At 63.8% G+C, this 55,024-nt stretch carries 58 protein-coding genes, 2 tRNA genes and 1 pseudogene (2 of these 61 running past the window's edge); 34 read left to right on the forward strand and 27 right to left on the reverse strand.

Features of this window, described 5'->3' with window-relative positions:
* Positions 1–1,747, reverse strand: partial view of a DNA topoisomerase IV subunit B gene (gene parE / locus ASD45_RS07640; protein WP_056910938.1) — the 5' portion only. The gene continues 323 nt to the left of window position 1, outside the view; only the first 1,747 of its 2,070 coding nucleotides appear in the window; its start codon is at positions 1,745–1,747; the stop codon falls past the left edge of the window.
* Between the two features lie 204 nt (positions 1,748–1,951).
* Here parE and ASD45_RS07645 point away from each other — a divergent pair, with 204 nt between their 5' ends.
* From ASD45_RS07645 to ASD45_RS07660, 4 genes are all read left to right on the forward strand, one after another.
* Positions 1,952–2,482: a DedA family protein gene (locus ASD45_RS07645; RefSeq protein ID WP_056910939.1), complete on the forward strand. Its 531-nt coding sequence runs from the start codon at positions 1,952–1,954 to the stop codon at positions 2,480–2,482.
* A 160-nt stretch (positions 2,483–2,642) separates the two neighbouring features.
* Positions 2,643–3,632, forward strand: a complete 990-nt coding sequence (locus ASD45_RS07650) for an MBL fold metallo-hydrolase (protein ID WP_056910940.1) — start codon at positions 2,643–2,645, stop codon at positions 3,630–3,632.
* Between the two features lie 327 nt (positions 3,633–3,959).
* Positions 3,960–5,018: an N-acetyl-gamma-glutamyl-phosphate reductase gene (gene argC, locus ASD45_RS07655; RefSeq protein WP_056910941.1), complete on the forward strand. Its 1,059-nt coding sequence runs from the start codon at positions 3,960–3,962 to the stop codon at positions 5,016–5,018.
* 47 nt (positions 5,019–5,065) lie between these two features.
* Positions 5,066–6,676: an isovaleryl-CoA dehydrogenase gene (locus tag ASD45_RS07660; protein WP_082540707.1), complete on the forward strand. Its 1,611-nt coding sequence runs from the start codon at positions 5,066–5,068 to the stop codon at positions 6,674–6,676.
* 4 nt (positions 6,677–6,680) lie between these two features.
* On the opposite strand, the gene ASD45_RS07665 is transcribed toward ASD45_RS07660, so the two are convergent.
* Positions 6,681–7,079 (reverse strand): MAPEG family protein, encoded by a 399-nt coding sequence (locus ASD45_RS07665; protein WP_056910943.1) that lies wholly within the window; start codon positions 7,077–7,079, stop codon positions 6,681–6,683.
* A gap of 141 nt (positions 7,080–7,220) precedes the next feature.
* Complete coding sequence (locus ASD45_RS07670) at positions 7,221–8,408, reverse strand: alpha/beta fold hydrolase (RefSeq protein ID WP_056910944.1); 1,188 nt, start codon at positions 8,406–8,408, stop codon at positions 7,221–7,223.
* Positions 8,409–8,546: 138 nt separating this feature from the next.
* On the opposite strand from ASD45_RS07670, the gene ASD45_RS07675 reads away from it, so the two are divergent.
* Entirely contained in the window at positions 8,547–8,774 is a 228-nt protein-coding gene (locus ASD45_RS07675) for a hypothetical protein (protein ID WP_056910945.1), read from the forward strand.
* A 34-nt stretch (positions 8,775–8,808) separates the two neighbouring features.
* Complete coding sequence (gene mddA, locus ASD45_RS07680) at positions 8,809–9,576, forward strand: methanethiol S-methyltransferase (protein ID WP_056910946.1); 768 nt, start codon at positions 8,809–8,811, stop codon at positions 9,574–9,576.
* Here the strand turns inward: mddA and ASD45_RS07685 are convergent.
* The 4 genes from ASD45_RS07685 to ASD45_RS07695 are packed head-to-tail and all read right to left on the reverse strand — an operon-like array spanning position 9,551 to position 11,072.
* On the reverse strand, positions 9,551–10,330 hold the full coding sequence (locus ASD45_RS07685) for a sulfite exporter TauE/SafE family protein (RefSeq protein WP_056910947.1): 780 nt from the start codon (positions 10,328–10,330) through the stop codon (positions 9,551–9,553). The genes mddA and ASD45_RS07685 overlap by 26 nt on opposite strands.
* A 25-nt stretch (positions 10,331–10,355) precedes the next feature.
* Positions 10,356–10,595, reverse strand: coding sequence for a rhodanese-like domain-containing protein (locus tag ASD45_RS07690; protein ID WP_056910948.1), 240 nt, complete (start codon positions 10,593–10,595; stop codon positions 10,356–10,358).
* A complete protein-coding gene (locus tag ASD45_RS23680; protein ID WP_162249395.1) occupies positions 10,568–10,738 on the reverse strand; it encodes a hypothetical protein in 171 nt (56 codons plus the stop codon). The genes ASD45_RS07690 and ASD45_RS23680 overlap by 28 nt, the downstream gene beginning before the upstream one ends.
* 43 nt (positions 10,739–10,781) lie before the next feature.
* A complete protein-coding gene (locus ASD45_RS07695; RefSeq protein WP_244485241.1) occupies positions 10,782–11,072 on the reverse strand; it encodes a metalloregulator ArsR/SmtB family transcription factor in 291 nt (96 codons plus the stop codon).
* 143 nt (positions 11,073–11,215) lie between these two features.
* Between ASD45_RS07695 and ASD45_RS07700 the strand changes: the two genes are divergently transcribed.
* Complete coding sequence (locus ASD45_RS07700) at positions 11,216–12,100, forward strand: MBL fold metallo-hydrolase (protein WP_056910950.1); 885 nt, start codon at positions 11,216–11,218, stop codon at positions 12,098–12,100.
* Between the two features lie 34 nt (positions 12,101–12,134).
* On the opposite strand, the gene ASD45_RS07705 is transcribed toward ASD45_RS07700, so the two are convergent.
* Positions 12,135–13,112, reverse strand: a complete 978-nt coding sequence (locus ASD45_RS07705) for a quinone oxidoreductase (RefSeq protein WP_056910951.1) — start codon at positions 13,110–13,112, stop codon at positions 12,135–12,137.
* A 94-nt stretch (positions 13,113–13,206) separates the two neighbouring features.
* Here ASD45_RS07705 and ASD45_RS07710 point away from each other — a divergent pair, with 94 nt between their 5' ends.
* Entirely contained in the window at positions 13,207–14,142 is a 936-nt protein-coding gene (locus ASD45_RS07710; protein ID WP_082540709.1) for a LysR family transcriptional regulator, read from the forward strand.
* A gap of 31 nt (positions 14,143–14,173) precedes the next feature.
* On the opposite strand, the gene phaC is transcribed toward ASD45_RS07710, so the two are convergent.
* Entirely contained in the window at positions 14,174–16,102 is a 1,929-nt protein-coding gene (phaC, locus tag ASD45_RS07715; RefSeq protein WP_082540710.1) for a class I poly(R)-hydroxyalkanoic acid synthase, read from the reverse strand.
* A gap of 270 nt (positions 16,103–16,372) precedes the next feature.
* Here phaC and ASD45_RS07720 point away from each other — a divergent pair, with 270 nt between their 5' ends.
* The 5 genes from ASD45_RS07720 to recJ all read left to right on the forward strand — a co-directional run bounded on the left by ASD45_RS07720 (position 16,373) and on the right by recJ (position 22,303).
* Positions 16,373–16,744 (forward strand): hypothetical protein, encoded by a 372-nt coding sequence (locus ASD45_RS07720; RefSeq protein ID WP_056910952.1) that lies wholly within the window; start codon positions 16,373–16,375, stop codon positions 16,742–16,744.
* A 70-nt stretch (positions 16,745–16,814) separates the two neighbouring features.
* Positions 16,815–18,032 (forward strand): LL-diaminopimelate aminotransferase, encoded by a 1,218-nt coding sequence (locus ASD45_RS07725; protein WP_056910953.1) that lies wholly within the window; start codon positions 16,815–16,817, stop codon positions 18,030–18,032.
* A gap of 4 nt (positions 18,033–18,036) precedes the next feature.
* Complete coding sequence (locus ASD45_RS07730) at positions 18,037–19,350, forward strand: homoserine dehydrogenase (RefSeq protein WP_056910954.1); 1,314 nt, start codon at positions 18,037–18,039, stop codon at positions 19,348–19,350.
* A 22-nt stretch (positions 19,351–19,372) separates the two neighbouring features.
* Positions 19,373–20,365 (forward strand): class II fructose-bisphosphatase, encoded by a 993-nt coding sequence (gene glpX / locus ASD45_RS07735; RefSeq protein ID WP_056910955.1) that lies wholly within the window; start codon positions 19,373–19,375, stop codon positions 20,363–20,365.
* A 126-nt stretch (positions 20,366–20,491) separates the two neighbouring features.
* A complete protein-coding gene (gene recJ / locus ASD45_RS07740; protein WP_056910956.1) occupies positions 20,492–22,303 on the forward strand; it encodes a single-stranded-DNA-specific exonuclease RecJ in 1,812 nt (603 codons plus the stop codon).
* On the opposite strand, the gene ASD45_RS07745 is transcribed toward recJ, so the two are convergent.
* Both ASD45_RS07745 and ASD45_RS07750 read right to left on the reverse strand, forming a co-directional pair.
* The gene (locus tag ASD45_RS07745; protein WP_056910957.1) at positions 22,295–23,719 is read right to left on the reverse strand and encodes a deoxyribodipyrimidine photo-lyase; all 1,425 of its coding nucleotides are present in this window, start codon (positions 23,717–23,719) and stop codon (positions 22,295–22,297) included. The two genes, recJ and ASD45_RS07745, sit on opposite strands and share 9 nt — an antisense overlap.
* Positions 23,720–23,768: 49 nt before the next feature.
* Positions 23,769–24,098, reverse strand: a complete 330-nt coding sequence (locus tag ASD45_RS07750) for a hypothetical protein (protein WP_056910958.1) — start codon at positions 24,096–24,098, stop codon at positions 23,769–23,771.
* A 285-nt stretch (positions 24,099–24,383) separates the two neighbouring features.
* On the opposite strand from ASD45_RS07750, the gene mscL reads away from it, so the two are divergent.
* Both mscL and ASD45_RS07760 read left to right on the forward strand, forming a co-directional pair.
* Complete coding sequence (gene mscL / locus ASD45_RS07755) at positions 24,384–24,800, forward strand: large conductance mechanosensitive channel protein MscL (RefSeq protein WP_056910959.1); 417 nt, start codon at positions 24,384–24,386, stop codon at positions 24,798–24,800.
* A 97-nt stretch (positions 24,801–24,897) separates the two neighbouring features.
* Entirely contained in the window at positions 24,898–25,143 is a 246-nt protein-coding gene (locus ASD45_RS07760; RefSeq protein WP_056910960.1) for a hypothetical protein, read from the forward strand.
* A gap of 138 nt (positions 25,144–25,281) precedes the next feature.
* On the opposite strand, the gene ASD45_RS07765 is transcribed toward ASD45_RS07760, so the two are convergent.
* The 3 genes and pseudogenes from ASD45_RS07765 to ASD45_RS22965 form a co-directional block, all read right to left on the reverse strand.
* A complete protein-coding gene (locus ASD45_RS07765; RefSeq protein WP_056910961.1) occupies positions 25,282–26,883 on the reverse strand; it encodes a helicase HerA-like domain-containing protein in 1,602 nt (533 codons plus the stop codon).
* A gap of 77 nt (positions 26,884–26,960) precedes the next feature.
* Positions 26,961–27,305, reverse strand: a complete 345-nt coding sequence (locus ASD45_RS07770) for a metalloregulator ArsR/SmtB family transcription factor (protein WP_056910962.1) — start codon at positions 27,303–27,305, stop codon at positions 26,961–26,963.
* 70 nt (positions 27,306–27,375) lie between these two features.
* Positions 27,376–27,757 (reverse strand): annotated as a pseudogene (locus ASD45_RS22965) (transcriptional regulator).
* 119 nt (positions 27,758–27,876) lie between these two features.
* Here ASD45_RS22965 and ASD45_RS07775 point away from each other — a divergent pair.
* The 5 genes from ASD45_RS07775 (at position 27,877) to ASD45_RS07795 (ending at position 32,599) form a co-directional block, all read left to right on the forward strand.
* Positions 27,877–28,611 carry a cytochrome c biogenesis protein CcdA gene (locus ASD45_RS07775; RefSeq protein WP_056910963.1) on the forward strand — a complete coding sequence of 245 codons (735 nt, stop codon included), beginning with the start codon at positions 27,877–27,879 and terminating at the stop codon, positions 28,609–28,611.
* Between the two features lie 76 nt (positions 28,612–28,687).
* A complete protein-coding gene (locus ASD45_RS07780) occupies positions 28,688–29,812 on the forward strand; it encodes an extracellular solute-binding protein (RefSeq protein WP_082540711.1) in 1,125 nt (374 codons plus the stop codon).
* Positions 29,812–30,894, forward strand: coding sequence for an ABC transporter ATP-binding protein (locus tag ASD45_RS07785; protein ID WP_056910964.1), 1,083 nt, complete (start codon positions 29,812–29,814; stop codon positions 30,892–30,894). Before ASD45_RS07780 ends, ASD45_RS07785 begins: the two co-directional genes overlap by 1 nt.
* The gene (locus ASD45_RS07790; RefSeq protein ID WP_056910965.1) at positions 30,891–31,793 is read left to right on the forward strand and encodes an ABC transporter permease subunit; all 903 of its coding nucleotides are present in this window, start codon (positions 30,891–30,893) and stop codon (positions 31,791–31,793) included. Before ASD45_RS07785 ends, ASD45_RS07790 begins: the two co-directional genes overlap by 4 nt.
* On the forward strand, positions 31,790–32,599 hold the full coding sequence (locus ASD45_RS07795; RefSeq protein WP_056910966.1) for an ABC transporter permease subunit: 810 nt from the start codon (positions 31,790–31,792) through the stop codon (positions 32,597–32,599). The genes ASD45_RS07790 and ASD45_RS07795 overlap by 4 nt, the downstream gene beginning before the upstream one ends.
* 2 nt (positions 32,600–32,601) lie before the next feature.
* Here ASD45_RS07795 and ASD45_RS07800 read toward each other — a convergent pair whose 3' ends face one another.
* Positions 32,602–33,330, reverse strand: a complete 729-nt coding sequence (locus ASD45_RS07800; protein ID WP_056910967.1) for a hypothetical protein — start codon at positions 33,328–33,330, stop codon at positions 32,602–32,604.
* A gap of 82 nt (positions 33,331–33,412) precedes the next feature.
* On the opposite strand from ASD45_RS07800, the gene ASD45_RS07805 reads away from it, so the two are divergent.
* From ASD45_RS07805 to soxA, 4 genes are all read left to right on the forward strand, one after another.
* Positions 33,413–33,985, forward strand: a complete 573-nt coding sequence (locus ASD45_RS07805) for a thioredoxin family protein (RefSeq protein ID WP_244485243.1) — start codon at positions 33,413–33,415, stop codon at positions 33,983–33,985.
* Between the two features lie 190 nt (positions 33,986–34,175).
* Complete coding sequence (gene soxY / locus ASD45_RS07810) at positions 34,176–34,631, forward strand: thiosulfate oxidation carrier protein SoxY (protein WP_056910969.1); 456 nt, start codon at positions 34,176–34,178, stop codon at positions 34,629–34,631.
* Positions 34,632–34,661: 30 nt separating this feature from the next.
* Complete coding sequence (gene soxZ / locus ASD45_RS07815) at positions 34,662–34,985, forward strand: thiosulfate oxidation carrier complex protein SoxZ (protein ID WP_056910970.1); 324 nt, start codon at positions 34,662–34,664, stop codon at positions 34,983–34,985.
* Positions 34,986–35,046: 61 nt separating this feature from the next.
* Entirely contained in the window at positions 35,047–36,312 is a 1,266-nt protein-coding gene (soxA, locus tag ASD45_RS07820; protein WP_244485245.1) for a sulfur oxidation c-type cytochrome SoxA, read from the forward strand.
* Between the two features lie 61 nt (positions 36,313–36,373).
* Here soxA and ASD45_RS07825 read toward each other — a convergent pair whose 3' ends face one another.
* Positions 36,374–36,592: a hypothetical protein gene (locus tag ASD45_RS07825; protein ID WP_156380755.1), complete on the reverse strand. Its 219-nt coding sequence runs from the start codon at positions 36,590–36,592 to the stop codon at positions 36,374–36,376.
* Between the two features lie 126 nt (positions 36,593–36,718).
* Here ASD45_RS07825 and soxB point away from each other — a divergent pair, with 126 nt between their 5' ends.
* The 3 genes from soxB (at position 36,719) to ASD45_RS07840 (ending at position 40,604) form a co-directional block, all read left to right on the forward strand.
* The gene (gene soxB / locus ASD45_RS07830; protein WP_056910972.1) at positions 36,719–38,407 is read left to right on the forward strand and encodes a thiosulfohydrolase SoxB; all 1,689 of its coding nucleotides are present in this window, start codon (positions 36,719–36,721) and stop codon (positions 38,405–38,407) included.
* A 156-nt stretch (positions 38,408–38,563) separates the two neighbouring features.
* Positions 38,564–39,826, forward strand: a complete 1,263-nt coding sequence (gene soxC / locus ASD45_RS07835; RefSeq protein ID WP_056910973.1) for a sulfite dehydrogenase — start codon at positions 38,564–38,566, stop codon at positions 39,824–39,826.
* A 133-nt stretch (positions 39,827–39,959) separates the two neighbouring features.
* A complete protein-coding gene (locus ASD45_RS07840) occupies positions 39,960–40,604 on the forward strand; it encodes a cytochrome c (RefSeq protein WP_244485247.1) in 645 nt (214 codons plus the stop codon).
* Positions 40,605–40,678: 74 nt separating this feature from the next.
* On the opposite strand, the gene ASD45_RS07845 is transcribed toward ASD45_RS07840, so the two are convergent.
* The 3 genes from ASD45_RS07845 to efp all read right to left on the reverse strand — a co-directional run bounded on the left by ASD45_RS07845 (position 40,679) and on the right by efp (position 44,498).
* A complete protein-coding gene (locus ASD45_RS07845) occupies positions 40,679–41,926 on the reverse strand; it encodes a lytic murein transglycosylase (protein WP_056910975.1) in 1,248 nt (415 codons plus the stop codon).
* A gap of 77 nt (positions 41,927–42,003) precedes the next feature.
* Positions 42,004–43,722: a peptidoglycan DD-metalloendopeptidase family protein gene (locus ASD45_RS07850; RefSeq protein ID WP_056910976.1), complete on the reverse strand. Its 1,719-nt coding sequence runs from the start codon at positions 43,720–43,722 to the stop codon at positions 42,004–42,006.
* A gap of 206 nt (positions 43,723–43,928) precedes the next feature.
* Positions 43,929–44,498, reverse strand: a complete 570-nt coding sequence (gene efp / locus ASD45_RS07855; RefSeq protein ID WP_156380925.1) for an elongation factor P — start codon at positions 44,496–44,498, stop codon at positions 43,929–43,931.
* A gap of 112 nt (positions 44,499–44,610) precedes the next feature.
* On the opposite strand from efp, the gene epmA reads away from it, so the two are divergent.
* Together epmA and ASD45_RS07865 are read left to right on the forward strand one after the other, a co-directional pair.
* Complete coding sequence (epmA, locus tag ASD45_RS07860) at positions 44,611–45,654, forward strand: EF-P lysine aminoacylase EpmA (protein WP_056910978.1); 1,044 nt, start codon at positions 44,611–44,613, stop codon at positions 45,652–45,654.
* Positions 45,655–45,681: 27 nt separating this feature from the next.
* Positions 45,682–46,740, forward strand: coding sequence for a lysine-2,3-aminomutase-like protein (locus ASD45_RS07865; RefSeq protein ID WP_056910979.1), 1,059 nt, complete (start codon positions 45,682–45,684; stop codon positions 46,738–46,740).
* Between the two features lie 62 nt (positions 46,741–46,802).
* Here ASD45_RS07865 and ASD45_RS07870 read toward each other — a convergent pair whose 3' ends face one another.
* From ASD45_RS07870 to ASD45_RS07905, 8 genes are all read right to left on the reverse strand, one after another.
* On the reverse strand, positions 46,803–46,979 hold the full coding sequence (locus tag ASD45_RS07870; protein ID WP_156380756.1) for a hypothetical protein: 177 nt from the start codon (positions 46,977–46,979) through the stop codon (positions 46,803–46,805).
* 147 nt (positions 46,980–47,126) lie between these two features.
* Positions 47,127–47,672, reverse strand: a complete 546-nt coding sequence (locus ASD45_RS07875; protein ID WP_056910981.1) for a cytochrome b — start codon at positions 47,670–47,672, stop codon at positions 47,127–47,129.
* Entirely contained in the window at positions 47,669–48,793 is a 1,125-nt protein-coding gene (locus tag ASD45_RS07880; protein ID WP_056910982.1) for a catalase family peroxidase, read from the reverse strand. Before ASD45_RS07880 ends, ASD45_RS07875 begins: the two co-directional genes overlap by 4 nt.
* A gap of 229 nt (positions 48,794–49,022) precedes the next feature.
* On the reverse strand, positions 49,023–49,319 hold the full coding sequence (locus tag ASD45_RS07885; protein ID WP_056910983.1) for a hypothetical protein: 297 nt from the start codon (positions 49,317–49,319) through the stop codon (positions 49,023–49,025).
* A gap of 147 nt (positions 49,320–49,466) precedes the next feature.
* Positions 49,467–49,790, reverse strand: coding sequence for a hypothetical protein (locus tag ASD45_RS07890; RefSeq protein ID WP_056910984.1), 324 nt, complete (start codon positions 49,788–49,790; stop codon positions 49,467–49,469).
* 188 nt (positions 49,791–49,978) lie between these two features.
* Positions 49,979–50,194: a hypothetical protein gene (locus ASD45_RS07895; protein ID WP_056910985.1), complete on the reverse strand. Its 216-nt coding sequence runs from the start codon at positions 50,192–50,194 to the stop codon at positions 49,979–49,981.
* A 382-nt stretch (positions 50,195–50,576) separates the two neighbouring features.
* Positions 50,577–50,652: transfer RNA gene (locus ASD45_RS07900), tRNA-Glu, on the reverse strand.
* A gap of 212 nt (positions 50,653–50,864) precedes the next feature.
* Positions 50,865–51,320 carry a VOC family protein gene (locus ASD45_RS07905; protein ID WP_056910986.1) on the reverse strand — a complete coding sequence of 152 codons (456 nt, stop codon included), beginning with the start codon at positions 51,318–51,320 and terminating at the stop codon, positions 50,865–50,867.
* Positions 51,321–51,386: 66 nt separating this feature from the next.
* Here ASD45_RS07905 and ASD45_RS07910 point away from each other — a divergent pair, with 66 nt between their 5' ends.
* The 5 genes from ASD45_RS07910 to ASD45_RS07930 all read left to right on the forward strand — a co-directional run.
* Positions 51,387–52,148, forward strand: coding sequence for a Sir2 family NAD-dependent protein deacetylase (locus ASD45_RS07910; RefSeq protein ID WP_056910987.1), 762 nt, complete (start codon positions 51,387–51,389; stop codon positions 52,146–52,148).
* Positions 52,149–52,369: 221 nt separating this feature from the next.
* Positions 52,370–52,942 carry a cold-shock protein gene (locus tag ASD45_RS07915; protein WP_056910988.1) on the forward strand — a complete coding sequence of 191 codons (573 nt, stop codon included), beginning with the start codon at positions 52,370–52,372 and terminating at the stop codon, positions 52,940–52,942.
* Between the two features lie 195 nt (positions 52,943–53,137).
* Positions 53,138–53,590: a DUF192 domain-containing protein gene (locus ASD45_RS07920; protein WP_056912656.1), complete on the forward strand. Its 453-nt coding sequence runs from the start codon at positions 53,138–53,140 to the stop codon at positions 53,588–53,590.
* 104 nt (positions 53,591–53,694) lie between these two features.
* Positions 53,695–53,771 (forward strand) — tRNA-Pro (locus ASD45_RS07925).
* A gap of 411 nt (positions 53,772–54,182) precedes the next feature.
* Positions 54,183–55,024: the 5' portion of a site-specific integrase gene (locus ASD45_RS07930; protein ID WP_056910989.1), read on the forward strand. Its footprint extends 337 nt past the window's final position; the window shows 842 of its 1,179 coding nt (coding positions 1–842); the start codon lies at positions 54,183–54,185; the stop codon falls past the right edge of the window.

Consider the following 55,024-nt stretch of genomic DNA (forward strand, 5'->3'; position numbering starts at 1 on the left):
GTGGCGGTACCGCGAGATAGAGCCGGCCGAGGTCGATCAGCTTCGGCATCTGCCGGTAGAAGAACGTGATCAGCAGTGACGCGATGTGGGCGCCGTCGACGTCGGCGTCGGTCATGATGATGATCTTTTCGTAGCGCAGATCTTTTTCGTGGAAATGCGAACCGGTGCCGCAGCCGAGCGCCTGGATCAGATCGGCGAGCTGCTGGTTCTGCGCCAGCTTGTCCTTGCCGGCGGAGGCCACGTTCAAGATCTTGCCGCGCAGCGGCAGCACGGCCTGGGTGCGGCGGTCGCGCGCCTGTTTGGCCGAGCCGCCGGCCGAGTCGCCTTCGACAATGAACAGTTCGGAGCCTTGCTCGGCCGAGTTGGAGCAGTCGGCCAGCTTGCCGGGCAGGCGCAGCTTTCGAACCGCGCTCTTGCGCGCGACGTCCTTCTCGGCGCGTCGGCGCAGGCGGTCCTCGGCGCGCTCGATGACGAAGTCGAGCAGCTTGTTGGCTTGCAGCGGGTTGCCCGACAGCCAGTGATCGAACGGATCTTTGATCGCGCCTTCGACGATCTTCTGGGCCGCGGCGGTGGCCAGGCGGTCCTTGGTCTGGCCCTGGAATTCCGGCTCGCGGATATAGACCGACAGCATCGAGCCCGAGCCGACCATGACGTCTTCGCTGGTCACGGGCGCAACGCGTTTCTCCTGGCCGATGCGCGCGGCGTGATCCTTGAGGCCGCGGAGCAGGGCGGAGCGCAGGCCCGACTCATGGGTGCCGCCGTCCGGCGTCGGGATCGTGTTGCAGTAGGAGTTGCTGAAGCCGTCGGCATCGGCGGTCCAAGCCACCGCCCATTCGACCGCGCCGTGCTTGCCGCTCTTGCCAGCCGAGCCGGAGAAGATGTCGGGATGCACGAAGGTCGCGCCTTCCAGATTGGTGCGCAGATAGTCGGACAGGCCATTGGCGAAATGGAACGTCGCCTTGTCCGGAATGTCGGTGCCTTCGACCAGCTCGGGAGCGCAGGACCAGCGGATTTCGACGCCGCCATAGAGATAGGCCTTGGAGCGCGCCATCTTGAACACGCGGGCCGGATCGAACGCCGCCTTCTTGCCGAAGATTTCCGGGTCCGGCTTGAAGCGCACGCGGGTGCCGCGCTTGTTCGGCGCGCGCCCGACCTTCTCGAGCTTGCCCTTCGGCTTGCCGCGCTCGAACACCATGCGGTACTGGGTCTGCTCGCGCCAAACATCGACTTCCAGCCGCTCCGAGAGCGCGTTGGTGACCGAGACGCCGACGCCGTGCAGACCGCCCGACGTCTCATAGACCTCCGAGTCGAATTTGCCGCCGGCGTGCAGCGTGCACATGATCACTTCCAGCGCCGACTTGTTCTTGAACTTGGGGTGGTTATCGACCGGCATGCCGCGGCCGTTGTCGGTGATGGCAATGAAACCATCGGCATCGAGTTCGACCTCGATCCAATCGGCGTGGCCGGCCAGCGCCTCGTCCATCGAGTTATCGATGACTTCGGCGAACAGGTGGTGCAGCGCCTTCTCGTCGGTGCCGCCGATATACATGCCGGGGCGGCGGCGCACGGGTTCCAGGCCTTCGAGAACCTCGATGTGCTTGGCGCTATAGCCTTCCTCGCCACCGCTGGCTTTCGAGGCCTTCCGCGCGCTGTCCTTGGGCGCGGGGCGGGAGGCCGCCTGCCGGGCGGGGGCGGCGAACAGGTCGTCCTGCTTGCCGGCTTTCTTGGTCGTCGCGGATTTTGCCATAGTTACAAGAGGTTCTCTCTAGGACTTCAAACGATGATTGAGGAAGATCGAACCCGACAGGTATGGTGTCGGCGAATCGTTTGCCACTGACTATGCCATGATCGAGCCGAAACCGAGACCGCCGGCCCCTGGCGTGGTTGGCGCCTTGTTCGGGCTTCTTGCCGCACTGGCGGGTTCCGGGGGCGTGAGCTAGATCGGAATCGAATGGATTTCCAGGCCACGATCGAACACATCATCGCCTTCACGCGCGAGCACGCGGCCTGGGCGCCGCCGATAATGTTCGCGCTCGCCTTCGGTGAATCGCTCGCCTTCATCTCGCTGCTGCTGCCGGCCTGGGGCGCGCTGGTCGCGCTCGGGGCGCTGGTTGGCTCGAGCGGCATCAGTTTCTGGCCGGTCTGGATTGCAGCCGCCCTCGGCGCCGCGCTCGGCGACTGGCTGTCCTACTGGATAGGCTGCAAGCTCGAATATCGCGTGCAGCACATCTGGCCGCTGTCGCGGCATCCCGATCTTATTCCGCGCGGCGAGCGCTTCATGAAGAAGTGGGGTGTGCCGGGGATTTTCATCGGCCGGTTCTTCGGACCGTTGCGCGCGTCGGTGCCGCTCATCGCCGGCATCTTCGAGATGCCGTTCTGGACGTTCCAACTGGCCAATTTCGCGTCGGCCTTTGTCTGGGCGGCAGTGTTGTTGACGCTTGGCGACGGCGTGTCGCGCCTGCTGGCGATGTGGCCCTGGTAAGCGAAAACATGGCGGGTCTGTGACCGCCGAACGCGGCAGCAATCACATTCATTTTGAATAACAGCGCCACCTCCGGCGTTATTGTCACGCATCGGGCCGACGAGCGGGCCCGTGCGAGCAGGCCGGCAATCAGAAGCCGTGGGCCCATGGAGACTGAAACATGCACATTTCTCGACGCAATCTATTCGCGACGGCTGCCGCCGCGGGTGCCGCATCCGCGCTCGCGCCGCTCGTTGCAATGCCGGTTTTGGCGGCGCCGCCGCCGGAGCCCATCAAGAGCACCGGCGTTTATCGCTACAAGGTCGGCGATTATGAAGTCATCCAGCTTATGGATGGCGCGCGCACCATGCCGATGCCGGACCAGTTCGTGGTCAACGCCAGCAAAGACCAGGCGATCAAGGCCGCGGAAGCGGCCTACATGCCGGATGGCAAGGTGGTCATTCCATTCTCGCCGATGATCATCAACACCGGGTCCAAGCTGATTGCGATCGACACCGGCAACGGCCTCGGCGCCTTTGCCGCCACCAAGGGCGCGGTCGGACAGGCGAGGCAGAACATGGCGGCGGCCGGTATCGATCCGAAGCAGATCGACATCGTCATCATCTCGCATTTCCATGGCGATCATATCGGCGGCCTGAAGAATGCCGATGGTTCACCGGCCTTCCCGAACGCAGAGATCAAGGTGCCGGCGACGGAACTCGCGTTCTGGAGCGACGAGGCCAATGCCAGTAAGGCCAACCCCTTCAATAGGGGGCAATTTCCGGCAGTCAAAAAGATGATGGATGGCATCAAGGTGTCGACCTACGAGGCGGACAAGGAAGTCGCACCGGGCATTACCTCGATTGCGACGCCAGGGCACACGCCGGGGCACACATCCTTCGTCGTCGCCTCGGGATCGAAGAAGATTCTGGTGCAGGTTGACGTCACCAACATCCCATCGCTGTTCCTTCGCCACCCTGACTGGCATGCGCTGTTCGACAATGACGGCGATGTCGCGCAGGCCACCCGGCACAAGATCTACGACATGGCCGCGGCCGAGAAGATGACGGTGGTCGGCTATCACTTCCCGTATCCGTGCGTCGGGCACGTGGAAAAGGACGGGGCGGGGTATCGCCTGATCCCGGTGGCCTGGGACCCGAACGGCGCCTGATCGCGCCGCCCAAAACGAGCAAAGGCCGCCTCACGGGGCGGCCTTTTTGCATTTCACTGCCCCGAATACCGGGATTGACCGGTTCCGTCGCCAGTCCTATATCGCCGCCCATGACGACGATTTGCACCAGCACCGGATCGCGCCGCCGCCGTACCGCCACGGCACGGGCGCGCTTTGGCGTGTAAATCTGTCCCGTGCCGCCGGATTGGCCCGCGGCACCAAGTCCTTCCAGACCGCTTGCCTTCCGACCATTGAAACCGCTTCCTGTCAGGAGCATCCGCATTCTTCCGCCGTTCAGGCGGGGCATGAAGACAAAGGCTTAAGACCATGGCGACAAAGGCAAAGATCGGCGTTCTCGGCGCCTCAGGGTATACCGGTTCAGAACTCGTGCGGATGCTGTTGCGTCACCCGCGCGCTGAGATCGTGCTGCTGACCGCTGAACGCTCCGCCGGCAAGCCGATGCGCGAGGTATTCCCGCAGTTCTCGCCCTATGAGTTGCCGACCCTGGTCGCCATCGAAGGTCTCGACTGGAAGAAGCTGGCGCTCGACGTCGTGTTCTGCGCGCTGCCGCATGCCACGACGCAGAAGGTGCTCAAGGAGCTGCTCAACGCCGCGCCCGACACCAAGGTGGTCGATCTGTCGGCCGACTTCCGTCTGTCGGACACCGCGGCTTACGCCACCTGGTATGGCCACGAGCATCATGCGCCGGAACTGCAGAAGGAAGCGGTCTACGGCCTGGTCGAAATCCACCGGCGGGACATCCGCAAGGCGCGGCTGGTCGCCAACCCCGGCTGCTACACTTCATGCGCCCAGTTGCCGCTGACGCCACTGATCAAGGCCAAGGCCATCGATCTCGACGAGATCGTCATCGACGCCAAGTCGGGCATGACCGGCGCCGGCCGCTCGGCCAAAGAGGCGATGCTGTTCTCGGAAGTGTCGGAAGGCTTCAACGCCTATGGGGTCGGTAAGCATCGGCACATGGCCGAGCTCGACCAGGAGTTCTCGGCGGCGGCGGGTCGGCCGGTGACGGTGAGCTTCACGCCGCATCTGCTGCCGCAGAACCGCGGCATCCTCTCGACCATCTATGTGCGCGGGCGGCGGGGCCGCACGGCGCAGGACCTGCACGAGATCCTGTCGAAGTTCTACGCCAAGGAGCCGTTCGTCCACGTTCTGCCGTTCGGCGAAACGCCGCATACGCGGCATGTGCGCGGCTCGAACATGACCATGATCGGCGTTGTCGGCGACCGCATCGAGGGCCGGGCGATCATCATCTCGGCGCTCGACAACCTGGTGAAGGGCGCTTCGGGTCAGGCGATCCAGAACATGAACCTGATCATGGGCTACCCGGAAACCATGGGCATCGATCAGGTCGCGCTATTTCCCTGAATCGCCACATCGAATAGGGTCGGGCGTCCTTGCCGGGAGGCCCGACCATGTTCGAGGTCGCAAACCAGCCGCCGCCGCTCGAGCCGTATAATCTCTTCGCCAGCGACGCTGTTCTCCGCGAGGCGGTGCGGCGCGAGCAGGCCGAATGGGCCGAAAGCGGGCTCAACGCGCTCGGCGCCACGCTCGGCAAGCCGGAGACCGTGAAACTCGGCTTCGACGCCAACAAGTTCACACCGCAGCTCAAGACCCTCGACCGCTACGGCCATCGGCTCGACGAGGTCGAATTCCATCCGGCCTGGCACGAACTGATGGCGATCGCGCTGCGCGCCGGGCTGCATTCGAGCCCGTGGGCGCACCCGCAGCCGGGCGCCCATGTTGCCCGGGCGGCGGGCACTTACATGCTCAACCAGATCGAGAGCGGGGTCTATTGCCCGGTGGCCATGACCTATGGCGCGGTACCGACCTTGCGCCATTCTCCCGGCGTCGCCGTCGACTGGCTGCCGAAAATTTATGGCCGCGAGTACGACAAACGCTTCATCCCTGCGAAAGAGAAATCCGCGGCTCTGCTCGGCATGGGCATGACGGAGAACCAGGGCGGCTCGGACCTGCGCACCAACACGACGCGCGCGGAGGCGGCGGGCGATGGCTCGTACAGGCTGTTCGGCCACAAATGGTTCATGTCGGCGCCGATGTGCGACGCTTTCCTGGTGCTGGCTCAGACTGAGAAGGGTCTGAGCTGCTTCCTGCTGCCGCGTTTCATGCCGGACGGCGAGCGCAACGCCACCCACATCATCCGCCTCAAGGACAAACTCGGCAACCGCTCCAACGCCTCGAGCGAAGTCGAATTCGTCGGCGCCTTTGCGCAGCTGATCGGTGAGGAGGGACGTGGCATCCCGACGATCATCGAGATGGGCAATCACACCCGGCTCGATTGCGCGATCGGCTCATCGTCGTTGATGCGCGCGGCGGTGGCGCAGGCGGTGCATCATGCTCGCCATCGCACCGTGTTTCAGAAGAAGCTGATCGACCAGCCGCTGATGACCAACGTGCTTGCTGATCTGGCGCTCGAATGCGAGGCGGCGACGACGCTGACCTTCCGCCTGGCGCGCGCCTATGATGAGGATGACGAGGTCGCGACCGTGTTCCGCCGCGTCATCACGCCGGCGGCCAAGTTCTGGATCTGCAAGCGCACGCCGTTCGTCACGCTTGAGGCCATGGAGGTGCTCGGCGGCTCCGGCTACATCGAGGAAAGCGTGATGCCGCGGCTCTATCGCGAGGCGCCGGTCAACTCGATCTGGGAGGGCTCCGGCAATGTCATGTGCCTGGACGTGCTGCGGGCACTTGGACGAACCGCGCATGCGAGCGAAATTCTGCGCGCCGAACTCGCCGGCGCGGGCGATCCGCGCCTCGAGAATTTCGTGGCGTCACTGGAGAAGCGCCTTGGCGGCGCCGAGCGCAATGATGAGGCCCAAGCGCGCGCGCTCACGCGCGATCTGGTGCTGGCATTGCAGGCAGCGCTGCTGATCAGGCATGCACCGGCGTATGTCGCCGATGCCTTCTGTGCGTCGCGCTTAACGGGTGCCGTCGGTGCCTTCGGTACGCTGCCGCCCGCTGCCGACGCGCGCGCCATCGTCGCGCGTGCCGCGTCGCTGCATTGAAGCGTCAGAGCTTGCCGAAGATCGCAAGCACCAGGGCCGCCTGCGCGATGAAGCCGACGCAGAAGGCGAGCGTACGCAGCACCGGCACGCCGAGCGCGTAGACGATGGCATGCGCCAGCCGAGCCCAGAAATAAACGGCGCAGGCGATCACCGTGCCGCGCGACGAATAGCCGATATTGTCGAGGATCAGCACCAGCGGAGCGAACACGACAAGGTTATCGACCGCATTGGTGTGGGCGAAATAAAGCCGCTGAGCCCACGGGGTTTGCGGCTTGTCGTCGCGCGACGGATTGGCGAGCGCGCCCCACAGGCCGCGCACCATGACGCGGTCGAGAATATAGGGGATCCACAGCACCCCGGTCAGGATGACTGTGAAGGTAAGCCACATCAGTTCGCGCGACATCGCAGCCTCCGTGTCCGACTCCGGCACTAGCCGGCGGCGCGGAGCCTAGCCCATCGGCCGCGCCGCGGCCATCGAGGCTTCCGTGACAGGTGGATAAGCCGCGCATGATCGGGGCGCCGCCAAGCGGCTTGTCCGGTCGTGCTACTCGCGCAGGAAGGATTCCAGCTCGGCGAGGAAGCGCGGCCAGGCCGGTTCGCCCGCCAGCAGCACGTGGTTGTCGCTCTCGAGCGTCACGAAGCGCGCGTCGGGGATGGTTGACGCGATCAGGCGTCCTTGCTCCAGCGGTACCACACCATCGTGGCGGCAGTGCAGAACCAGGGTCGGTACGCGCACCTTCGGCAGCAGTGCCACCACGTCGATGTCGTCGCAGGCATTGCGGATGCGGAGGGCGTTTTCGGCGCTCGTGGTGACGCGCTGCAGATCGGCGACCCATTTGATCTGCTCGGGCGAACCGCTCGGGATGAACATTGAGGCGAAAGCGCGCATGAAAGCGGAGTTCTCGTCACCCCAGCCCTGCCGCAACATCGACAGGAACGTCTCGGCCTTTTCAGCTTCGCTCTCGGAGCCGCGCCGTTTGCGCCCCTGGGCATAGGCGCCGAGCAGCACCAGCTTCGAGACGCGTTCCGGGTGGCGGGCGGCATAGTCGATCGCGACGGCGGCGGCCTGCGAGATCCCCAGTACGGCGAAACGCTCGATATTCGCGGCGTTCACGACAGCATCGAAATCCTGTCTGAAGGCCTCGAATGAAATGTCGCTAACGTCGCGGTCCGAAAGCCCGGTGCCGCGACCGTCGTAGCGGATCAGGCGGTGCCGTTCGGCGAGCCAATGTAGAAACGGCTTCCAGGCCGGGCTGTCCCAGTCATGTTCGACGTGTGTCAGCCAGTTGGCCGCTTTGAGCAGTGGCGGCCCGGCGCCGACCGTGGCGCAGGCAATGCTGACCCCGTCAGTACTGCGGCAAAACGAAATTTCCTGTTTCGGTGATGGGGCGGCCCGCTCCGAAACGAAGTCGGGCGGCACGGCGGTTTCCTCAACCGGCATCACAAAGCGGAAGCCTTTGCGGATAACGGTGCGGATGAACTGCTGCCGCTGGCCGTTATCCCCGAGCGCCTTGCGAGCCGCATTGATGCGGCTGTCGAGCGTCGAATCGGAAACGATGCGGCCATCCCAGACGGCGGCGATCAGGTCGTCCTTGCTGACGACGCGACTGCGATTGCGGATCAGATAGACCAGCAGGTCGAAAACCTGCGGTTCGAGCGACACCGGCTCGCCGCGCGCGAAAAGTTCGCGCCGGTCGGGGTCCAAACGGTGATTTTCAAACAAATACGGCATGGCGGCGATTCTACCCCGCGTCCGGGCCGAGCGAAACCAAGTTCTTCTCAAGGGAAAATCAAGCCGGCCCCAAAGCACGCGGGACGGGGATAGCGCATGCCTCTCCCGGAGAACAACTCATGCTGAAAAGGGGCGACCATGCAGAACGAAATGCGGAGCCGTACCGACGACACCATAGACTTCGATCACTACCGTAGCGTTGCGGGCATCCTGCGGCTTAAGGCATCGATCGACATCATGCGCGGCGCGGGTCCGGCGCTTCTGCTGGCCGCCTCCGCAGCCGCGGTGCTGCTCGTGGCTGTCATCACTCTCGGGTCGCCCGATCCGGCGCGCGTCGCCACCGCGGCATCGGCCCAGACCCGCTGATCCCACATCAATTCCAAATTCAAGGAGTGAGGCTATGAGGCATCTTTTGGCATTCCTCTATGGCGTCGCCGCCTATCTGTTGTTCTTCGCCACCTTCAACTATGCGATCGCCTTCATCGCGGGCGTTGGCGTGCCGAAGACCATCGACAGCGGCGAGCAGGGATCACCGTTGGCGGCGATCGTCATCGACATCGCCTTGGTATCGCTGTTTGCAGTTCAGCATAGCGTCATGGCGCGGCGCGGATTCAAGGCATGGTGGACACGATTTATTTCACCGGCGATCGAGCGTTCGACCTATGTGCTGGCGGCGACACTGGCATTGGCGTTCCTGATGTGGCAGTGGCGTCCGTTGCCGGCCGTGGTCTGGCAGGTGAGCGATCCGACTCTCGCAGGGGCGTTGTACGCGCTGGCGGCCTTTGGCTGGTTCGTGGCGCTGTCGAGCACATTCCTGCTCAATCATCTGGAGCTGGTCGGCCTGCATCAGGTGTTCGCCAGCCTGACGCGCAAGCCAATGCCGCAAGCGACGTTCCGCACGCCGCTCTACTACCGACTGGTGCGGCATCCGATCTATGTCGGCTTCATCGTTGCGTTCTGGGTGACGCCGCACATGACAGTCGGACATCTTCTGTTCGCCGCCGCGACCACGGCCTACATCTTCGTCGGCATTGCACTGGAAGAACGCGATCTCATCGCGATGTTCGGCGATGAATATCGCCGCTATCGGGAGCGTGTCGGCATGATCGTGCCGAGGCTGCGCCGGACGCAGCCGCGCCAGGTCAGCCCGTCACCGAGCGGGCAATGACATAGAGTCCGACGACGATGACGATGCCGGAGAACACCCGCGTCAGCGCGTGCTTGTGGCCGGCGAGATGGCGGGCGAGGCGGGTTCCGGCGAACCCGCCCAGCGCGCCGCCGGCAATGAACAGAAAGGCGAGCGGCCAATCGACCAGGCCGGACCACGCGTAGCTCGCCGCGGTGGTGGCCCCGAAAGCGGTAACCGAGACCAGGGAAGAGCCGATGGCGTTGATGAGCGGCATCGCGGTAGCGCCGATCAGTCCCGGAACGATAAGAAAGCCGCCGCCAATGCCGAAGAATCCCGAGAGCGCGCCGACGACGACGCCGCCGCCGATCAGCCAGGGCAGCAGCGTCGCGCGCGTTTCGGCGGTTAGTTTAACGTCCGGGTCGCCGGCGCTTTTGCGCGGCCGCAGCATCAACACGCCGACGACGACCATCAGCGCGCCGAACAGCGACAGCAGGCGCGCGCCATCGACCATCTTGCCGACCTGCGCGCCGATCGCGGCGCCAGCCATACCGGAAACCGCGAAGACAAGGGCGCAGCCCCACTTGACGGTGCGGGCGCGGGCGTGGCCGGCGAGATTGGCGGCGGCGCTCGCCGCGACCGCGATGGCGCTGGTGCCGATCGCGACATGAGGCGATGACACCCCGACCACGTAGACGAGCAGCGGGACGGCGAGGATTGAGCCGCCGCCGCCGATCAGGCCGAGCGTGAAGCCGACGAGGCTGCCGGACGCAATGGCGAGGACGTGCTGCAACATGGCCGCTCCGGACTAGCCGCGCGGCCTACGCGCGGAACATCGAGGTGAGCCGCTTCAGCAAGCCGTCCTGGCCGCTTTTGGTTCCGGGCTCGCGCGCCGGCGTTGCCGAGGTGGCGAAACCGGCGCGCTTCCAGCCTTCGATGCCGCCACTCATTACGTAGACGTCGCATTGGCCTGCGGCTGAGGCGAGGCGTCCGGCGTTCATCGCGGTGCGCCCGCCCGACTTGCAGTGATAGATCAGCACCGTATCGCCGGCGCGCAGCACCGAATCCGGTCCGATCTGCGACAAGGCGTGATGGCGCGCGCCGGAATGTTCTCGCCGGCGTACTCGTTGGTCTCGCGGATATCGATCAGCGTGGCGCCAGCCTTGACGAGTTCGGCGGCGCGCTCGGGCGAAATGGTTTTCATTGTTCTTGTCCTGTGGAGAGGGAAGGGCGTGTTATCAGTCCGCCTAGGGGCAGTAGATGTCCTTGAGCAGCGCGAGCAGACGTCCGGCGTGTTCGTCGACGATGCGGTAGTAGATGGTCTGGCCGTCGCGCCGCGTGGCGACGAGGCCGTCGTCGCGCATCTTGGCGAGATGCTGTGACAGCGCCGACTGACTGAGTTCGACGGCTTCGGTCAGCGCGCCGACCGAGGCTTCGCCGACGGAAGCGAGACGACAGAGAATCAGCAGCCGGTTTTCGTTGGCGAGAAGCTTCAGCAGCGAAGCCGCCTCGGCGGCCTTGCGTTCAAGCTGGTTCATGCTCTTATCGGCTGGCAGGGTCTTGGCGACTGACGATGACCGCATCGGGAACCTTTATATTAGGTATTGCTAAATTAGGTATGCCGAATATATCCGTCAAGTCCGGACAGGGTTTCGTCGGGTGAAGATGAAGGAGCGGGGCGATGTCAGAAACTGCACATTCCAAGAAGCCGCAGATCCAGGCGTTTTTCGACGAACCGACCAATACCGTGAGCTATCTGGTGTGGGACGGTGACACGGGCGAAGGTGCGGTGATTGACCCGGTACTCGATTACGATTTTCGCACCGGCGACTGTTCCACAGCATCGGCCGACGCGGTGCTCGCGCGCGCCAACGAACTTGGTGTGAAGATTGGCACGGTATTGGAAACCCATGCTCATGCCGATCATCTGTCCGGCGCGCCGTATATCAAATTGAAGACGGGGGCCAACGTTGCCATCGGCGAACACATCCGCGACGTGCAGAGGATCTTCCGGCCGGTGTTCAACGCCATCGACGTCTCCGGCGACGGCTCCGAATTCGATCACCTGTTCAAGGACGGCGAGCGCTTCAAGATCGGCACTATCGAAGCCGAAGTGATGCACACACCGGGCCATACCCCGGCTTGCGTCTCCTACCGGATCGGTGATGCCGTCTTTGTCGGGGACACCATGTTCATGCCGGATTACGGCACGGCGCGCGCCGACTTCCCCGGTGGCGATGCGCGCGATCTCTACCGCTCGATCAAGCGTGTGCTGTCGTTGCCTCCGGAAACCCGGCTGTTCATGTGCCATGATTACAAGGCGCCGGGCCGCGACGATTATGCCTGGGAGACCACCGTAGGCGAGGAGCGCGCCCGCAACGTGCACGTTCATGACGGCGTGTCAGAAGACGAGTTCGTCGCCATGCGCGAAGCCCGCGACGCCAAGCTTGCGGCGCCGTTGCTGCTGTTGCCGTCGATCCAGGTCAACATCCGTGCCGGCAAATTTCCACCGGCCGAAGTCGACGGCGTGCATTACCTGAAGGTCCCGATCAAGCTGGCGTCGTAGGACACGCTTCGCATTTCGCGTCAGCTTGTTTTCCTTAGTCCGGTATCAACAACAGGCTGCCGGTGGTGCGGCCGGATTCCAGATCGGCCTCAGCTTGAGCGGCTTGAGAAAGCGGATATTCCGCACCGATCTCAGGGACGATGCCGCGGGCCATGACGGCAAATAGATCTGCGGCGGCGACTTTGTAGAGCACCGGATCGGCCGAATAGGCCATGACGCTGGGCCGTGCCAGCGAAATCGAGCGCCGCGGACCAAGTGCTTCGACGGACAAAGGCGGGATCGAACCTGCCGCCTGACCGATACTCGCGACAACGCCAAATGGCCGCACGCAGGCGAGCGTCCGTTGCAGCATGTCACCTCCAATGCCGTCGATGGCATAGTTCACGCCAGCGCCGTTGGTCCGTGCCCGGATTTCCTTCTCGATATCGGCATCTCGGCCAACAATGACGTGATCTGCACCGTGCGCGATTGCCATCTTCGCCTTTTCTGGCGAACTAGCAGTGCCAATCACGGTCGCGCCAAGATGTTTGGCCCAGCGAACCAGCATCGCGCCAAGGCCGCCCGCCGCCGCGTGGACGAGCAGGGTGGTGTTAGGGCCGACGCGATAAATGTGCTTGAGCAGCATGTGAGCCGTCAGTCCCCGCAACATGCTGGCGGCGGCCAGGTGTGTCGAAATCCCGTCGGGCAGCCGAAGCGCGCGGGCCTGCGGCAGCAGGCGCGTCGTCGCATAGGCGCCGATTGGGGCGCCGGCATAAGCGATGCGGTCACCAACCGTTAAACCGGCGACGCCGCTGCCGACGGCCTCGACAATCCCTGCACCCTCGACGCCGAGAACGGCTGGATAGGCGGGAAGCGGGTAGAGACCGCTGCGAAAATAGATATCGATGAAATTGACGCCGATAGCGTCATGCCGGATACGAATCTCGCCTTCATTGGGATGCCGCGGCGCGCAGGGTACCGCTTCAAGGCGGTCGGCCCCGCCCGGGCCGGTCATCCGGATCATCAAATCCATGGTCATTCTCCGTTGTCGAACAGGCCGAAGATGACACCTGCCAATCTGTGTGAAAATCCATATAATTATCCCAATGCATGGGAGAATTCGCACAATGGTCGACTGGGAAGATTTGCGGCATTTCGCGGCTCTGGCTCAATGCGGCAGTTGGTCGGCGGCGGCGCGTCTGCTGCGGGTCGAGCATGCGACCGTTGCCCGCCGGGTTGCGGCGCTGGAGGCCGACCTGAAGCTGAAGCTTGTCGATCGCCGGGGACGCAGGCTGGCTTTGACCGTTGCCGGCCAACAGATGGCGCCTCTGGTCGAGCGGATGCAACGTGCGACGGAGACCATCGACCGCGCCGCCGTTGGCGCGCGCGCCGAATTGGCGGGAACCGTCACCATCAGCGCGCCGCCGGCTTTGGCGGCTGTGATGCTGGTGCAGCCCATGGTCGCGCTCGGCACGCGGCATCCCGAGCTGCGCATTCACATCGTCGGTGAAACGCGGCGTGCCTCGCTCGATCGCCGCGAGGCCGATATCGCTGTGCGGTTAAGCCGGCCAGGCGAAGGGGATCTGACCGTCATCAAGCTAGGTGAGATTGCGTTCCGGCTTTATGCGAGCCCGGCCTATCTCGCGGCCGGGCAACCGGACGATTGGAAGTTCATTGGCTACGATAAGGATATGGAGGCGGCGGAGCACCAGGCCGCGCTGCTGCAATATATGGCCGGCCGGCCATTCGCACTTCGTGTCAGTACGGTGGACATTCAACTGGCTGCGGCCCGGATCGGTGGCGGCGTTGCCATGTTGCCGGATTTCATGGCGGCGGATGACGACCAACTCGCTCTCGTGGCGCGGAATGAACCACCGGTCAGACAAGGTGTTTGGCTGTTGGTTCACACCGAGATGAAAAACGCGGCGCCGATCCGCGTCGTTGCCCACGAACTTCGCGAATACGTGACGCGGCGACTTCGGTCCGGACCGCCCAGGAAACATCTGCCGGAGAAGCATTCCGTCAAGCGGACCAAGGCAAGGCGGCGAACTGTTCGCGCGTAATTGAGGCGATCGATCGAAGTGCGGCCGGCCGTCAGCTTCGCATCTTGACGTAAGAGCCGGGCGCGTCCTCGACCGGCGTCAGCTTGCCGCCGCCGATGACGCGGGCTGGTACTCTTTCGTCGTCGAGGCTCTTGATCCAGTCGAGCCAATCCGGCCACCACGAGCCGGGATGCTCGGTTGCCGTCTCCAGCCAGTTTTCGACGTCGTCGCCTTTCGGCGAGTCGCCGGTCCAGTACTGGTACTTGATCTTCGGCCCCGGCGGATTGATCACGCCGGCGATGTGGCCCGAGCCGGCCAACACATAGCGAACCGGTCCGCCGAAGAACTGCGAGCCATACATCACTGACTTGGCGGGCGCGATATGATCCTCGCGCGTGGCGAGATTGTAGATCGGCACCTTCACCTTGCTCAGCTTCAGTTTGGTGCCGGCCACCTCCATCTCGCCTTTGGTCAGCCGGTTATTGAGATAGCAATTGCGCAGATAGAAGGAGTGGTTCGCCGCCGGCATGCGCGTGGCGTCGGAATTCCAATACAGTAGGTCGAAGGGGTAGGGCTTCTTGCCGCGCAAGTAGTTATTCACAACATAGGGCCAGACCAGGTCGTTCGAGCGCAGCATGTTGAAGGTGTTGGCCATGCGCGAGGCTTCGAGATACCCCGTTTCCTGCATGCGAGCTTCGAGCTGCTTGATGCGCTCTTCATCGACGAAGATCTTCAGGTCGCCGGCATAGGTGAAATCGACCTGTGCGGCGAACATGGTGGCCGAGACGACCGGGTTTTTCTTGTTCGCGGCGAGATAGGCCAGCGTCACCGCGAGCAGGGTGCCGCCGACGCAATAGCCGATGGTGTGGACCTTCTTCTCGCCGGTCGCCTGCTCAACGATGTCGAGCGCGGTGAGCGGGCCTTCCTTCATGTATTCTTCGAAGCTCTTGCGGGCCAAGGCGGCGTTGGGGTTGACCCAGGAGATCACGAAGACGGTAAAGCCGCGGTCGACACACCACTTGATGAAGGACTTCTCCGGCGTGAGGTCGAGGATGTAGAACTTGTTGATCCACGGCGGCACGATCAGCAGCGGGACCTTGAACACCTCGTCGGTTGTCGATTCGTACTGGACGAGCTGCATGAGGTCATTCTGGTAGATGACCTTGCCGGGCGTCAGCGCCAGGTTCTTGCCGACGGCAAAAGTCGCCGGGTCGGTCTGACGGATCCTGAGATTGCCTTCGCCGGCCTCGATGTCCTCGCTCAGCATGGCCATGCCGCGCGCGAGATTCTCGGCATTCGACGTCATCGTCTCGCGCAGCAACTCCGGATTGGTCAACACGAAGTTGGACGGTGAGATCGCATTGGCGAACTGCCGGATATAGAACTCGGCTTTCTGGCGGGTGTGATCGTCGATGCCTTCGGCGCCCTGGACCAACTTCTCGCTCCACTGCACCGTGAGCAGATAAAGCTGTTTGACGAAGTCGTAGAACTGGTTCTGCGACCACTCCGGATCGGCGAACCGTTTGTCCTTCGGATCGGGGCTGACAACGGGCTTGAACTCTTCGCCGGACAGGCGGCGCATCGCGCTCGCCCACAGGTCGAGGTACGACCGGCCGACGCTGGTTTGCAGTTCCAGCGAGCGCTGCGGGTCCGACAGCCAGAATTCCAGGACCTTGGCGACGGTCTTGACGATGTCGGCGACATTCTCGGTGAATTCGTCGCGAACTTTGCCTTCCTCGCGCGGCTTCATGTAGGCGGCGAGTGCCTTGCCGCCGTTCTCAATGACGCGGGCGAGGTTGCGTGAGAAGGCTTCGACATCGACGCTGCCAAAGGCCGGCGGCTCGATCGCCGGGGACGGCGCCCCCGCTTTGGCGGCGGGACCTGCGGACTTCGGCGTCGCATTGGAGGCGACGAGCTTCAGTTCGCCCTGTGGGGTGGCCCCCCGGGCTTCGCCGGTCGTCGTTTCCTTGGACGTTTCCATCGTCATTGTTGTCGTGTCCCCGAACCAGACTTGGCCCGGAGTCTTGGCCATCGCAAGGCGCCTTTTGCGGCAATTCTGCGCCAATTATTCGCATAATGGCAGCGCGCGAAGCACCTTGCTGCCGCCATATTAGCCGGATAGCGCAAATATGCTATAATTCATTGAGTCTGCACCGATTTTTCGGACCGCAGGGAGCCGAACTATTCCGGCTGGAACTGGCGACTCGAAGACGCGATGAGGGACTGGTTGAGACATCGGCGGATCACGAGCTTGGCGCTGGCCGCTGTTTTGCCGATCGCGGCGCAACTGGCGCTGTCGGGCTGTGCCCAAGGCGGGATGGGTGACGCTCTGCCGCACGCGCTCGGCGGTCTGCCGGATGGCGCGCCAAAGCCGCCCACTCAGTCCTACAGCTACCCCAACGTCTACGGTAAGCCGGCCGCCAGGCCGGATGCGCCGCTGGACGACCAGCAGCAGTTGAATATGCAGAAGGACCTGCAGAAGCTGCGCGACGAACACGAGAAGTTGTCGGCCGATCCGACCCTGCCGCCGCCGGACGTTCCGACGCCCGCCCCGGCGCCGGTAAAAAAGAAGCCTGCCGCCCCGAAAGCCGGACAGGCCTCTGGCGCAAAAACGAACCCATGATAAAAGCCAGCCGGGGTTAGCAAAGCCAGCCGGAGAGGGCGGCTTAAGGCTCCAGCCAAGGTCCGAAACGATGGAAGAATTCTACCGCATCCGCCGTCTGCCGCCGTACGTGTTCGAAGAGGTGAACCGCGCCAAGGCCAAGGCCCGGAACGCCGGTGCAGACATTATCGACCTCGGCATGGGCAACCCCGATCTGCCCGCACCGCAGCATGTCATCGACAAGCTCAAGGAAACCCTGGGCAAGCCGCGGACCGACCGCTATTCGGCGTCGCGCGGTATTCCCGGCCTGCGTAAGGCGCAAGCGGCGTATTATGAACGCCGCTTCGGCGTGAAGCTCAATGCCGATACCCAGGTCATCGCCACGCTCGGCTCGAAGGAGGGCTTCGCCAACATGGCGCAGGCCATTACCGCGCCGGGCGACGTCATTCTCGTTCCCGATCCGAGCTATCCGATCCATGCCTTCGGTTTTCTGATGGCGGGCGGCGTCATCCGCTCGGTGCCGTCAGAGCCGACGCCGGATTTCTTCGCCCATGTCGAGCGCGCCATCCGCCACTCGATTCCGAAGCCGATCGCGATCGTCGTCTGCTATCCGTCGAACCCGACGGCATTCGTCGCAAGCCTCGACTTCTACAAGGACCTCGTTGCCTTTGCGAAGAAGCACGAAATCTTCATCCTGTCGGATCTGGCTTACGCCGAAGTGTTCTTCGACGGCGAGCCGCCGCCGTCGGTACTGCAGGTACCGGGCGCGATCGACGTCACCGTCGAGTTCACGTCCATGTCGAAGACGTTCTCGATGGCCGGCTGGCGCATGGGCTTTGCCGTCGGCAACGACCGGCTGATCGCGGCGCTCGGCCGCGTTAAATCCTATCTCGACTATGGCGCCTTCACGCCCATCCAGGTCGCTGCCGCAGCGGCGCTCAACGGTCCGGACGAGTGCGTTCGCGAGATGCGCGACATCTACACCAAGCGTCGCGACGTAATGATCGACAGTTTCTCGCGCGCTGGCTGGAATGTGCCGGCTCCCAGTGCATCGATGTTCGCCTGGTCGCCGATCCCGGAGCCTTTCCGCGAGATGGGCTCGGTGGAATTCTCCAAGCTCCTCGTCGAAAAAGCCGAGGTCGCGGTGTCACCTGGCACCGGCTTCGGCGAGCGCGGCGAAGGCTTCGTGCGTATTGCGCTCGTCGAGAACGAGCAGCGCATCCGCCAGGCTGCGCGCAACATCAAACGTTTCCTCGAGACGGCGCCGACGCAGCTCCATAACGTCGTACCGCTGGCGACGCGGCGTTAATCCCATGGTCCAACCATTGAGAGTTGGCGTCGCCGGGCTCGGCACGGTTGGCGCCGCCCTGATCGCCCAGATCGCGGCCCAACGCGGCACGCTGGCGGCGCGCTGTGGCCGCGCCATCGAGGTGGTCGCGGTGTCGGCGCGTTCGCGCACCAAGAACCGCGGCATCGATCTGAAGAAGATGAAGTGGTTCTCCGATCCGGTCGAACTTGCCGGCTATGACGGCATTGACGTGTTCGTCGAACTGATGGGCGGATCGGGCGATCCGGCCAAGACCGCGGTCGAATACGCGCTCGCCTCCGGCAAGTCGGTGGTGACGGCGAACAAGGCGCTGCTGGCCAAGCACGGCTTCAAGCTTGCGCAACTGGCCGAGAAGTCCAACGTCTCGCTGAATTATGAAGCCGCGGTCGCCGCCGCCATTCCGGTGATCAAGACCTTGCGCGAAGGGCTTGCCGGCAACGCCATCAACCGCATCTACGGCATCCTCAATGGCACCTGCAATTACATCCTGACGCGGATGGAGCAGGAGGGGCTGTCTTACGCCGATTGTCTCGCCGACGCTCAGCGGCTGGGCTATGCCGAGGCCGATCCCACCTTCGACGTCGAAGGCTTCGACACCGCGCAAAAGCTGGCGCTGCTCGCCAGTCTCGCTTTCGGCAGCAAGGTCGATGAGAATGCCATCTACGTCGAGGGTATTTCCTCGATCGCGCCGGCCGATCTCGCCGCCGCCGACGAACTCGGCTACCGCATCAAACTGCTGGGTGTTGCCGTGCGCACGGCGAAGGGCATCGAGCAGCGCGTGCATCCGACCATGGTGCGCAAGGACTCCTCGATCGCGCAGGTGATGGGTGTCACCAACGCCGTCACTATCGACGCCGAAGGCATCAATCCGATCACCTTGGTCGGTCCAGGCGCCGGCGGCGCGGCAACTGCGTCAGCAGTCCTGTCCGATATTGCCGACATCGCGCGCGGCGCCAAGACCGCGCCGTTCGGCCGGCCGACGGCCAAGCTCGCGGTCGTGAAGAAAGCGCCGATGCAGCGCCACGAGGGCGGTTATTACATCCGCCTCGAAGCTCGCGACAAGCCCGGCACCGCCGCGACTATCGCCAAGCGGCTGGCTGAGCAGGACATTTCGCTGGAATCCATCGTGCAACGTCATCCCAAGGGCGAGGTTGCGCCGAAGTCGAAAAGCGGCTCCGTGCCGGTTATCCTGATCACCTACGCCACCAGTGAGGACGCGGTGCGCAAGGCGCTCGCCGCGGTGGGGCGCGATCGGGTGATTTCCGGCCGGCCGCAAGTCATTCGCATCGAGAAGAATTAGTCAGTTACGAGGGGACCATCCGATGGCTTCGATTACCATTCAGCCCGAACTGCTGCTGGAGCGCATTCTGACGCTGGAGATCGTGCGCGTCACCGAACGCGCCGCGGTGTCCGCTGCGCGGCTGCGCGGCCGCGGGCTCGACAAGGCCTCCGATCAGGCCGCGGTCGATGCCATGCGCCGCGAGCTCAACAAGCTGCCCATCGACGGGACGGTCGTGATCGGCGAGGGCGAGATCGACGAAGCGCCGATGCTGTTCATCGGTGAGAAAGTCGGCAACAAAAACGGTCCTAAGGTCGATATCGCCGTCGATCCGCTCGAAGGCACCGTGCTGTGCGCCAAGAACATGCCGGGCTCGATCGCCACCATCGCGATGGCGGACGGCGGCACGCTGCTGCACGCACCGGACTGCTATATGGACAAGATCGCCATCGGCCCGGGCTATCCCAAGGGCACGGTCGATCTCGATGCCTCGACAGAAGATAACATCATCAGCCTCGCCAAGGCCAAGGGCGTGAAGCCCTCGGAGATCACGGCCATCCTGCTCGATCGGCCGCGCCATGCCGACAAGATCGCGGCGATCCGCAAGCTAGGCGCGGCGGTGTCGCTGATCTCGGACGGCGACGTCGCCGGCGTCATCCATTGCGCCGAAGCGAAGACCGGCATCGACATCTATCTCGGTTCGGGCGGGGCGCCGGAAGGCGTGCTGTCGGCGGCGGCGCTGCGCTGCATCGGCGGCCAGATGCAGACCCGCCTGGTCATCGACACCGAGGCGCTGCAGGAGCGCATCAAGAAGATGGGCATCAAGGACGCCAAGAAAAAGTACGAGATCGAGGACATGGTGAAGGGCGATTGCCTGTTCGCCGCCACCGGCGTCACCACCGGCGCGATGCTCAAGGGCGTCACCTTCGGCAAGGACGTGATCGAGACCGAGACCGTGGTCATGCGCTCGACCACCGGCACCGTCCGCCGCGTCATCGGCGAACACCGCCAACTCGGGAAGTTTCATTTGGATTGAGGCGTAAGCCCTGAGCTGTCATTCCGGGCCGCGACCGTAGGTCGCCACCCCGGAATGACTTGGTGGCTATACACAGGCCATTGCTGCCGCCGTGCAGCCACCCGCCAAAGCGCCTATATTCCCGGCATGGCCCTGCCTGCCGCCACCTTCGACGAACGCGACCGCTATTTCCTCGGCGTGGAGAAATCCGCGACCGGGCGGGCGTGGCGCGACCGGCTTGACGACCGCGGCCTCGCGCGTGCGACCACGATGACGCAGCGCTTCGGCACGCCGGAGCTTTTGGCCCGCGTGCTGGCCGGGCGCGGCGTCGAAGTCGATGAGGTCGGGGCTTATCTCGATCCGACCGTGAAGAACCTGATGCCGGATCCGTCGGTGCTCGCCGGCATGGACGCGGCGGCGGCGCGGCTGGCCGATGCCATTCAGCGCAACGAGAAGGTCGCCATCTTCGGCGATTACGATGTCGATGGCGCGACCTCGTCGGCGCTGCTGGCGCGCTTCATGCGCAGTTGCGGTCTCGATCCTATCGTCCACATTCCCGACCGCATCTTCGAAGGCTACGGCCCGAATGCCGACGCCATCCGCTCCTTCGCCGAGCGTGGTGCCACGCTCCTGGTGACGGTCGATTGCGGCACCACCAGCCATGTCGTGCTGGCGGAGGCCGCGACGCTCGGTCTGCAATCCATCGTGCTCGATCATCATCTCGCCGACGAAGTGCTGCCGCCGGCGGTGGCGGTGGTCAACGCCAACCGCGCCGACGATATTTCCGGGCTCGGCTATCTCGCGGCCTGCGGCATCGTGTTCATGACGCTGGTGGCGCTGACCCGCGAGCTGCGGCGACGCGGATACTTCGACGCCCGCAAGGCGCCGGATCTGCTGTCGATGCTGGATCTCGTTGCGCTCGGCACGGTGGCCGATGTGGTGCCGCTCAAGGGGCTCAACCGCGCCTTCGTTGCCAAGGGCCTTATCGCGATGCGGCGCCGCGAGCAGATTGGGCTCACTGCGCTGATGGACGCCTCGCGCCTCAGCGGTCCACCGGAAGCATTTCACCTGGGCTTCATGCTCGGTCCGCGTATCAATGCCGGCGGTCGCATCGGCCGCGCCGATCTCGGCGCACGGCTGATGCTGGAAGACGATTCGACCGAGGCCGCGCGCATCGCGGTCGAGCTCGACCGCCTCAACCACGAACGCCGCGCCATCGAGGTTGCCGCCGTCGAGCAGGCCGAAGCCGAGGCACTGGCCGCGCTCGGGCTGGAAGAGAAGGGCGCGGTCGTCGTCACCGCGCAGGCCGGCTGGCATCCGGGCGTCGTCGGTCTCGTTGCGGCGCGGCTGAAGGAGCGCTTCGGCCGGCCGTCCTTTGCCATTTCGCTGGAGCCCGGCGGCACCGGCACCGGCTCGGGCCGCTCGATTCCCGGCGTCGATCTCGGCCGCGCCGTGCGCGAAGCCGTGCATCAGGGGCTGCTGGTGAAGGGCGGCGGCCACGCCATGGCCGCGGGCATCACCGTGCGCAAGGACGGGCTCGGGCCGTTCCGCGCCTTCATGGAAGAGACACTGTCCGCTGCTGTCGAGGCGGCGCGGCGCGAGACCGCGCTCAAGATCGACGGCGCGGTCAGCGCCGGCGCGGTCAATACCGAATTGTGCGCGCTGCTGGCGAAAGCCGGGCCATACGGCGCCGGCAATCCGGAGCCCGTCCTGGCGCTGCCGTCGCATACTTTGGCCTATGTCGATCCGGTCGGCGAGAACCACATCCGCGCGCGCTTGCGTTCCGGGGATGGCCAGTTCGTCAACGCCATCTGTTTCCGCTGCGTCGGCACGCCGCTCGGCAAGGCGCTCATCGATAATCGCGGCCGCGCGATGCACGTCGCTGGTTATCTCACCGTCGATCGCTGGCAGGGCGCCGAACGCGTGCAGATGCGGATCGTGGATGTGGCGCTAGCCTGACGTTTTGACGGACTTGCGCACCTTCTTATAGCCCTCCAGCGCGGCCTTGCGCGCTTCGTCGTGATCGACGATGGGCTTAGGATAATCTTTGCCGAGCGCGATGCCGGCTTCCTTCAAAACATCCGCATCCGCCTTGAACGGCGCGTGGATAAATTTGTCCGGCAGCTTTGAAAGCTCCGGGCACCAGCGCCGCACGTAATCGCCGTTAGGATCGAACTTCTCGCCCTGCGTCATCGGGTTGAAGATGCGGAAATAGGGCGATGCATCGGCGCCGGAGCCGGCGACCCACTGCCAGCCGAAGGCGTTGTTGGCGAGATCGGCATCGACGAGGGTGTCCCAGAACCAACTCTCGCCAAGCCGCCAGTCAAGCCGCAAATGCTTGATCAAGAAGCTCGCCGTGATCATGCGCACGCGGTTGTGCATGAAGCCGGTGTGCCAGAGTTCGCGCATGCCTGCGTCGACCACCGGATAGCCGGTGAGGCCGCGCTGCCACGCCTTCAAGTCCTTCTTGCTGTCAAGCCAGGGATAGGCATCGAAAGCATCGCGCCAGTTCTCGTCCGGAAATGTCGGGAAGTGGTAGAGCACATGATGGGCGAATTCGCGCCAGCCGACTTCGCTCAAGAATTTCGTAGCGCCGGATTGCGTCGCCTTGCTGTCGAGATCCGATTGCAGCCGCGCGTAGATCTGCCGCGGCGATATTTCGCCAAAATGCAGGTGCGGCGACAGCCGCGACGTGGACGGCTTGTCCGGCCGGTCGCGCATCTCGCCATAGGACACAAGATCGCCGCCGAGAAAATTCTCGATGCGTTCGAGAGCGCCTTGCTCGCCAGGCGTCCAGTACTGGTCGAAGCCCTTGGCCCAGTCAGGCTTGGTCGGCGTGAGATCCCAGTCCTCCAGCTTTTCGCTCGAGCCGAGGCGGTGCGCGTCGATCGCCTTCGGTTTGGCCACCGGAGCGGCAAACTCACGCGCCTGCGCCGCACGCCAGTAGGGCGTGAACACCTTGTACGGTCCGCCGCCACCGGTCTTGATCTCCCACGGCTCGTGGAGCAGGGCGGCGTTGAAGCTTTGCGCCTCGATGCCGTCCTTCTTCAGGCGATTCTTGATGGCCGTATCGCGGGCTACGGCATGCGCGTCGTAGCAGCGGTTCCAATAGACCGCCGACACCTTCGCTTCCGCGGCCAGCTTTGGCAGCAGCTTCTTCGGATCGCCGCGATAGAAGGACAGGGTGCCCAGCTCTTGGCGCAATGCGCCGAGGCTGTGATGCAGCCACCAGCGGCTGGCCGCGCCGGGTCCCCAGGTCTTATCAGTGTCGTCGAGAATGAAGATCGGCACGACAGGGCCGCGCGCAGCCGCCGCCACAAGGGCGGGGTTGTCGCGCAGCCGCAAATCCTGGCGGAACCAGACAAGCGTCGTCATGTGCCGCTTATACGGCGGCACGACAGCCTGGGATCAAGCGGCGGCTGATTTAGTGGTTGAGGAGAGCGGCCCGCGCCCCGGCGGGAATGACGCGGCGGGTTGGCTTGCGCTCGACGACGATCGTGCGCGGCGCGGTCGCCGAACCGGTGAATACCACGGACTTCTGCGGTTCCTTGCGCTGCGGCGCCATTTTCATGATCTCGGCTCGCACCTGTTCGACGGGCAACCCCATGAGCGCGGCGGCGAATTCGGCCTGCTGGTCGACATCATCGATGAAACCCCGCGCGGCCTCAATGGCCTCGGCCAATGTCGGCTTCTCGTCGCGCACGCGGCGCTTGCCGTATTTGGTGTTCCAAGTTTCGCTGTTGTTTTTGCTCATGAATTCGCCCCGGGCGGCCCGTGAATCGCGCGCACTATGGCTCATCTTGTGCAATGCAGCAAATCAGACCTGCGTTGCATTTCGACCCGATAGATAGGCGCTCCGCCCGGCGTCCGTAGGGGGAGCACCGCAAATGCCACACATTTCGCCACAGTTTTCAACAGCCATGGTACCGAACTACCAAACTGCCATGAGTCTCGCCTAGACACATTGTCAGAGCCAAGAAACCCACCGAACATCGCCTGGTTACGGCGCTATCGGTCATTGTCACAGGGAATGCGGGCGATGTTTGACGAATTCAAAAAATTCGCGTTGCGCGGCAACGTCGTCGATCTGGCAGTCGGCGTCATCATCGGCGCCGCCTTCGGCTCGATCGTGTCGTCGCTGGTCGCCGACATCATCAACCCGATCATCGGCGCGATCACGGGCGGGCTGGATTTCTCCAACCACTACATTCCGCTGTCGTCAAAGGTTCAAGCCGGTCTGGCTTATGCCGATGCCAAGAAACAAGGAGCGGTGCTCGGCTGGGGTCAGTTCCTGACCGTAACCATCAATTTCCTCATCGTCGCGTGGGTCCTCTTCATGGCCATCCGGGCCATCAACAAGCTCAGGCGCGACCAGCCGCCGCCGCCACCACCGCAGGCGCCGTCCGAAGAAGTGAAGCTGCTTGCGGAAATTCGCGACGCCATCAAAGCCAGGTGACAGGTGAACTACAAAGCCCGAGGCAATTCACGGCCGGTTCAGCTTTGCGGAGCCAGGCTGAACGTTATCCGGGTGTGCCGGACAAAGGGAGAGAACCATGAAGCGCTTGATGCTCGCTGCCCTGATCGCGACCTTCGCTGCCGGCTCGGCCTTCGCCGAATCCGCCTGTGAGTTGAAAGCCGTCAGCAAGGACGGCAAGCCGCTCGCCGGTGCCGCGAAGACGAGCTTCGTCAAGAAGTGCAAGGAAGACACCTGCACGCCAAAGGCGGTCAGCAAGGATGGCAAGCCGCTCGCCGGCGCGGCCAAGGCATCCTTCATGAAGAAGTGCGAAGCGGAGTCGTAACCCGCCGTCATTCGGGACACGCGCAAGAGCGCTAAACGCGCGCTTTCGACGCGATGTGGCGCGTGAGCCCGGAATCCAGATCGAATTATGTGTCTCTGAATTCCGGGTTCGCGGGACGTGCTCGCGACCCGGATGAGATTATCTCCGCAGCATCCCGCCCAGGGTGCCGCGTACGATGGCACGACCGATCGTCGAGCCCGTCCGGCCGCCGAGTGATTTTCCGAGATCCGCCGCGATCTGACCGGCGACGCGGTTGGTGATCGAACGGGTCACTTCGCGGGCCACATATTGGGTCGTCGACAGTTTCTGACCGCGTGGCCGGTTGGTGCCGAAAATGCCGCCGATCAGGCCACCAAGACCGCCGAGGAGGCCGCCACCGGTTGGCGCTTCCTGCGGCTGACCGGGAGCTTGGGGCAGGCCCTGTCCCTGATTGGGCGCCGGCGCCGCCTGTCCCTTGGCTCGCGCCTGCAGCATTTCGTAAGCGGAATCGGAATCGACCGCGTTGTCGTACTTGCCCTTGATAGGGCTCGCCTGAATGATGGTCTTACGCTCGTCCGGCGTGATGACGCCGAGACGCGCCGATGGGGGCCGGATCATCGCGCGCTCGACAAGGGATGGCACGCCATTGCCTTCGAGGAACGATACCAAGGCTTCGCCCTTGCCGAGCTCCATGATTACTTTTGCGGTGTCGAGCTTCGGATTCGGCCGGAAGGTTTCGGCCGCCGCTCTCACCGCCTTCTGATCGCGCGGCGTGAAGGCGCGCAGCGCGTGCTGCACCCGGTTTCCCATTTGCGCCAGGACCTTATCCGGCACGTCGAGCGGATTCTGGGTGACGAAATAAACGCCGATGCCCTTGGAACGGACCAGTCGGACGACCTGTTCGATCTTGTCGAGCAGCGCCTTCGGCGCGTCGGTGAACAGCAGATGGGCCTCATCGAAGAAGAAGACGAGCTTCGGTTTGTCGGGATCGCCGACTTCGGGCAGTTGCTCGAACAGTTCGGACAGCAGCCACAGCAGGAAGGTCGCGTAAAGCCGCGGGCTTTCCATCAGTTTGTCGGCGGCGAGGATATTGACGTAGCCGCGGCCGTCGCGATCGGTCTTCATGAAATCGGCGAGCTGCAGCGCCGGCTCGCTGAAGAACTTGGTGCCGCCCTGATTTTCGAGGACAAGAAGCTGGCGCTGAATGGTGCCCACGGTCGCTTTCGACACGTTGCCGTATTGCGTCGTCAGTTCGGCTGCGTTGTCGGCGACCAGCGACAACACCGCGCGCAGATCCTTGAGGTCGAGCAGCAGCAGGCCCTGTTCGTCGGCGATACGGAAGACGATGTTCAGCACGCCTTCCTGCACGTCATTCAGGTCGAGCAGGCGGGCGAGCAGCAGCGGGCCCATTTCGGAAATCGTTGCGCGGATCGGATGGCCCTGTTCGCCGAAGAGATCCCAGAAAACCACGGGAAAGCGGTCAGGCTGGTAGTCGAAGCCCATGGACTTGGCGCGGGTGACGAACGCTTCCTTGGCTTCGCCGGCCTCGGCGATACCGGATAGGTCGCCTTTGATGTCGGCGGCGAAGACCGGCACGCCGGCGTTGGAAAATCCTTCGGCCAGAATCTGCAGGCTCACGGTCTTGCCGGTGCCGGTGGCGCCAGTGACGAGGCCGTGACGATTGGCCAGTTTCAAAGTGAGATATTCGGCCTTTTCGCCTTTGCCGACGAAAATTTGGCCATCCGGGTCGATCCCCGCCATCGCTTCACGCTCCGCACGATTCCCGCTGATGAGGCCAACATGCCCGATCTGGCAGGGCCCGGCAAACCGGCGCGCGCTCAGCGCTTGCGCTGCTTGCGGCAGAAGACGTCGTAGACCGCGCCAATGACGACGCGTGCTTCCTCGCTGGCGAGGCTGTAATAGATCGTCTTGCCGTCGCGCCGCGTCGCGACCAGTCCGTCGCCGCGCAGACGCGCGAGCTGCTGCGAAACGGTAGGCTGACGAAGCGACAGAATTTCTTCCAGCTCGCTGACCGACTTCTCGCCTTCGGCGAGAATGCACAGGATCATCAGGCGGCTCTCATGCGCCAGCGCTTTGAGGAATTCGCTCGCGCGCTTGGCGTTCACCGCCATGCGGTCGAGCTCATGCGTGCGCTCGATTTTGTCCAGGTGCTGTAATTCCATCGAACTATCCTGAAGCGGCGGCGCGGGGCGTAACGGTCGGTATTGCCTGAGCTGAGGAGTCTACTGAGGTTTATCGGGCTTTGCGCGTTGAATTTTCGGGAGGTATTGCCTCACCACCAGACTTTTGCGCGTCGTCGAGTTTGGTCATCAGGACGCCAAGCAGGCCCCAGAAGTGATCGTCGCCGGGATAGCCGCGAATACGGCCGATTGGGAGTCAGGCGCTCCGGTGTAATGAAAGCGAGGTCGGCGGGCAGGGCTCCGCCGCTGTCGACGCGGCGCAGCGGCGCGCGCTTGCCCTCGTCGGTCTTCGGGTAAATGGGAGCTACTTCCGCGTTGAAGCGCGCGCACCACGCGCAGCCGGCATCCTCGAACATGACAAGCTCGGCCGCGCCGGTCGGCGTCGCGAGGAGCGCGAGGGCAACGGCGGCGATCCGTGAAAGCGAGGTAGCGATCGAGGTCAGGGCGGTCAAAGGCGTGCTCGGAATGGAATGAATCCGTGGATAAGCAGAGGCATTTCGATTGGCGATCCGATATATCACTAAATTCGAATGTCTGAAATGAGCGATCTGCCATGAGCCTGGACGTTTCCGCGGGTGGCGCCTTCTTGGCCGGACTGCTGTCCTTCTTCTCGCCCTGCGTCTTGCCGCTGGTACCGCCTTATCTTGCCTACATGGGCGGCGTTTCGGTGACGGAACTGCGCGACGGCGAGGGCGCCGGCCGCCGCTGGCATGTCCTGCTGACAGCGCTGGCCTTTGTGGGCGGGTTTGCGGTGGTGTTCGTGGTGCTCGGCGCCACGGCGTCGATAATCGGCATGGCGGTCAACGCTTGGCTCGGCGTGCTGAGCTATGTCGCCGGCGGCCTGATCGTGGTCATGGGATTGCACTTCCTCGGCGTCCTGCGCATCGGGCTGCTCGACCGCACCGCGCGGGTCGGCGTGACGCAGAAGCCGGCAGGCCTGCTCGGCGCCTTCGTCATCGGCTTGGCCTTCGGCTTCGGCTGGAGCCCGTGCGTCGGCCCGGTGCTGGCGGCGATTCTGCTGATCGCCGGCGCCGCCGAGAGCGCCGCCGAGGGCGCCAGACTGCTGCTGATCTATTCGCTCGGCATCGGCGTGCCGTTTCTGGTCGCCGCGGCGTTCGCCGGCGCCTTCATGCGCTGGACCGCGCGCTTTCACGAACGCCTGGCGCTGATCGAGAAGGCGATGGGAGCCTTCCTGGTGCTCGCCGGCATTCTGGTTTTCACCGGCCAGATGCCGACCATCGCCAACTGGTTGATCGAGACCTTCCCGAGCTTGGGGAAAATCGGCTGAAACGCCGCGAATTCTAGCGCCGCGTTGCCGCCTCCGCTAACATTGCCGGCCGGACGAAGGTGAGGGATTCCGATCGATGTTGACGATGGCTCTGCGGCGCGTTCTGACGCCGGCGCTTCTTGTTGCCGCTCTGTCGATGACGATGGCGGCGTCGTCGACCGTCCCAGCGGCGGCCGAGGAAGAGAAAGTGCTCAACGTCTTCAACTGGAGCGACTATGTCGCGCCGGACACGATCGAGAACTTCACCAAGGAAACCGGCATCAAGGTCAATTACGACGTTTACGATTCCAATGACATCCTCGAGACCAAGCTGACCGTCGGCAAGTCGGGCTACGACGTCGTGTTTCCATCGGCCTCGCCGTTCTTCGCCCGTCAGGTCAAAGGCGGGCTCTACCGCAAGCTCGATCTCGCCAAGATCCCGAACTCCAAGGGCGTCGACGGCAAGGTGCTCGGCCGCCTCGCCACCGTCGATCCCGGCAACGCCTATGGCTTGCCATACATGATGGCGGGAACCGGCGTCGGCTATATCAAAAGCAAGATCGACAAACTGCTGCCGAACGCGCCGATCGGCAGCTTCGCCATGCTGTTCGATCCAAAGACGGTGAAGGCGCTGCAAAGCTGCGGCGTCACCGTGCTCGACGCGCCGGAAGAAGTATTGCCGGCGGCGCTCTCCTACACGGGCAAGAACCCGGTGAGCGTGACCACCGAAGACCTCGACGCCGCCGTCAAGGCCGTCAAGGCGGCGCGGCCGTCATACCGCTACATTCACTCGTCGAAATACATCAACGATCTCGCCGGCGGCGATATCTGCGTGGCGCAGGGCTATGCCGGCGACCTGTTCCAGGCGCGCAAGCGCGCGCAGGAGGCCAAGAACGGCGTCGATATCGGCATATTTTTGCCGAAGGAGGGCACGGCCTTCAACATCGACGTCATGGCGATCCCGAAGGATGCGCCGCATCCCGACAACGCGCACAAGTTCATCAACTACATCCTGACGCCGAAGGTGGTCGCCGACATCACCGCCGCGGTCGGCTATGCCAATGCCGTGCCGGCCTCGCTTGAATTCGTTCCGGCCGAGATCCGGAACGACCCGGTGGTGTTCCCGCCGGACGACGCCAAGCTCTACACGCCGTCTCTGGTGACGCCCGCCTATGAGCGGACGCGCAACCGGCTGTGGACGAGCATCAAAGCCGGGAAGTGATGGATCGGCCAACCGAAGGGGCGCCGCCTGTCATCAGGATCGAGGGCGTTGCCAAAAGCTTCGGCGCCGTGCCCGCGGTGGCGGGCGTATCGCTCGACATCGCGCGCGGCGATTTCTTCTGCCTGGTCGGCGCTTCCGGCTCGGGCAAGACGACACTGCTGCGGCTGATCGCCGGCTTCGAGAGGCCGGACACCGGCCGCATCGTCATCGACGGCGAAGACATGACAAGCCGGCCGCCTTATGCGCGGCCGGTCAACATGATGTTCCAGTCCTACGCGCTGTTTCCGCATCTCACCGTGGCCGACAATGTCGGCTTCGGCCTCGAAGAGGAGCGACGCCCGCGCACCGAGATCCGCGAGCGGGTTGCCGCTGCGCTCGACTTGTTCGACATGGGCGGCCTGGCGGCGCGCAAGCCGCATCAATTGTCGGGCGGCCAGCGCCAGCGCGTCGCGCTCGCCCGCGCGCTGGTGAAGAACCCGAAGATCCTGTTGCTCGACGAACCGCTCGCCGCGCTCGACAAGAAACTGCGCGAGAAGGCGCAACTCGAACTCGTGGCGCTGCGCGAACGCGTCGGCATCACCTTCGTAATGGTCACCCACGACCAGGAGGAGGCGATGAGCATGGCGACGCATATCGCGCTGATGCGCGATGGCGCGCTGTGTCAGGTCGGCACGCCGCGCCAGCTCTATGACGCGCCGCAGTCACGTTTCGCCGCCGACTTCTTCGGCGTCGCCAATCTGTTCGAGGGCAGGCGTAGCGGCAATGCCGTCGAGTGCGCCGAAGCCGCGGCCACGTTGGTAGTCGATGGCGGCGCAGGCGAGGGCGAGGTCGCGGTCATGGTGCGGCCGGAGCAGATGATGGTGAGCCGCGAGCGGCCTGCGCGCGCGAACGTGCTGCCGGCGGCCCTGACCAACATCGTCTTCCTCGGCAACGCCTCCATCTGCCATTTCACGCTACCCGGCGGCAAGGCAGTGCAGGCGCGGCTATCGCCGACCGACTTGGCGGCGCTGGGCGCGCTTTCGGCCGGCGACCAGGTCTATCTGTCCTTCGATCCGGCGGCGGCGCGGGTGCTGGCGTCATGACGCTGGCGGCGGGCGAGGCGCGCGGGATGCGGCGGGTCATGCTCGGCGCCACCACCGCGTGGCTCGCCGTCTTCACCCTGGCGCCGTTCCTGATCGTGCTGGCGATCAGCCTGGTCGAAGCGCGCTTCGGGGTGCCGCCTTATGAGCCGCTATTCGCGTGGAGCAAGGGTCTGTGGCCGGTCTTCAACGGCACGCTCGCCAATTACGCGACGCTCGGCTCCGATCCGCTCTATCTCGAAGCCTTTGCCTCGTCGCTGCGCATCGCCGCGACCTCGGCGCTGATCACGCTGATCGTCGCTTATCCCATGGCCTACGCGATCGCGCGGGCGCGGGCCGAACTGCGGTTCGGGCTGCTGATGCTGATCATCCTGCCGTTCTGGACCTCGTTCCTGATCCGGGTCTATGCGTGGATGGGGCTCTTGAATTCCAACGGCCTGATCAATGCGTTGCTTATCAAGCTCGGCGTCATCAACGAGCCCCTGACCTTGCTCAACACCGAGTTCGCCGTGCATCTCGGTATCGTCTATTCCTATCTGCCGTTCATGGTGTTGCCGATCTATGCCGTGCTCGAACGCATGGACTGGACCTTGCTCGAGGCGGCGGAGGATCTCGGCGCGCGGCCGTTCTCCGCCTTCCGGCGCGTGACGCTGCCGCTGTCACTGCCCGGCATCGTTGCCGGATGGCTGCTCGTCTTCATCCCGGCGCTCGGTGAATTTATCATCCCGGATCTGCTCGGCGGTCCCGGCACTTTGATGCTCGGCCACGTGCTGTGGACGGAGTTCTTTAGCAATCACGACTGGCCTCTGGCGTCGGCGCTGGCGGTGTCGTTGCTGGTCATGGTGCTGGTGCCGGCGGCATTCCTCTATCGCGTCCTGCGCCGCGCCGAGGTGGCGTCATGACCGGACGCCGTTCCATCGCGCTCTTGAGCGTTCTCGGCTTCGGCTATGCCTTCCTGTATCTGCCGATCGCGATCCTGATCGTCTATTCGTTCAACGACAGCCGGCTGGTGACGGTGTGGAGTCACGCCTCGCTGCGCTGGTACGCCGCGCTGCTGGACAACGACCAGATGCTCGACGCGGCCTGGCTGTCGCTCCGCGTCGCCGCCGTCAGCGCCACGCTGTCGGTGGCGCTGGGCACCGCTGCGGCTTTCGCCCTGCAGCGGCTGCGGCCATTCTTTGCCGATCGCGGCTACGAGGCGTTGGTGATGATACCGCTGATCGTGCCGGAGGTGCTGATCGGCCTGTCGCTGCTTCTGCTGTTCGTCGTGCTCGGCAACGCCATCGGTTGGCCGTCTGAGCGCGGCGCGCTGACCATCACGCTGGCGCACGCCAGTTTCGGCACCGCCTATGCGACGGTGGTGATCCGCGCCCGGCTGTCGCAGCTCGATCCGTCGCTCGATGAGGCTGCGGCCATTCTCGGCGCCACGCCGTGGCGCGCCTTCCGCCGTGTGACCTTGCCGCTGCTGATGCCGGCGATCGCGGCCGGCTGGCTGCTGGCTTTCACGCTGTCGCTCGACGACGTCGTCGTCGCGAGCTTCGTCACCGGGCCCGGTGCCTCGACCTTGCCGATCGTGGTGTTCTCCAGCGTCCGTCTCGGTGTTTCGCCGCAGATCAACTCGCTGGGGACGCTGATCGTGGTTTTCGTGTCGTGCCTGATCCTGGCTGCGACCTTGATCACGCGACCCGGGGATCGCGGCAAGGTTTGACGTCAGCCGAACCGAAAGGCGAGCAGGTTATCGAATGAGCGCAACTCGCTGAGCACCCGCTGCAGCAGATTGGTATCCCGCGTTTCGATGGCCTTGGGAATGAAGCCAAGACCCGAACGCGCGCCATCGACGAGGCGGCGGAATTCCGGGCTGCTGCGGACATCGGGGCTGGCGATGTTGTCGCAGCGATCCATGGTCTTGACGTAGTCGGACGCGCCATCGGAGAGGGCCTTGCGCTGCTCCGCGTTATCCCAGTCGATGGCGCGGTGATAGACCATGAGCCTGTCGGCGATCGCATTGGCGTCGCGGACGCAGTCGGCCAGCACGACGATGCCGGCCGAGCGGCGCAGATTGTACAGGTCAGTGCGGATGCCTTCGAGCGAAGCGCGCGCAGAGTCGGCGCGGCCGGAATTGAGCATCATGTCAGCGGCGACCAGGCTGGTGCTGATCTTGAGCAGGGTGGTCGTATAAAGGTTGCCGTCTTTGAATGCCTCCGGCCGATGGCCGCCGAAGCGCTCGGTTAACGCCGCCCAGGCCTCGCGCAATCGGTCGATCTCCAGCGAGGCAAGGTCTGTATTGCCCGTGCGTAGATACCCGTCGGCCACCCGATTATGCGACGCCGCCCGCTCGACCGCGGCGTTGAAGTCGTCAAGCTCATCGCCATATGCGATGGCGGTCGTCAGCCCCAAGGCGAGGACGAGAATCGCTGCGCGCGCAAAGTTGATCGGCATCTGTATTCACTCGGCTGTGCCGCCTAGATATATGCTAAGATGAATATCAAGGCGCGGGGAATCCGCGCACAAGGTGAAGTCGATGACAATCTCCCGGCGGCACTTGATGCTTGGCGCGGCGGCGGTGTCCGTCATGGCGATCGGCCCGTCGGCCGCCGAGCCAATCCTGACCGATGATGGGCTCTACAAGGAGCCGTGGTTCCTGGAGAGCTTCCTCGAACTTCCCGACGATCTCGAAGACGCGCGCAAGTCCGGCAAGCGCTTCGTCGTGATGTGGGAGCTGAAGGGCTGCCCCTATTGCAAGGAAACGCATTTCGTCAATTTCGGGCGCAACGATATTTCCGATTACATCAAGGCCAATTTCGTGGTGCTGCAACTCAACATTATCGGCTCACGCAAGGTGAAGGACTTCGACGGCCAGGAGCTGTCGGAAAAGGAGCTGGCGGCGAAATACGGTGTCCGCTTCACGCCGACCTTCCAGTTTTTCGACGAGGACGCCGCGGCCTTGAAGGCCCGCGAGCCGCAGAAGCGCGAGGTGGCCCGCGCCCCGGGCTATTTGCGGCCGGACGATTTTCTCGCCATGTTTCGTTACGTCCGCGAGAAGGCCTATGAGGCCAAGAGTTTCCGAGACTATTTGAAATCGCAGCCGAGCTGATTTCACGATCCGCCGCCGAAAATTCTATGCCACCGTGCGCGCGGGCGGGGGTGATTCCATTTTGCGGTATGTTGCGCTGCGAAATTACATTCTCTGCTGTGAATATGAATTGACGTTGCGGTTGCGGCGGTTAAGGTCGCGTAACGCGGGGCGAGCTGTCGCTCCGACAGAATTTCCGGGAGGAGTTTCGATGCAGCAAATCTCTCGTCGTGCGGCTTTGGCGCTGGGCGCCGCCGGCGCGACGCTTTCGGTGATCGGTTGGGGCAGGGACGCCCAGGCGACTCCCGACGCCGCCAAGGCCGAGATTGCCAAATTTACCGGGGGCAAGGCCGCCACCGAGGGCAAGATTTCGATCGAGCTGCCGGAGATCGCCGAGAACGGCAATACCGTGCCGCTGGCGATTTCGGTCGATGCGCCGATGACCGCGGATGATCACGTCACTGACGTTCTTGTCGTTGCCGAAGGCAATCCGAATCCGGGCGTTGCCACGTTCCATTTCACGCCGCTCTCGGGCAAGGCCGACGCCTCCACCCGTATCCGTCTGGCCACCACGCAGAACATCGTCGTGACCGCCAAGACCAGCAAGGGCGCGTTCTATACCGCGTCGAAACTGGTCAAGGTCACCATCGGTGGCTGCGGCGGCTGAGCCCAGAACAAGATTTCAGGAGACGACCCCATGGCGGACACGCCGAAGATCAGAGTGCCGAAGACGGCCAAGAAGGGCGAGATCATCGAGATCAAAACCCTGATGCCGCACATCATGGAATCCGGTCAGCGCAAGGATAAGGATGGCAAGATCATCCCGCGCAAGATCATCAACAAATTCGTCGCCGAATTCGAGGGCAAGCCAGTGTTTTCGGCGACGCTCGAGCCGGCCATCGCCGCCAATCCGTATCTGCAGTTCAATGCCAAGGTCGAAGCCAGCGGCACCTTCAAGTTCTCCTGGACCGATGACGACGGCACGGTGACCACGGCGGAATCGAAAATCGAAGTCGCCTGATAAACCGCTGCCGACAGATCATGTGCAGCGGACACTAAAGAAACGGGTTGGGAGGATTGCGATGCAGCGGGCAGGGATGATGACGGCGGGTACGGCCGCGCTGGCGGCGATGGTGGCGGGCGTGATCACGCTCGCGCCGGCCGCCGCACAGACCAAGAAAGAGGCGCCGCTCGTGACCACGGGCGATGCCGCGGCGCGTCCTTGGAAGCGTTATTCCGGCTGGCCGACGCGCGATGAATCCAAGTGGAGCACGCTGGCCAAGGTGGCCTCGCCGCCGCCGCCGAAGCCCGAGGACGTCAAGAAGATCACGGGCCCGATTACCGGCGACGCCAAGAAGGGCGAAGAACTGGTGGCCGACCGCAACCGCGGCGGCTCGTGCCTGGCCTGTCACGTCATGGGCCCGGCCGGCGGCGCGAACTTGCCGGGCAATGTCGGTCCCGATTTGTCCGAGATCGGCGCGGCCGGTCGCGAGGACGAGTGGCTCTACAACTACATCTACGATGCGCGCGTCTATAACGCCGAGACGGTGATGCCGCCCTGGGGCAGCCACGGCGTGTTCACCGACGCCGAAATCCGCGACATGGTCGCGTTCCTCAAGACGCTGAAGTCGCCGGCCAAGTTCAAGACCGTGCTCGACGATCCGAACAAGCGTCCGGCGCCGGTCGAGAAGCGCGAGAACCTCGACCCGATGGAAAACCCCGGCATGTGGGCGGTCGACAAGGCGCAGGAGCTGTTCAAGCAGGCCAGTGCCAAGGGCTCGTGCGCCTCGTGCCACAGCGATCCGGCCAAGGAGTTCAAGACCTGGGCGGCGTCGATGCCGAAATGGGAGCCGCGGCTGGGCAAGGTGCTGGGCGTCGAGGAATTCGTCACCCGCCACGCCGCCGCGACCACGGGCGCGCAGTGGTTGATGGAGACGGACGACAACCGCACCATGTCGGTCTATCTGCACTTCCTCGCCAATGGCGCGCCGATTGCTGTCGATACACAGAGCGCGGACGCCAAGGCCGCGATCGCGCGCGGCAAGGAACTGGCCGAACGCAAGATTGGCGAATTGAATTTCGCCTGCACCGATTGCCACGGCAAGGCGGCCAATCACTGGATCCGCGGCCAATGGCTCGGCGAGCCGAAGGGGCAGTACGATCACTTCCCGACCTGGCGCACCAGCCTGCAGGCGATCTGGGATATCCGGCAGCGCTTCCAGTGGTGTCAGGTCAACATCCGCGCCGACGAACTGTCGCCGGATGCCAAGGAATACGGTGATCTCGAACTGTATCTCGCCGCGCAGAACGACGGACTGAAACTCAGCGTGCCGGGCATCCGGCACTAAAGGCAAAAAAACAGCGAGGCCGTCAGTGTGACGACCTCGCTGGACGAGCAGTCGGGACTACTTAGTGATCCCGGATGTAGGCCTTCGAATATTGCGCGTCCTTGCCGGGCAGGTTGCTGTAGCGGCCGGGGTCGCGCTTCGGAATGCCGGGGACATAATAACCATCCCGCGTCACATGATGATGATAGCGCTTGGCGTGATGTTTCTTTCCGGCGGCCATGGCCGGGGCGACGCTGGCGACGAGCGCCGTGGTCACCGCCGCAATGATCAACTTCTTCATCGTTACCTCCATTGGGTTCGCCGTACCAACCCGCCGTGAGGTCGCTCGTTCCCGGTTCGCCCCGTCACAACGTAATGATCGGGCGGTTAATCGGACCATGCCGGAACTTCAGGAGTCGCCTGGGTCATGATCACTCGCCGCGAAATGCTTCAGGTCAGCGCCGCGACCGCGGCCATCATGGCGGGCGCCGGTTCGCTGAGCCGCGCCTTCGCCCAGCAGAAGTTGACGCAGGACGACCTCCTCAAGTTCGACAGTCACGGCAACGTGACGCTGCTGCATGTCACCGACATTCACGGCCAGTTGATGCCCGTCTATTTCCGCGAGCCGACGGTCAATGTCGGCGTCGGCGAAGCCAAGGGCCAGCCGCCGCATGTCACCGGCGCCGAGTTCCTCAAGCGCTTCGGCATCGCGCGGGGCTCGGCCGACGCTTATGCGCTGACCGATCAGGATTTCACGGCGCTCGCCCGCAACTACGGCAAGATCGGCGGCCTCGATCGCTGCGCCACCGTGGTCAAGCAGGTGCGGGCCGAGCGCGGCGATAAGTTGCTGCTGCTCGATGGCGGCGACACCTGGCAGGGCTCGCTCGGCGCCAATGCGTCGAAGGGTCAGGACATGGCCGACTGCATGGCGCTGCTGAAGCCCGACGCCATGACCGGGCACTGGGAATTCACTTACGGCGAAGACCGCGTCAAGGAACTGGTGGACAAGCTCGGCTTCTCCTTCCTCGCCCTCAATGTCCGCGACACCGAATGGAACGAGCCGGTGTTCGACGCCTTCAAGATGTTCGAGCGCGGCGGCGTCAAGATCGCGGTGCTGGGCCAGGCGTTTCCCTATACGCCTGTCGCCAATCCGCGCTGGATGATCCCGAAGTGGTCGTTCGGCATCCGCGAGGAGGAGGTCCGCACCCAGGTCGAGAAGGCACGCAAGGCCGGCGCGCAGCTCGTCGTGCTGCTGTCGCACAACGGCTTCGACGTCGATCGCAAGCTCGCCGCGCGCGTCGAGGGCATCGACGTCATTCTCACCGGCCACACCCACGATGCGCTGCCGGAAGCCATCAAGGTCGGCAACACGCTGCTGATCGCCTCGGGCAGCCACGGCAAGTTCATCTCGCGGCTCGATCTCGACGTGCAGGGCGGGGCGGTGAAGGGCTTCCGCTACAAACTGATCCCGCTGTTTGCCGACGTCATCAAGCCGGATGCCGAGATGAGCGCGGCGATCGAGAAGGCGCGGGCGCCTTACGCCAAGGATCTGGCGCGTGTGGTCGGGCAGGCGGATTCGCTGTTGTACCGGCGCGGCAACTTCAACGGCACGTTCGACGACCTGATCTGCGCGGCGCTGCTGAAGGAGCGCGACGCCGAGATCGCGCTGTCGCCCGGATTCCGGTGGGGCACCAGCGTGCTGCCGGGGTCGCCGATCACCGTGGAGGATATCCACAACGCCACGGCCATTACCTATCCGCAGGTCTATCGCCAGCCGATGACCGGTCAGCGCCTCAAGGAGGTGCTCGAAGACGTCGCCGATAACCTGTTCAACCCCGATCCCTATTACCAGCAGGGCGGCGACATGGTGCGCTGCGGCGGGCTCGGTTATTCGATCGACGTGTCGAAGCCGATCGGCAGCCGGATTTCCGGCATGACCTTGCTGAAAACCGGGCAGCCGATCGATCCGGCGCGCGAATACACCGTCGCCGGCTGGGCCAGCGTCAACGAGGGCACGCAGGGCCCGCCGGTCTGGGACCTCGTCGAGCGTTACGTTGCCGCGGAGAAAACCGTGCGCGTCACGCCGAACACCAGCGTGAAAATCACGGGAGCGTGAAACTTCCGTCCCCGCTTTGGCAATGGGGCGATAAAATAGTTTCCCACCATGGTGTGGAACGAGAAGATTTCATTACATTCATCAAAAGGAATATGATAAGAGGGCCGACGCATTCGGAAACGGCCGCATTCGACGGCCGCCCGTGGGAGGATACAGATGGCTGATCCCAAAGACGCGCCGCGGCCGTCGCGGCGAAGGTTCTTGACCGGAGCGGCGAGCATCATTGCCGCCGGCGCAGCGGGCGCCGCCCATGCCGATGAAAAAAACCTGCCGCCGAACGTGGCGCCATGGAGCAAGGCGCTGGGCGACGGCGTCGCGGTGCGGCCCTACGGCCAGCCGTCGAAATTCGAAAAAGATGTTATCCGCCGCGATGTGCAATGGCTGACCGCCAGCCGTGAGTCCTCGGTGAGCTTCACGCCGCTGCATGAGCTCGACGGCATCATCACGCCGAATGGGCTGTGCTTCGAGCGCCATCACGGCGGCATCGCCGAGGTCGATCCGCACGATTATCGGCTGATGATCCACGGCTTGGTGGACAAACCGCTCATCTTCACGCTCGAGGATCTCAAGCGGCTGCCGCGCGTCAACCGTATCTACTTCCTCGAATGCGCCGCCAATTCTGGCATGGAGTGGCGCGGTGCGCAGCTCAACGGCTGCCAGTACACGCACGGCATGATCCACAGCGTCATGTACACCGGCGTGCCGCTGAAGCTGCTGCTCGAACAGGCCGGCGTGAAGCCAAACGGCAAATGGCTGCTGGTCGAAGGCGGCGACTCCTCAGGTCTCGATCGCTCGCTGCCGCTGGAGAAAGCGCTCGACGACTGCCTCGTCGCCTACCGCATGAATGGTGAAATGCTGCGGCCGGAGCAGGGCTATCCGGTACGCCTCGTCGTGCCGGGCTGGCAGGGCAATATCTGGGTCAAATGGTTGCGCCGGATCGAAGTCGGCGACGAGCCCTGGTACACGCGCGAGGAGACCTCGAAGTACACCGACCTGATGCCGAACGGCAAAGCTCGCAAATTCACCTTCGTGATGGACGCCAAGTCGGTGATCACGTCGCCGTCGCCGCAGGCGCCGATCAAGAACAAGGGTTTCCTGGTGATCTCCGGCCTCGCCTGGTCCGGCCGGGGCAAGGTCGCGCGCGTCGATGTCTCGATCGACGGCGGCCGCAACTGGCAGACGGCAAAGATCGACGGCCCGGTGCTGGACAAGTCGCTGGTGCGTTTTTACGTCGAGACCGAATGGAACGGCGAGCCGCTGCTGCTGCAGTCCCGCGCCATGGACGAGACCGGCTACGTGCAGCCGACCAAGGATGAATTGCGCGCCATCCGCGGCGTCAATTCGATCTATCACAACAACGGCATCCAGACCTGGTCGGTCAAGGCCAACGGGGAGGTCGAGAATGTCGAGGTCGGTTGAGAGTTTGCGCCGGAGCTCGCAAGCTGCGTCAGTCTCCGATCGTTCCCGCGCAAGCGGGAACCCAGGTCTTCGTGAGCCCGCTCTGGGTACCCGCTTTCGCGGGGACGAACGGTGTTTTTTGCGGCTTGCCGTCGTGTCTGTTCTGTTGATGCTGACTTCACCTGTCTTCGCGCAATCCCCCAAGCCGCACAGTTACGGCATCGGCACGCCCGCGACGGCGGCGCAGATCGCCGGCTGGGATATCGACGTGCGGCCGGATGGACAGGGGCTGCCGCCGGGCAAGGGCTCGGTGAAGGACGGCGAGACGCTCTATCTCGAGCGCTGCGCCGCCTGTCACGGCGAATTCGGCGAAAGCGCCGGGCGCTGGCCGCAACTCGCGCAGGGCAAGGGCACGCTGGCGACCCACGATCCGGTCAAGACCGTCGGTTCGTACTTCCCCTATGCGTCGAGCGTGTTCGATTACGTACGCCGCGCCATGCCGTTCGGCGACGCGCAGTCGCTGACCAATGACGAGGTTTACGCCATCGTCGCCTTCGTGCTGAACCTCAACGACATCGTCGACGACAAATTCGTGCTGTCGAAGGACACCTGGAAGCAGATCAAGATGCCGAATGCCGACGGCTTCTACGACGACGATCGCGACACCACGGAAAAGGCGTTCTGGAACAAGAATCCGTGCATGAAGGATTGCCGGGCGCCGGTTCAGATCACCGGCCACGCTTCGGTCATCGACGTCACGCCGGACGACAACACCGCGCGCAAAAGCGGGGTGGAGTAGGTTCGCTCACTCATCGTTCCGGGGCGTCGAAGGCGCGCATTAACGCGCTTCAGGCGAGCGCCCCGGCATGACAGTCAGGGCTGCCGCAGCCGCTCCAGCAGCTTCAGCCCCGCATAGCCGTCGGGCTTCATGCCGACGCTCTTCTGGTACGCGCCGATCGCGCGCACGGTGTCGGAACCGGTGCGGCCATCGACGCCATCGGTCTTGAAGCCGCGCTCGTTGAGCCGGCGCTGAATCTCCTTGACCTCGTCGATGGTCGGAATGCGCTCGCCGCCGGGAAATTTCTGGCGGAAGTCGCCGTCGCCGCGGATGAGGTCGCCGAGATGCACCAGCGCCAGCGAATAGCTTGCCGACGGATTGTACGAATAGACAGCGCGGAAGTTCTGCCCGACCAGGAAGGCGGGGCCGCCGGCCACAGGGATCCACAGCTTCACGTGATCGTTCGGTCGATGGAAAGGCTGGCCATCGGCGCGGCGGAAACCGTGACCGTGCCAGGTGGCGTAGGTGCGCATGGTGCGGTTGTCGGCCAGCCGATGCCCGCCAGCGGGCACGGCGACCTCACAGCCCCAGGCCTCGCCGCGCCGCCACTTGCCGCGTTCGGCCAGATAGCGCGCGGTGCCAGCGAGCGCGTCGTCCGGCCTACCGAACGGATTGATGCGGCCGTCGCGATCGAAATCGACGCCCATATGCAGCCAGACCTCGGGCATCCATTGCGTGTGGCCCATGGCGCCGGCCCATGATCCGATCATCTCGGCGGGCTTCGCCCAGCCATGATCGACGATCTTCAGCGCGTTGATCAGCTCGGTTTCCCAGTAGCGGCGGCGACGCGGCTCGCCATAAGTAAGCGCGGCGAGCGCTGGAATGATCGGCCGCATGTATTTCGGATTATCGATGACGTCGCCGTAGGACGACTCCATGCCCCAGAGGCCGAGCAGCACGTAACGATCGACGCCGTATTCGCGCTCGACGCGCGCCAGCACACCGGCGTGTTCCTTCGCGCGCTCCTTGCCGGTGATGACGCGCCAGTCCGAGCAGCGGCGATTGATGTACTGCCACATCTCCTCGGTGAATTCCGGCTGCTTGCGCTGGAGCTCGTAAACCGCGGTGTCAGGTTTGACGTGGCCCATGACGCGGTCATAGGTCGCCTCCGACACGCCGCGACGCACGGCCTCGGCGCGGAAGCGCTCGACCCAGCGCTCGAACGCGGCTGATTGCGCGAAGGCGGCATCGCCGGCGACAAGGCCACCGGCAAGCGCCAGCGCGCCGCGCAGCAGGCTGCGGCGATGAAACAGCAGGGGCGGGCGGTTCTCGAATCGAGCCATCCGGGCAGTGTAGCGGCCGGCGGACGACGCACAATCGGTGCGGATTTGCCGCAGCCGGAGCCGGCGCGTCTGAGGAACTACTCGTCCGTCTCGGTGCGCGGCTTGCGGTGGCGATGGCGGCGGATGAATTTGCGCACCTTTTCGCGAACGCGCTTGACCAGCGGCTTCCTGGGTTCGGCCGTTTCGGTCTTGGTTGCCGCGGTTCCGGGCGTAGCCGCGGTCACCGGCGGGTGCAGGATCACCGGGGGCTTGTCCGGGACCGGCGGCACCGGGTCGCCTTCATGCAGTTCCTTGCCGCGCCCGCCGATCAGTTTCTCATAGGCGAGCACCAGCGACATGTAGGGATTGACCCAGACCCAGCCGGACTTGGTGACCACCTGCATGTTGAAATGCAGGTGGTACGAGGTGCCGCTCTCGTAATCGCCCCAGGTCGCGACCTTACCGATGATCTCGCCTTCCTTGACCACGCGGCCGGTCACGAGCCCGTCCTCGTCCATGTATTTCGGATTCATGTGCAGATAGCGGAAGCGCACGAACTCGTTGGGGTTGTTTAATATGAGATAGGCGGCGAGGTTGCCGGGCAGACGCCAGATCAGGCCGTCGCGTACTGCGGCAATCGTGTGCTGATACGGCTCGCAACGGTCGGAGCCCACATTGTCCATCACGCAATTGGCCGGGCGGATGTCCTGGCCCTGATGGCCGTAGCCGCCGGGACACTGGCCGACCAGGAAGTCGCGCAGCTCGCAGAAATTGTCGCGCCACGGATAGTTGAAATTCACCGCGGCCGATTCATTGAAGGTCAGCGGCAGGCCGTTGACCTTGCAGGTGTAGGGCGCGTCTTTCTTGCCGATGCGGCCAGTGCGACCGCTGCGGTAGCAATCGCCCCACGGCATGAAACTCTGCGACTTCACGTAGGCCGGCGCTTCCGCGATCGGAAAGCGCATCAGTGCATAGACGTGGTAATCGGCACGCCCCGGCAGCTTCTTCCACCCGGTATTCGGAATGAGATCACCCGGCGCGTAGTAAGTGAAATCCGACGGCCCGCTCGGCCGCGTCAGATCGAGATGCGGCTCAGGGATCGTCCGCGGGGCGCCGCCGACGACGACAAGCTTTTTCAGGAAGGCTTCGGCGATCGGATCGGCCTCGCGGCACGACAGGTATCTCGATGAGACGCGCGTGTCGTAGCACTGGATCGAAACGATGTAGGGAACGCCGAAGCGCTCGAAGGCGTAACGTACATGCGCTTCGCGGATGATGCGCCGGATGCCGGGGAAGAGCGTCGAGAGCTCCTTGTCCTTCGGCGGGAAGACCTCCTGATGGTCGGGGGGGTCGAGGTCGTAGGTGAAGCCGGCGCCGGTGATCTCGATCTCGATCGGCTTCTTCTTGTAGGTGACCTTGAACGGTCCGCCGCCGGTGTCGAGCGCGTAGGTGCCGGTGAAGCCGGCCGGTCCGGGCAGGAAATATTTGGTCGGATGAAACACCCCGAAATACTTGTCCGTGTCGGCATCGGATTTGTCGGCCTTGAAGGCGTCGAGGTCGAACGGCGCCAGCACCGGCACGCTGCTGCCGGCGATGCCGGGGAAGCGCTTGTCGGTTGCGGTGTTGAGCCTGGCGAATTGTTCGGCCGGCGTGCCGTCGCCGGCGTCCTTGAGGGCCGCGGCGGCGGCAACCCAGTCGACCGCACTGATCGTAACCTTCGGCGGTTCGATCTCGGCGGCGGTCGCGGCAGGCGCAAAAGCAGGTGCAACAACAAGTGCGGCGATCAGCGCCGCACCGACAAGAACCTGTCGTCTCAACTCACGCCCCTTGCTGCGCGCCCCCGCGGCGCCGTCCCCGAAACAGGGCGAGAGACTAGCGGTTCCATGGCGCCGCCTACAAGGGCGGCCGCCGTGCGGCCGATCGCAGCGCCGCGGTATCGTTTCGGGACAGGGGTAGGGCAGACGCGCCGGTGCAGGCGCGTCGGTGCAAGTGCCTCAGTGCATGTGCGTCAGTCGAAAGTGCGTCAGTCTTTGGCGCGCTCGACGTAGGCGCCGTCGGCGGTCATCACCACGACGCGGGTGCCTGGGACGATATGGGTCGGCACCATGGTGCGCACGCCGTTCGACAGGATCGCCGGCTTGAACGAGCCCGATGCGGTCTGCCCCTTCACCACTGGTTCGGTCTCGGTGATTTCCAGCGTCACCTTCTGCGGGATTTCGATCGAGATCGGCAGCCCCTCGTGGATGGCGAGGTTCACCTTCATGCCTTCCTGCAAATAGGGCGCGGCGTCGCCGACCATGTCGGCCTGCATCTGGACCTGGTCGTAGGTCTCGTCGTTCATGAAATGGAAGCCCTCGGCGTCCTGATAGAGGTAGGAAAACTCCACCTCTTCGACGTGGGCGCGCTCGACCTGGTCGGTGGTCTTGTAGCGCATCTGGGTCTTCACGCCGTCGGAAATCCGGCGCATATCGATCTGGGTGGTGGGCGTGCCCTTGCCGGGGTGGAAGCTTTCGGCATGCAGGACGACGCAAAGCTTGCCGTCGAGATCGACGATGTTGCCCTTACGAATTTGGCTGGCGATGACCTTCACGATAGCGATCCTTGAAAATAGAGCAGTCCCGGCGTGCGGGGCCGGATTCGGGCCGCACCATAGCGATCTTCTGGGGCATTGCCAGCCCTTCCGGCCGAATTCCCGGATGCGGTAAATGGCAGAAAAAACAACGACTTTCTGGCTTCCGGGGCGCCACGCGGCGCGTCGGCCCCATCTCCTGAACCGGGGCCGGGTGATGGCGGCGCTGCGGGCCTGGTTCGCCGGAGCGGGCTTCGTCGAGGTGGAAACCGCGGCCCTCCAGGTCTCGCCGGGCAACGAGACCCATCTGCACGCCTTCGCCACCGACCTGATTGGCCCCGATACCTCGCAACGGCCGCGCTACCTGCGCACCTCGCCGGAGTTCGCCTGCAAGAAGCTGCTGGCCGCCGGCGAGAGCCGCATCGTCGATTTCGCCCGCGTGTTCCGCAACCGCGAGCGCGGCCCGCTGCACCATCCGGAATTCACGATGATCGAATGGTACCGCGCCGGCGAGCCCTATGAGGCGCTGATGGACGACTGCGCCGCGCTGATCGCGGCGGCAGCGCGCGCCACCGGCGCGACGCGCTTTTCGTTCCGCGGCCGCGACATCGATCCGTTCGCGCCGCCGCATCGCCTCACCGTGGCGGAAGCTTTCGCGCGTTATGCCGGCATCGATCTGCTCCATACCATCAGCGGCGGCGAGGGCGATCGCGACCGGCTGGCAAATGCCGCGGCGCGGGAAGGCATCGCGTATGGCACGGACGATGACTGGGGTGACATCTTCAGCCGCATCCTGGTCGAGAAGATCGAGCCGCATCTCGGCAATGAAACCGCCACCATTCTCTACGAATATCCCTTGCCGCACGCGGCGCTGGCGCGCGCCAAGCCGGGAAGCGACAAGGTGGCCGAACGCTTCGAGATCTATGCCTGCGGCATCGAACTCGGCAATGCCTTCGCCGAACTGACCGACGCCGCCGAGCAGCGCCGCCGCTTCAACGCGGCGATGGACGAGAAAGAGCGCATTCACGGCGAGCGCTATCCGATCGACGAGGATTTCCTCGCCGCGCTCGCCCAGATGCCGCCGGCGTCCGGCATCGCGCTCGGCTTCGAGCGGCTGGCGATGCTGGCCTCCGGCGCCGACCATATCGAACAGGTGATCTGGACTCCTGTTCAGGAATGATTTGGGTTCAGGATTAGAGAGACGACCATGAACAAACAGATCCGGACCTTGCGCACGGCCGGCGACATCGTCGACGAAGGCTTCGTCACGCCGGCAGAACGCGCCGCGCTGGAGAAGGTCGCCGCACGTTATGCCGTGGCGCTGCCGCCGGCGCTGGCGGCGCTGATCGACCGCGGCGACGCGCGCGATCCGATTGCGCTTCAGTTCGTACCCGATGCCGCCGAACTCGAGACGACGCCTGACGAACTCGCCGACCCGATCGGCGACGAGGCCCATTCGCCGGTCGAGGGCATCGTGCATCGCTATCCCGATCGCGTGCTGCTCAAGCTCACCCATGTCTGCGCGGTCTATTGCCGCTTCTGCTTCCGCCGCGAAATGGTCGGGCCCGACAAGCCGAATGCGCTGTCGCCGGAAGCGGTCAAGGCCGCGCTCGATTACATCCGCGACCATCAGGAGATCTGGGAGGTCATCCTCACCGGCGGCGATCCGCTGATCCTGTCGCCGCGCCGGCTGCGCGCGGTGATGAAGGAATTGGGCGCGATCGATCATGTCAAAGTGGTGCGCCTTCACACCCGCATGCCGGTGGCCGAGCCGTCGCGCATCACGCCGGATCTGGTGCGTGCGCTGAAGACGTCAGGCAATGCTCGAAGGACTTTGGCCGTCTATGTCGCGGTCCATGTCAATCACGCTCGCGAACTCACGCCCGAAGCACGCGCCGCCTGCGCGCGCATGGCTGACGCGGGCATTCCGCTGCTCGGCCAATCGGTGCTGCTCAAGGGCGTCAACGACAGCGCCGAAGCCATGCGCGACCTGATGCGGGCCTGCGTCGAGAGCCGCATCAAGCCGTATTATCTGCATCACGGCGATCTCGCGCCGGGCACCGCGCACCTGCGCACCGATATCGCGACCGGGCAGAACATCATGCGCGAACTGCGCGGCCGCGTTTCGGGCCTGTGCCAGCCGAGCTACGTGCTCGATATTCCGGGCGGCCACGGCAAATCGCCGCTCGGGCCGAATTACCTCGAGACGGTCGACGGCGGTTATGAGATCGAGGACTTCACCGGCAGGCGCCACGCTTATCGCTAGGCTTTGTTGTCGCGTTTCCTGACGGCGAAGCGGCTTCCGCTTCGCGTGGAAGCGCTCCGCGCTCAATGCCGGATCGAGATCAGGTCGAGCAAGGCGGAAGCCACCGCCAGTCCGGCAAAGCCGACGAAGACAACGACGATCACCGCATTCCAGATGAAGGCGGCGTCGCGCCGCAGGGCGCTGACGACGTGCTTGCCGGCCACGATGCTCTTGCTGCTGCTATCGATGCTGTTGATCATGGTGCTGGCTCCCATGCGAGCGGTATCACACCAATGTAATGGCGAACTGCCGTTTGCAGCATAATTTCCCCATTAAATTGGGGAGGAAATGCGTCTCTTCGGCGCATGGCTGACATGAAGGAGGCGCCGGGAGCCATTTGTCGCAGCCTAGCGCTCCCGTCGGCCGGACCGCAGCGACGCCATGCTCTCGAACACGCCGTCACGGAAAACCAGGCGGTGCACCAACGCCGCGCCGAAATGCGCAAGGAACAGCGCGAACAGCGTCAGCGCGAGCGCCGTATGGGCGGTTCTGAGGATGCTGTAGAGCTGGTCGCTCTGCGGCGCGATCGGCGGCAGGTGGATGGCGCCATAAAGCACCACGGGGTAGCGCGCGGCCGACAGCATGGCCCAGCCGACCAGCGGCACGGCGAACATCAGCGCATAAAGCAGGACATGCGAGCCGTGAGCCGCGAAGCGCATGGTCGTTGGCATGCCGTTTGGCAAAGGCGGCGACTGGCGGACGAGGCGGTTGAGCAGCCGGATGGCGGCCAGCACCAGGATGGCGATGCCGAGCGGCCGGTGGATCGAGAGCAGCCAATGATACTCCGTCACCGACGCCACCATGCCGATGCCGATGAACAGCATGGCGAGGATCATTACGGCCATCAGCCAGTGCAGGACGCGGGAGAACGCAGGGAACTGGTAATGCGTCATGGCGAGGCGCCCTTCGTGACGTTGGGGACCTGCACTTCGCTCGGCGTCTTCGCTTCGGCTGCGCGGCGCCTGAACGAATTCGAGTAGGTGGCGGAACGAGCGCTGAGCAGTGGATCGTCCGACGGCGCGATACCGGCCGGCAGCACCAGCGGATCGAAATTGACGTCGCTGCAATTGCCCGGCGCTTCCGTCGCAATGCGATCGATGGTCAGCGTGCCGAGCGTCAGGCGCGTGCGGGTCTCGGGCCAAGCCACGGTTGCGTCGGCGGTCGCATCGTCCGATGTGCCGATCGTGACCACGAGATGCCACTGCACGGAGCCCTTGGCGAGCCGGGCGATCAGGTCGTCGAACAGGTAGTTGACGTCCGTCGGGCTGCTCTTGTTGACCCCGGCTTGGCCCTCGGCGACAAAAGGATCGACCGCTTCCATGCTCCAGCGCACCGGCGTCGATACGCCGGCGCCGTTGACGAAGCGGAATGCGTCGAGGCTGTTGTAGCTGGCATTGGCAAAGCCGGTTGAGAAGGGCCTCGCTTTGATCGCCTGCAGCGCCTTCGCTGTCTCCGGATGAGCGGCGAGGAAGCTCTGCATGCGTGACGGGTCGGGCTTGCCGGTGGCCGGATCGGGCCGCGCTGCGAGCATCTGCTCATAGAACGCCTGCGCATTACGAACCGGGAAGACCGGAATGTCGTTCATGCCGGTGCGCCATTCCTCCCCGTCGCGAAGCCGGAAGCTCAGGGCCATGCTGCGCACCTCGGTCTCGTTGTCGGGGACGAAAGGCTTGCCGACGGCGACGGCGAAGCGCCCGGTGACCGGCGTTGTGCCTTTTTCGAAAACCGCGGCTGTCGACAGCGCGGTGCCATTGCCGTTGCTGTCGAAGGTACCGGCGATACAGACGCCCTTGGCGTGATTGCGGCGGAAACCGGGGTGGACGCCGTTGATCTGTTCGAAGCGGTCGATGATGCGCGCTTGGGTCAGCCGTTGCGGCGTCAGGTAGCCGCCGACATAGGCGAAGCCGGCAGCGATGCACGCTACCGCAATGCCGATGGTGACGAGGCTGGTGATAGTTTCGGGTGACGGCGGCCAGAGACGATAATGCGGTCTCGGATTTTCGTATTCGCTCATGCCGGCTTTGCTCGGGAGGGACGACACGACGCGTTACGTCGCACTGTGTCGCCTGATCGCCCCGGGGCCCATGTTCCGCTTTCCGAGCACCAGCGAAATCATACGCAGGAGTGGCCGCGTCATACCGAAGGATGATTGCCAGGTGATGCGTTATGCCGTGTCCGCGCAAAGCGGCATCGCGCTCCGCCCGACACCCTGGTGGACAGGGACGCGGCGCATTCCTCGAACGTCAGGCGCGATGAACTCGTTCTCGGCCCGCGGCAGCTCGCGATGATCGAACGCCAAGGCGCGGGCCATAGGCATTCAAAAGCTCCGAGCGCACACTTGCCGCCTGCTCACACAGCCTGTCGGCGTTGCGCTCGCCTGTCCTGGCGACTGCAATAATGCGCTTGGCGATGATCTCGCGGTCCGCCTGTGACAGCGCCAATTCCTCGAGGGCTAAACAAGCGCGATCGAAAGCCTCACCCATAACGCGCGTGGCGAGGTCATCGAAACTAGCCTCTATGAAAATGGGGACAACGTTCATGCTACTCCCCCTTGGCTACGATCAGGTTAGATGCCGGGGAGGAGGAGAATTTGATTTACAACAAAACCGCGACCTTTTTTGAGGTGACCGCCAAGGTAGAAAAAAGGGGTAGCCGGGTCCCGCTACCGACGGCACACTGCTCGGCGCTTACACGCCGGATGCCAGACTGTACCGATCGACGAAATCGCGCGTGCCACCGCTAACCGGCTGGCCGCGATGCCATGCGGCCTCGACGACGTCGCGCGCGACATCCTCGGTGACGTCACGCGACCAACCTTCGGCCGTGTTGAATGCGACGATGCGAACGATCTGTTGGAATTGGCCGTTGAGGATGTCTTCGATCAGAGTGTCTTTGTCGGCCGTCTCTTCGTCGGTCTCTCTATAGGCCCGGCCGACACGGCCGAAATCTTGCAGCACGATATAAACCGTGACGTCGAATTGACCGGGGGCCGCCGGCACGATGGGCGGCATGACGCAATCTCCACAAACGCATTACGCTAACGAGAGGTACTTGCTCGGCCAGAACGCGCGACCGCGTTTCATTTCATTGGATCAAGCCGGCTTTACACTAAGCTGACTTGCAGTCTGGCAAACGGATGAAATCGTCAGTTCATATTTCGGCGCAACGTGCAGGCTACGGACAGGGCGAGGGCTGTTCTTTATCGCTCGTCGACAACGCCAAGGGCAGACTCCTGGGCTTCGCGTCCCGGCACCGATATTCTGATCTCGTGTCCATCCTTGATCGAATTGGAAGCGGCCATCGCAATCGCTTCAAAGGCGGATTCCTTCGACAGGTAAGAACCTTCGATCCGTCCGTCGTGTTCGACGCCCCAGCCGTCTCTGACCCGCTTTACCGCATACGCCGCCAAACTCATGGGATCGCTCCGCGTCTGTTACCCCGATTTAAACTCGTCGCCTCTCGCGAAGTTCCGAGCAGCCGCGTGCGGCCGAGACGAGCCGGAGAAATGCGGCTTCCACTCGACGTTCTTCACGCGATATCCGGTGCTAAAAAATCGTGGCGCCCGGCATCAGGCCGGCGCCGTGAAGAGCGTGCGTTGCCCGGCGTCACGACGCGGGCGACTAAGACCTCGCTCACGTGGCATTCTCGCCCATGCCGGAACGCCACGCGTTGACGCGCCAAAGCGGTGGGGGCGTTCAAGTCATGATGGGGCTTACGGTACAATTGCCGCACCGCCGGCGCCTCGCCGTATGACAAGGGCGCGCAATCTCGATAACTGCTTTGATTATAACGGTAATTGGCGCGCCCTAGGGGATTCGAACCCCTGTTACCGCCGTGAAAGGGCGGTGTCCTAGGCCTCTAGACGAAGGGCGCAGTGGCACCGAACGGTGCCAAGGCGGCGACCTATAAAGGGCTTCGCCGCCTGCGGCAAGTCTTGGAAAAGTCTTGAACAAGTCCGCGGCAAGTCATTGGAAACAGGGCCGGGAAACCGGGACAGCGGCGGCTCGGCCGCCGGAGGGGCTCGATTTGTCCCGGTCCGGCGGCCTTGGTTGCCTCGTCCCCCCATATCGGGGCGAAAGGCGCTTTTACCAGTGGCCGGTGTTCTTCATCGAGGCCCACGGTTCCTGCGGTGGCAGCGCGGCGCCTTTCTGCAGGATCTCGATCGAGTGCTTGTCCGGCGAGCGGACGAAGGCCATGACGCCGTCGCGGGGCGGCCGGTTGATGGTGACGCCCGCTTTCATGAGCCGCTCGCAAGTCTCGTAGATATTGTCGACCTCGTAGGCGAGGTGGCCGAAATAGCGCGCTTCGCCGTAGTCCTCGGTGTCCCAGTTATAGGTCAGTTCCACCTCGGGTCCGGGGCGGCCCTTTTTCTTGGAGACCTCAAGCGCATCCTGGTCGTCGCTGCCGGCAAGGAAGACCAGCGTATAGCGGTTCTTGTCATCGACCCGCCGCCGGGTCTCCTTGAGGCCGAGTTTGTTGACGTAGAAATCGAGCGCGTCATCGAGATTGCGGACGCGCAGCATGGTGTGCAGAAATCGCATGGGGCTTACCTCGGATATACACTTGGAACCCACTACCGCACATAGAACCATGTCGGCGAAATCGCAATGATTGCTTCCGATCTCGACACCGCCATTGCCGGCCTGCGTGACCTGATCGACGACGCGCAGCGGATCGTGCCGTTTACCGGCGCCGGCATCTCGACCGAGAGCGGCATTCCGGACTTTCGCTCGCCCGGAGGCCTGTGGACGCACAACCGTCCGATCCCGTTCGACGAGTACGTGGCGAGCGCCGAGGCGCGGCGCGAGGCCTGGCGGCGGCGCTTCAATATCGAGGCAACGTTCGCGCAGGCGAAACCGGGGCGGGGCCATCTGGCGCTGGCGAGCCTGTACCGGGCCGGCCGGGTTCCCGGCGTCGTGACCCAGAACATCGACAATCTGCATCCGATGTCCGGTGTTGCACCGCACGATATCGTCGAGCTGCACGGCAACACCACCTATGCCACCTGCCTGGACTGCGGTCAGCGCTACGAGTTGGGCCCGATCCGGAGCCGCTTCGAGGTCAATGGCGAAGAACCGCCGGACTGCGATTGCGGCGGCATCGTCAAGACCGCGACGATTTCATTCGGTCAGGCCATGCCGGAAGACGCCATGCGGCGCGCGCAGCAACTGGCCAGCGCGTGCGATCTGTTGCTCGCCGTCGGATCGTCGCTGGTTGTCTGGCCGGCGGCGGGGATTCCGCTGATCGCCAAACGCAGCGGTGCGAAACTCGTCATCATCAATCGCGAGCCGACGGAATTCGACGAGTTCGCCGATCTTGTTGTGCGTAACGACATCGGCGACGCACTCGCGCCCTTCATCCGCCACTGATTCGCGAAACCATTCCGGCGCCAGAGAACTTGTGTGCAAGCACATTTTGCTCTTTGCCGGATTCGGCCGGGTGTTATCTTCAAATCACAGATTCGCCTAAGCGATTCCCAACAAACGCCACGTCCAACGGCGGTTCGGAAGTCGAGCAGGCAAAAGTCAAAGCGGCACACCCAAACCGGCATAGTCCAGCCGGTAACAATCGTCGAACGGGATTGAATCGAATGCCAGATACAATTCTCCGACCCGGCACGGTCCGAGACCTTGGCGACGAGAGAGCAACCGATCTCATCGAGCTCGCCGGGGTTATCAAGTGGTTCGATGTTTCGAAGGGCTTTGGCTTCATCATCCCCGATAACGGGATGCCCGACATTCTCCTTCACGTGACCTGCCTGCGCCGCGACGGCTTTCAGACCGCCTACGAGGGCGCACGGGTGGTGGTTGAAGTTCAGCCGAGAGCGAAGGGCCTGCAGGCCTTCCGCGTCGTGTCGATGGATGAATCGACGGCGATCCATCCGGCCCAGATCGCGCCGCGCACGCATGTCAACGTCACGCCGACCAGCGGGCTGGAACGGGCCCAGGTCAAGTGGTTCAACCGCCTGCGCGGCTTCGGCTTCCTGACGCGCGGCGAGGGCACGCCGGACATCTTCGTGCATATGGAAACGCTGCGGCGCTTCGGTTTTGCCGAACTGCGGCCGGGCCAGACCGTGCTCGTTCGCTTCGGGCCCGGACCGAAGGGCCTGATGGCCGCTGAGGTTCGGCCGGACGGCGGTCCGCTCGGTCTCGCCTCGCACTGATCATCGTCGACCGGTCTTCGGTCGAAAGGAATGCGCCCCGGTTCGCCCGGGGCGTTTTCATTTGCATGACCGCCGGCGCGGGCCGGGCGCTGTTCTGCGATCCATCGTCGGGCTGTCGTCTTGCCGGTGCCGCTTTTGCTTGCGATGCTGACCGCCGGGCCGGCGGTCGCCGGTCGCGCGCGAGGTCGTCTCTCCATGCATCGTTTCCGTTTGATCGCCGCCATCCTTCTGGGATTGTGGGTCGTCGCGCTGCCTGCGCGGGCAGCCGACACCAGCACCCTCGAGATCGCCAGCAAGACCGGCGTGCACGCCTTCACCGTCGAACTGGCGCAGACCGAGGCCGAACGCGCCAAGGGTCTGATGTTCCGCAAGGAGCTGCCCGAAGGGCAGGGCATGCTGTTCGACTTCAAGAAGGACCAGGAGGTCGCGTTCTGGATGGAGAATACCTACATCCCGCTCGACATGATCTTCATCCGCGGCGATGGCACCATCCTGCGCATCGAGCAGAACGCGACGCCGCTGTCGACGCGCAACATTCCCTCCGGCGGGCCGGTGCGCGGTGTCCTTGAAGTGATCGCCGGTACGGTAAAGAAGCTCGGCATCGCGCCGGGCGACAAGGTGGCGCATCCGATCTTCGGCGGCCGCTGAGCCGCCGCGGCGCGCCTTGCTGGGCGGGGTCGAAGCGTGTACCTAGCCGTCACTCGGTGCCCGCGTTATCGCGGCCCCGGGTTCATGACCGAGGGTCATATTTTCGGAGCGTAGCGCAGTCTGGTAGCGCATCTGGTTTGGGACCAGAGGGTCGCAGGTTCAAATCCTGCCGCTCCGACCATTTTACAAGTATTCGCAGTCTGTCTGCTTCCGCCTTCAGGTATTGATGCGTCAGCGGGACCAAATTCAACTGCTAATGACTTAGCCCGCAGGCTGTGATCGCGGTGATGCGAAGCGCGTCGGCCCGATTGTCAAGAAATTGGCGGCCCGCCGGTAGCTGTAGTTCCCTATCGGAATTTGGCGAGACCTATCGCATTATGAAATATAGGAAATTCAATGAGATATCATATTCAAAGTATAGAAGATCATAAAATATAATTTATTGTTGCTATCAAACAGAAGTTACGAGAGAATTAACGGGCAATTTATCTCGATACCTTCGAAAAATACGCCGACGCTTTGAGGAAGTTGCGACAATCTGCCTCACCCCCAGAAAAAGCCCGCCAACGGGCGTCAAACAGTCGTCAGAGTCATGCCTACCGTTGCGTTGTCCGCGAGTTTTGTGCGGCAGGTGCAGTGCGCGCCTGATCGTAAGAAGACCGACTATTTCGACGTCGGTCAGCGCGGATTCATGCTCGAGGTGCGATCTTCCGGCGGCAAGACGTTCTACCAACGCTATACCGATGAGCGCGGCCGCGAACGGCAATACAAGATCGGACCAGCCGATGTGGTGTCGCTCGATCAGGCGCGCCGCAAGGCCAAGCAGATAGTGGCGGAAGCGCTGCTCGGCGCCGATCCGCAGCAGAAGCGCCGTGAGATGCGCGCCATTCCGCTGCTGCGCGATTTCATTGCCGAACGCTATTTGCCGTTCATCAAGACCTACAAGAGCAGCTGGCGAACGGATGAAACCGTTTTGCGCATCCACGTGCTCCCCCGGCTCGGCCATCTTGCGCTCGACGAGATCAAGACCGACGCGATTTCAAATCTCATCAATACGATGCGTGCCGACGGCTACGCGTCGGGAACGATGAATCGGGTCATTGTGATCCTGCGCTACATCTACAATCTGGCACGCAAGTGGAAAACGCCGGGCGGCGAAAACAATCCGGCCGCCGGCCTGACCGCAGGCCCAGACGTTCAGCGCAATCGTTTCCTGAGCGAATGGGAAGCGGAAAATCTGGTGCGCGCCATTCATGCCGACGAGAACCGAACCGCCGCGCGTTCGATCCTGCTCCTGCTGCTGACCGGGGGGCGGCGCAACGAAATCACCTTCGCAAAGTGGGACTATATCGACTGGAAGAACAGAACGCTGCTGGTGCCGAAGTCGAAGTCGGGCAGGGCGCGCGTCATCGCCTTGAACCAATCGGCGATCGC

Source organism: Pseudolabrys sp. Root1462, from assembly GCF_001426945.1.
Classification (GTDB): Bacteria; Pseudomonadota; Alphaproteobacteria; order Rhizobiales; family Xanthobacteraceae; genus Pseudolabrys.

Coding starts and splice junctions, on each gene's coding strand:
- ASD45_RS07660 (WP_082540707.1), top strand. CDS start 5,066: ATGTTCGAGGTCGCAAACCAGCCGCCGCCGCTCGAGCCGTATAATCTC.
- ASD45_RS07775 (WP_056910963.1), top strand. CDS start 27,877: ATGAGCCTGGACGTTTCCGCGGGTGGCGCCTTCTTGGCCGGACTGCTG.
- soxB (WP_056910972.1), top strand. CDS start 36,719: ATGATCACTCGCCGCGAAATGCTTCAGGTCAGCGCCGCGACCGCGGCC.
- ASD45_RS07770 (WP_056910962.1), bottom strand. CDS start 27,305: ATGGAATTACAGCACCTGGACAAAATCGAGCGCACGCATGAGCTCGAC.
- ASD45_RS07780 (WP_082540711.1), top strand. CDS start 28,688: ATGTTGACGATGGCTCTGCGGCGCGTTCTGACGCCGGCGCTTCTTGTT.
- ASD45_RS07910 (WP_056910987.1), top strand. CDS start 51,387: ATGATTGCTTCCGATCTCGACACCGCCATTGCCGGCCTGCGTGACCTG.
- ASD45_RS07650 (WP_056910940.1), top strand. CDS start 2,643: ATGCACATTTCTCGACGCAATCTATTCGCGACGGCTGCCGCCGCGGGT.
- ASD45_RS07885 (WP_056910983.1), bottom strand. CDS start 49,319: ATGAACGTTGTCCCCATTTTCATAGAGGCTAGTTTCGATGACCTCGCC.
- ASD45_RS07915 (WP_056910988.1), top strand. CDS start 52,370: ATGCCAGATACAATTCTCCGACCCGGCACGGTCCGAGACCTTGGCGAC.
- ASD45_RS07730 (WP_056910954.1), top strand. CDS start 18,037: ATGGTCCAACCATTGAGAGTTGGCGTCGCCGGGCTCGGCACGGTTGGC.
- recJ (WP_056910956.1), top strand. CDS start 20,492: ATGGCCCTGCCTGCCGCCACCTTCGACGAACGCGACCGCTATTTCCTC.
- ASD45_RS07890 (WP_056910984.1), bottom strand. CDS start 49,790: ATGCCGCCCATCGTGCCGGCGGCCCCCGGTCAATTCGACGTCACGGTT.
- ASD45_RS07725 (WP_056910953.1), top strand. CDS start 16,815: ATGGAAGAATTCTACCGCATCCGCCGTCTGCCGCCGTACGTGTTCGAA.
- glpX (WP_056910955.1), top strand. CDS start 19,373: ATGGCTTCGATTACCATTCAGCCCGAACTGCTGCTGGAGCGCATTCTG.
- ASD45_RS07805 (WP_244485243.1), top strand. CDS start 33,413: ATGACAATCTCCCGGCGGCACTTGATGCTTGGCGCGGCGGCGGTGTCC.
- ASD45_RS07905 (WP_056910986.1), bottom strand. CDS start 51,320: ATGCGATTTCTGCACACCATGCTGCGCGTCCGCAATCTCGATGACGCG.
- ASD45_RS07670 (WP_056910944.1), bottom strand. CDS start 8,408: ATGCCGTATTTGTTTGAAAATCACCGTTTGGACCCCGACCGGCGCGAA.
- ASD45_RS07750 (WP_056910958.1), bottom strand. CDS start 24,098: ATGAGCAAAAACAACAGCGAAACTTGGAACACCAAATACGGCAAGCGC.
- ASD45_RS07700 (WP_056910950.1), top strand. CDS start 11,216: ATGTCAGAAACTGCACATTCCAAGAAGCCGCAGATCCAGGCGTTTTTC.
- ASD45_RS07785 (WP_056910964.1), top strand. CDS start 29,812: ATGGATCGGCCAACCGAAGGGGCGCCGCCTGTCATCAGGATCGAGGGC.
- ASD45_RS07795 (WP_056910966.1), top strand. CDS start 31,790: ATGACCGGACGCCGTTCCATCGCGCTCTTGAGCGTTCTCGGCTTCGGC.
- phaC (WP_082540710.1), bottom strand. CDS start 16,102: ATGGAAACGTCCAAGGAAACGACGACCGGCGAAGCCCGGGGGGCCACC.
- ASD45_RS07665 (WP_056910943.1), bottom strand. CDS start 7,079: ATGTCGCGCGAACTGATGTGGCTTACCTTCACAGTCATCCTGACCGGG.
- ASD45_RS07765 (WP_056910961.1), bottom strand. CDS start 26,883: ATGGCGGGGATCGACCCGGATGGCCAAATTTTCGTCGGCAAAGGCGAA.
- ASD45_RS07695 (WP_244485241.1), bottom strand. CDS start 11,072: ATGAACCAGCTTGAACGCAAGGCCGCCGAGGCGGCTTCGCTGCTGAAG.
- ASD45_RS07865 (WP_056910979.1), top strand. CDS start 45,682: ATGAACAAACAGATCCGGACCTTGCGCACGGCCGGCGACATCGTCGAC.
- ASD45_RS07675 (WP_056910945.1), top strand. CDS start 8,547: ATGCAGAACGAAATGCGGAGCCGTACCGACGACACCATAGACTTCGAT.
- mddA (WP_056910946.1), top strand. CDS start 8,809: ATGAGGCATCTTTTGGCATTCCTCTATGGCGTCGCCGCCTATCTGTTG.
- ASD45_RS07645 (WP_056910939.1), top strand. CDS start 1,952: ATGGATTTCCAGGCCACGATCGAACACATCATCGCCTTCACGCGCGAG.
- soxC (WP_056910973.1), top strand. CDS start 38,564: ATGGCTGATCCCAAAGACGCGCCGCGGCCGTCGCGGCGAAGGTTCTTG.
- epmA (WP_056910978.1), top strand. CDS start 44,611: ATGGCAGAAAAAACAACGACTTTCTGGCTTCCGGGGCGCCACGCGGCG.
- argC (WP_056910941.1), top strand. CDS start 3,960: ATGGCGACAAAGGCAAAGATCGGCGTTCTCGGCGCCTCAGGGTATACC.
- ASD45_RS07895 (WP_056910985.1), bottom strand. CDS start 50,194: ATGAGTTTGGCGGCGTATGCGGTAAAGCGGGTCAGAGACGGCTGGGGC.
- ASD45_RS07705 (WP_056910951.1), bottom strand. CDS start 13,112: ATGGATTTGATGATCCGGATGACCGGCCCGGGCGGGGCCGACCGCCTT.
- ASD45_RS07870 (WP_156380756.1), bottom strand. CDS start 46,979: ATGATCAACAGCATCGATAGCAGCAGCAAGAGCATCGTGGCCGGCAAG.
- ASD45_RS07710 (WP_082540709.1), top strand. CDS start 13,207: ATGGTCGACTGGGAAGATTTGCGGCATTTCGCGGCTCTGGCTCAATGC.
- soxY (WP_056910969.1), top strand. CDS start 34,176: ATGCAGCAAATCTCTCGTCGTGCGGCTTTGGCGCTGGGCGCCGCCGGC.
- ASD45_RS07745 (WP_056910957.1), bottom strand. CDS start 23,719: ATGACGACGCTTGTCTGGTTCCGCCAGGATTTGCGGCTGCGCGACAAC.
- ASD45_RS07790 (WP_056910965.1), top strand. CDS start 30,891: ATGACGCTGGCGGCGGGCGAGGCGCGCGGGATGCGGCGGGTCATGCTC.
- ASD45_RS07880 (WP_056910982.1), bottom strand. CDS start 48,793: ATGAGCGAATACGAAAATCCGAGACCGCATTATCGTCTCTGGCCGCCG.
- soxA (WP_244485245.1), top strand. CDS start 35,047: ATGCAGCGGGCAGGGATGATGACGGCGGGTACGGCCGCGCTGGCGGCG.
- ASD45_RS07920 (WP_056912656.1), top strand. CDS start 53,138: ATGCATCGTTTCCGTTTGATCGCCGCCATCCTTCTGGGATTGTGGGTC.
- ASD45_RS07845 (WP_056910975.1), bottom strand. CDS start 41,926: ATGGCTCGATTCGAGAACCGCCCGCCCCTGCTGTTTCATCGCCGCAGC.
- ASD45_RS07800 (WP_056910967.1), bottom strand. CDS start 33,330: ATGCCGATCAACTTTGCGCGCGCAGCGATTCTCGTCCTCGCCTTGGGG.
- ASD45_RS23680 (WP_162249395.1), bottom strand. CDS start 10,738: ATGAAAACCATTTCGCCCGAGCGCGCCGCCGAACTCGTCAAGGCTGGC.
- ASD45_RS07685 (WP_056910947.1), bottom strand. CDS start 10,330: ATGTTGCAGCACGTCCTCGCCATTGCGTCCGGCAGCCTCGTCGGCTTC.
- ASD45_RS07875 (WP_056910981.1), bottom strand. CDS start 47,672: ATGACGCATTACCAGTTCCCTGCGTTCTCCCGCGTCCTGCACTGGCTG.
- soxZ (WP_056910970.1), top strand. CDS start 34,662: ATGGCGGACACGCCGAAGATCAGAGTGCCGAAGACGGCCAAGAAGGGC.
- ASD45_RS07825 (WP_156380755.1), bottom strand. CDS start 36,592: ATGAAGAAGTTGATCATTGCGGCGGTGACCACGGCGCTCGTCGCCAGC.
- ASD45_RS07760 (WP_056910960.1), top strand. CDS start 24,898: ATGAAGCGCTTGATGCTCGCTGCCCTGATCGCGACCTTCGCTGCCGGC.
- mscL (WP_056910959.1), top strand. CDS start 24,384: ATGTTTGACGAATTCAAAAAATTCGCGTTGCGCGGCAACGTCGTCGAT.